We start from the raw sequence: 55,321 nt of genomic DNA, 5'->3' as shown, positions 1-55,321 counted from the left end.
GTGCTCGCGGTGGCCGCGGCCGGGTCCGGGGTGTGGACGGCGCACGGACGACCGTACGGGCCGCTGCCGGGGCCGCTGTCGGGACTGCTCCCGGAGGGGTTCGTACGGGAGGTGGCGCCGGTCGCCGTGCGGGCGGCGGTGGCTGGGGTGCTCGCGCTGGTCGCGGGCGGGGCGCTGCTGGTGGCCGGGATGCTCGTGTGGCACGGGGAAGCGGTGCGGGAGTCGTTCCTGCAGCTCACGGGGGCCTGGTCGGGGCGGCTCGCGGTGCTGCTGCTCTGCGCGGGGCTCGTGCCGAACGCCGCGATCTGGGGGGCCGCGTACGCGCTCGGTCCCGGGGTCGTGCTCGGGGTCGGGCACACCGTGGGGCCGCTGGGCAGCTCAGGGGCGGCGATGCTGCCCGCGTTCCCGCTGCTCGTGGCGGTGCCGAAGGCCGGGGACGGGTCGCCGCTCACGTGGGCCGTGGGGGCGGTGCCCGTGGTGGCGGGAGTGGTCGTGGCGGGGTTCGTCGTGGCGGCGGGCGCGGGGTGGTCGTGGCGGCGGATCGCGGGAGCGGTGGCCGTGGCCGGGGCGCTGTGCGGGGTGGTGATGGGGTGCCTGGCGGGGGCGGCCGGTGGGGCCCTCGGCCGGTCGGCGCTCGCGGAGTTCGGCCCTGTGGGGTGGGTGACCGGGGCGGTGGCCGCGGGGTGGGTCTGTGCGGTGGGGGTGCCGGTGGGGTCGGCGGTGTGGTGGTGGCGAACCCGTGCGGACCGGGCCACCGAGCCCGAGCCCGACCCTGAGACGGCGCCGGAGCCCCCGGCGCCACCGGCGCAGAAGGACGAGTCCTTCGCCCTCTACGACTTCTTCGACGACGAACCCACCACACCAAGCCCGTCCGGGGGTATTTCCGGGGGTAGTTCAAGCCCCTCCGGCGATTGAGCAGCGGGGTCCGGGACGGAGCCCCGCGAGCTCGACCCCGGATCAGCGCTCGCCGAGGAGGGGCCGCAGCTCCTTCGGCAGAAGGTCCTCGCAGGACTTCTGCGCCGCGCTGGTCAACGCATCCGCCCGGCACTCGTAATAGTCGCTGTACACAAGCTTCGCCGTGAACAGCGACGCCACCATCGCGAGCGCGAGCGCACCCGTGACCAGGCCGCTGATCGCAGCTGTCGTCTGCGGGCGCGTGGCCTCGGAGCCCGCGGGGCGGGGCGTCGTGGGGGCCGGGGCGTCCGGGTCCGCGGGGCGCGGCTTCATGCGCAGCGCGCTGACGCCCCAGTACAGGGCGAGCACGCCGAGCAGCAGGGCCACGTACGGCCAGCTGAACAGGGCGAAGAAGAAGCCCCACATGCCGGAGAGCAGCGCGAAGCGCGCGCGGCGCTGGGCCGGGTCCGTCGGGTCCCAGCGCATGCCGCCGGGGCCGGGGCCCTGCCCGCCGTTCTGCCCCTCGGGGCCGCCGCCCCCGCCGTTGCCCGGCCGGTCGCCGAAGCGGCCGCCCTGGGCGCGGCCCGGCTGGCGGTCGCTCCACTGGCCGCCCCAGGGCGCGCTGCCCTGTCCGGAATCGGAACCGGAGCCCGAGTCGGAGTCCGGGCCCTCGGGGTGGCGCGGCTGCCACGGCCGGTCGGGCGCGTCCTCGGCCGGCGGCGCGAACGGATTGCTGTCCCTGGAGTCGTCCGACTCCTTGGACGGCGACGGCGGCGTGGGTCGGCCTTCGCGCGGCAGGACGGCGCCGGTGGGCAGCGTGAGGCGAAGGCTTCGGTCCGGCATCAGATGTGCGTCTTCCCCTAGGTCGTCGGTCACGGGGCCGCTGGCGCGGCCGGGCGTGGCGTTCTTCACGTCAACGTCCGATCGTCGCTCAGCGTTCCGTTCCGCCGACGCTACCTGTAGGCCCGGCCCCCGTCCCGTGGGGGCTGTCGGCTGTGCCGGTATCGTTGCTGCCGGTCGGCCGCTTCGTAGGATTCCCGTATCGGGGGAGGCGAAGCGTTCATGCGAACGCACAAAGATGCGGCCGCACAAGCCGACCGCTCAACGTAGCTCCCCTAGAAAGGGCCCCCTCGTGGCCAAGGCCAAGCGCCTCGTCGTGCTGGTCTCCGGATCAGGAACGAATCTGCAGGCACTCCTCGATGAGATCGCGGCGCGGGGAGCCGATGCGTACGGCGCCGAGATCGTGGCCGTCGGCGCCGACCGGACGGGCATCGTCGGACTGGAGCGCGCCGAGCGCGCGGGTCTGCCCACGTTCGTGTGCCGCGTGAAGGACCACGCCACCCGCGAGGAGTGGGACCGCGCGCTCGCCGAGGCCACGGCCGCGTACGAGCCGGACCTGGTGGTCTCCGCGGGGTTCATGAAGATCGTGGGCAAGGAGTTCCTCGCCCACTTCGGCGGGCGGTTCGTGAACACGCACCCGGCCCTGCTGCCCAGTTTTCCCGGTGCGCACGGTGTGCGGGACGCGCTCGCGTACGGCGCCAAGGTCACCGGATGCACCGTTCACTTCGTCGACGACGGCGTCGACACCGGACCGATCATCGCCCAGGGCGTGGTCGAGATCCGGGACGAGGACGACGAAAGCGCTCTGCACGAGCGCATCAAGGAAGTCGAGCGCACGCTGCTCGTCGATGTCGTGGGGCGGCTCGCCCGTAACGGCTTCAGCATTGAGGGACGAAAGGTAGTCACCCCGTGACCGCGGAAAACAGCGCCGGAACCGCCGGAAGCAACAAGCGACCCATCCGCCGGGCGCTCGTCAGCGTCTATGACAAGACCGGTCTGGAAGAGCTCGCGCGCGGGCTCCACGAGGCGGGCGTCGAGCTGGTGTCCACCGGCTCCACCGCTGGGAAGATCGCCGGCGCCGGGGTGCCGGTCACCAAGGTCGAGGAGCTCACCGGGTTCCCCGAGTGTCTCGACGGCCGCGTGAAGACCCTGCACCCGAAGGTGCACGCCGGGATCCTCGCCGACCTGCGCCTGGAGGACCACCAGAAGCAGCTCGCCGACCTCGGAGTGAAGCCGTTCGACCTGGTGATCGTGAACCTGTACCCGTTCCGGGAGACCGTCGCCTCGGGCGCCACCCCGGACGAGTGCGTCGAGCAGATCGACATCGGCGGCCCCTCGATGGTTCGCGCCGCCGCCAAGAACCACCCGTCGGTCGCGATCGTCACGAGCCCCGAGCGGTACGCGGGTGTCCTCGCGGCCGTCAAGGACGGTGGCTTCGACCTCGCGACCCGCAAGCGCCTCGCCGCCGAGGCGTTCCAGCACACGGCGTCGTACGACGTGGCTGTGGCCTCCTGGTTCGCCGACGACTATGCCGCCGCGGACGACTCCGGCTTCCCCGACTTCATCGGCGCGACGTACGAGCGCAAGAACGTCCTGCGCTACGGCGAGAACCCGCACCAGGGCGCGGCCCTCTACGTCGACGGCACGGGCGGCCTCGCCGAGGCCGAGCAGCTGCACGGCAAGGAGATGTCGTACAACAACTTCACGGACACGGACGCCGCGCGCCGTGCCGCGTACGACCACGAGGACCCCTGCGTCGCGATCATCAAGCACGCCAACCCGTGCGGCATCGCGGTCTCCTCGAATGTCGCCGAGGCGCACCGCAAGGCCCACGCCTGTGACCCGCTGTCGGCGTTCGGCGGCGTCATCGCCGTGAACCGCCCGGTCACCAAGGAGATGGCCGAGCAGGTCGCCGAGATCTTCACCGAGGTCATCGTCGCGCCCGACTACGAGGACGGCGCCCTCGAAGCCCTCACCAAGAAGAAGAACATCCGCGTGCTGCGCGCCCCGAACGGGCCGTCCGCCAAGGTCGAGACGAAGCAGATCGACGGCGGCGCGCTGCTCCAGGTCACCGACCGCCTCCAGGCCGACGGTGACAACCCGGCCTCCTGGACCCTCGCCACCGGCGACGCGCTGTCCGAGGGCGAGCTGGCCGAGCTGGCGTTCGCCTGGAAGGCGAGCCGCGCGGTCAAGTCCAACGCGATCCTGCTCGCCAAGGACGGCGCCTCCGTCGGCGTCGGCATGGGCCAGGTCAACCGCGTGGACTCCGCGAAGCTCGCCGTCGAGCGGGCGGGCGAGGAGCGGGCGCGCGGCTCGTACGCCGCCTCCGACGCGTTCTTCCCGTTCCCGGACGGCCTGGAGATCCTGACGGCCGCGGGCGTCAAGGCCGTGGTCCAGCCGGGCGGTTCGGTCCGTGACGAGCTGGTCGTCGAGGCCGCGAAGAAGGCGGGCGTGACGATGTACTTCACGGGCACGCGCCACTTCTTCCACTGATCCACGAAGAGGCGGGGCCCCGTACGCGTGCGTACGGGGCCCCGCCTCATTGTCCGTCCGCCCGGCGTCAGCCCTTCACGTTCACGACGACCGTGCCCGCGACCTTGTCGTGCCAGCCCTGGTTGCGCTTGTTGCCGTCCCAGAACGGGGACAGGTAGACGAGCAGCGCGCCGATGCCGCAGAAGAGCCCGCCGACCATCGGGATCACCCAGCGCAGGAAGCCCGCGCCGACGCCCGGCTTCGCACCGGTCTCCAGCTTCAGGACGCGGATGCCGACCGCCAGCTTGCCGAGCGTGCCGCCGACGAGGCCGATCATCAGGACCTCGTAGAGCAGCACGAGCACCATGAACACGGCAATGACGGGCAGGACGTCGGAGTACCAGTCCGTCACCGCGTCGTTCACGCAGGTGCTGTCCGTCGAGGAGCAGGCGTTGACGGCGTCCATCAGGTCACCGATCTTCGTCCCGAGGAAGATCGCGTAGACCACGAAGAAGATGAGCCCGTCGATCAGGCGCGCGCCGAAGCGGCGGCCCATCGACGCGAGCGGCGGCACACCGGCCGGGCCCGCGGGCTGCTGCGGGTAGCCGCCGTACTGCTGCTGCTGCGCGTACGGCTGGCCGGGCGGCTGCTGCGGGTAGCCGTAGTTCTGCGGCGGGACGCCCTGGGGGGCCTGCTGGCCGTACGGGTTGTTCTGCGGCGGCTGCTGTTGTCCGTAGGGGTTGTTCTGGTCGCCGAAACTCATGGCGGGATTCCTCCGGTGCTGGCGATCGGGGACGACGCGGACCTGCGGAGGAATGGAACGGTCGTGCGCGGTGATGCGGCCGCCTGAGCGGATCTTCCCCCCTGCCGCTGCCCGCGGCACACTGCGGGGATCATGCTCGTAAACCGGACACCCTCCTGTCCAGTGGGCTCCCCAGGCCGTTGTGCAAGTGCAACTTGGGTGAATCACCGCCGCCCTGAAACAATGGCGGCATGACCGCCCAGATTCTCGATGGCAAGGCCACCGCAGCCGCGATCAAGTCCGATCTGACCGCCCGCGTGGCGGCGCTGAAGGAGAAGGGGGTCACGCCGGGGCTCGGCACGATCCTCGTAGGGGAGGACCCCGGAAGCCAGAAGTACGTGGCAGGAAAGCACCGTGACTGCGCGCAGGTCGGCATCGCGTCGATCCAGCGCCAGCTGCCCGCGACGGCCACGCAGGAGGAGATCGAGGCCGTCGTCCGCGAGCTCAACGAGGACCCGACCTGCACCGGCTACATCGTCCAGCTGCCGCTGCCCAAGGGCATCGACGAGAACCGCGTCCTGGAGCTGATGGACCCGGACAAGGACGCCGACGGCCTGCACCCCATGAACCTCGGCCGCCTCGTCCTGAACGAGCCGGCGCCGCTGCCCTGCACCCCGTACGGCATCATCACGCTGCTCAGGAAGCACGGCGTGGAGATCAAGGGCGCGGAGGTCGTCGTCGTCGGCCGTGGCGTCACCATCGGCCGGCCGATGCCGCTGCTGCTCACCCGCAAGTCCGAGAACGCCACGGTGACGCAGTGCCACACCGGCACCCGTGACCTGTCCGCGCACCTCAAGCGGGCCGACATCGTCGTGGCCGCCGCGGGCGTGCCGCACCTGATCAAGCCCGAGGACATCAAGCCGGGCGCCGCCGTGCTGGACGTCGGTGTCTCGCGCGACGAGAACGGCAAGATCGTCGGCGATGTGCACCCCGGCGTCACCGAGGTGGCCGGCTGGATCTCGCCGAACCCGGGCGGCGTGGGACCGATGACCCGTGCCCAGCTCCTCGTGAACGTGGTCGAGGCCGCCGAACGGGACGCGCACGGTGTCGGCTGAGGCGGCCGGGAGCGCGGAGATGGGCGCCGCGCCCGAAGATGCCTCCCAGGCCCCGAAGAAGTTCGGCAGCCGGCGCTTCCCGCTCTTCACGCGCGACACCGCGCGCCCGGAGGGCGGCGGCCGGGCCGCCGGCGGGGACGCGCCCGCGCCCGCCCGTCAGTGGCCGATCATCGCCGTTCTCTCCGTGACCGCTCTCGGGCTGCTGCTGACCACCTTCGGTCTTTTCCGCGTCGGCACGATCCTGGTGGGCGTCGCGCTGCTCGGCGGGGCCGTGCTGCGCTGGCTGCTGCCGGACGTCGGGATGCTGGCCGTGCGTTCGCGCTTCACCGACATGATCACGTGCGCGGGCCTCGGCATCGTCATCGTGCTGCTGGCGATGATGGCGCAGCCCGACCCGTGGCTGCAGATTCCGTTTCTTCAGGACACCCTGCACTTCACGGTGCGATGAGCCGTCGATGAGCGCTCGATGAGCCGTCGGTGAGCCACTGACGACCCCAAGTGACAGGCGGGGCCTCCACATTGGAGGCCCCGCCTCCTTTTGTGGTGATCTCCGGCACGTTCTCGGGGTTTTCCGCACGCAGGGCCCGGTGCACGCTGTCGAATGACCCCATACGCCCCCGGACCGGGAACTGCCATCCTGGTTTCCCGCATCCCAATGGGTAGCCAGTGGGGGCCGAAGCGCGATGCGCGGCGCGGGGGGACAGGGCTCGCGGGGGGAATAGGGGGAAGGGCGATATGCCTCGTTGGAAGGCGCTTCCGGATGAACTCGACCCACAGGTCAGGGAGTTCGCCGGACAGCTGCGCCGGCTAGTGGACCGTAGCGGCCTCGGGATCGCCGCGCTCGCGGACCGTACCGGGTACAGCAAGACGTCGTGGGAGCGGTACCTGAACGGGCGGCTGCTCGCGCCGAAGGGCGCCATCGTCGCGCTCGCCGAGGTGACCGGCACCAATCCCGTTCATCTGACGACGATGTGGGAGCTCGCGGAGCGCGCGTGGAGCCGTTCCGAGATGCGCCACGACATGACCATGGAGGCCATCCGGATATCCCAGGCGCGGGCCGCGCTGGGCGAGTTCGGGGGGCCCGCACAGGCCACGCAGACCAAACCCGCCAAGCCGGCCAAACAGACCAGACCGGCCAAGCAGGCCCGGGTGCAGGGCCCGACGGTGCCGCCGCAGGCGACGGCGCCGAGCGTGGACCAGTTCGGGCCCGCTCCCGTGCTGTCGCCGCAGGAGCCCCCGCGGGGCGCGGTGCCGGGCGGCGGGGGCGGCAGGCGACGGCTGCTGATGTTCGGGGCCGGAGCCCTGGGCGCGATCCTGATCATCGCCATCGGCTTCTTCGTGCTCGACGGGAAGGGGGGCGGCGGGGCCGAGGCCGGGAAGTCGCCCTCGCCGAGCGCGAGCGCGCCCCAGCTGCCCGAGGGCGTCAAATGCGTGGGCGCGGGCTGCGGCGGCAAGGACCCGGAGGTCATGAACTGCGGCGGCGCCCTCGCCCAGAACTCGACGGAGGCCGTGATCGGCACCGTCACCGTCCAGGTCCGCTACAGCAAGACGTGCAAGGCGGCGTGGGGCCGGATCCAGGGGGCGGCGCCCGGGGACGTCGTGCGGTTGCAGAAGGGCGCCGCGTCCTCGAAGAAGGGCACGGTCAGCTCCGCGGACACGGACGCGTACACGCCGATGATGGCCGTGGACGCGGCCGCCGACGTCAAGGCGTGCGCGACGCTCGTGAGCGGGCAGAAGGGCTGCACCAAGTAGCTCCGCACGGACGGGGCATGGGAGCGCCACTTCGGGGAAGGCGCACCACTACCCCCACGGGATGGCGCAGTAGCACCCCCACTGGCGGCCGCCTGAGCCTTTCTCTCCCGGGCTCGGCGGCCGTCTCTGTGTTCGGACCGTGTGCACGGGTGAGTGGGCTGTGGGGCGATCCACATGGACCTGTGGTTCCCGTGCGGGCCGGGCGCGATAGCCTGACGAACGGATCTCTTGATACCAAGAGATCGATCAAATGACCTGCTGTCCTACGGAGAACGCCATGACCCGCACTCCCGTGAACGTCACCGTCACCGGCGCCGCCGGCCAGATCGGCTACGCACTGCTCTTCCGCATCGCCTCCGGCCAGCTGCTCGGCGCGGACGTGCCGGTCAAGCTGCGTCTCCTGGAGATCACCCCGGCGCTCAAGGCCGCCGAGGGCACCGCCATGGAGCTCGACGACTGCGCCTTCCCGCTGCTCCAGGGCATCGAGATCACCGACGACCCGAACGTCGCCTTCGACGGCACCAACGTCGGCCTCCTCGTCGGCGCCCGCCCGCGTACGAAGGGCATGGAGCGCGGTGACCTCCTTGAGGCCAACGGCGGCATCTTCAAGCCGCAGGGCAAGGCCATCAACGACAACGCCGCGGACGACGTCAAGATCCTCGTCGTCGGCAACCCGGCGAACACCAATGCGCTGATCGCCCAGGCCGCCGCCCCGGACGTACCGGCCGAGCGCTTCACCGCGATGACCCGCCTCGACCACAACCGCGCGCTGACCCAGCTCGCGAAGAAGTCGGGCGCCACGGTCGCCGACATCCAGCGCCTGACGATCTGGGGCAACCACTCGGCGACCCAGTACCCGGACATCTTCCAGGCCACGGTCGCCGGCAAGCCCGCCATCGAGGCCATCGGCAACGACGAGAAGTGGCTGGCCGAGGACTTCATCCCGACCGTCGCCAAGCGCGGTGCCGCGATCATCGAGGCCCGTGGCGCGTCCTCGGCCGCCTCCGCCGCCAACGCCGCGATCGACCACGTCCACACGTGGGTCAACGGCACGGCCGAGGGCAACTGGACCTCCATGGGTATCCCGTCGGACGGCTCGTACGGCGTGCCGGAGGGCATCATCTCGTCCTTCCCCGTCACCACGAAGGACGGCAAGTACGAGATCGTCCAGGGCCTGGAGATCAACGAGTTCTCGCGCACGCGCATCGACGCGTCCGTGCAGGAGCTCGTGGACGAGCGCGAGGCCGTGCGCGGCCTCGGCCTCATCTGATCCACACACTCTGGGCGGCTGCCCCTCGGACATCTCGACGTCCGAGGGGCAGCCGCTTTTCTGTGGTCCCACCACAGACCATGCGGAGTATCCAGTTCTGGATGTCACCGCGACGTCCTATGCTTCTCCCTCATCAACTGCCGCACGAGCACGGGCAGTTCGAACAGTCATCATCGATGGCATCGGGGGAGTGGTGTGAGCACCGCCTATGTACCGCAGCAGTCGTCATCCGAGGCCGACGTCGGGGCGGTGGGGCCGCCCCCGTCGGCGAAACCGCCGCACGCCAGCGAGGCCACCCGGCTGCTCTGCGCCGGCGCCTATCTCGACCAGGGCTACCGGGACCGGGTCATCGAGCAGCTGCATCTGCACGAGCAGCGCATCGCGGCCCCCTCGCTCGGCTTCGACGCGGCCCGCGTCCTCGCGCACGCGTTACGCGCCCGGCGCATCGAAGTGGCCTGGTCCTGGGCCGTGCTCGGCCTGTGGGTGGTGGGCCTGCCGCTGACCGACTACTGGATCCTCGCGTTCCTGCTGCCGTCCGCGCTGCTCGCGCTCGGCGTCTGGATCCGCGGGCCCGGCAAGCAGCCGATCTACCGCAAGGTGGTCGCCTGGTACGTGCGCTGGTGGGGGCGGATCCTGCTGGCGATGCTGCTGATCTCCACCGTGGCCATGGTCACCGGCGGCGGCGAGGACGACTACGACAGCACCTCCTACGAGATCCGCTCGGGCGTCAGCGACGGCCTGCCCGACGGCCTGAGCTGGATGGTCCCCCAGGGGACCGGTTCCGGTGACGCCCTGCACGGCTGGCTCACGCTGCTCCTGCTCGCCCTGATCGCCGGGTGCGTGGGCGCCCAGCGCAGCCAGTTCGCCCGCGCGCTCGGCGCCGAGCTGTCCGAGGCGCGGTTCGGGGACGCGACCGCCGACCCCGCGGAGAGCGCCGAGGGGGCCCGCTTCCAGCGCGTGAAGCGGCGGATCAGGGTCGAGCAGCACGCCCCGCTGATCATGTACCACGCGATCCGCCCGTTCTGCGGGGCGGGCGAACCGGTCGACACCTGGACCCTCGCCGTCGAGCTGCGGCCCGACCGGATGAAGAAGCAGCAGCCGCTCAACAACCGGAAGATCCTGGAGCAGGTCAGGCCGCTGCTCGAACAGCTGCGGCTGCCCGCCGAGTTCGCGGGCACCACCGTGCGCGACCGGCTGCGCTGGCTGGAGATCGACGAGTGCGTCTTCCTGCCCGCCGAGGGCCTCCTGCACCGGGAGGACGCCCCCTACCGGCCGGAGGCCTTCGAGGAGCACCGGGCCCGGTCCGTCGAGGAGGGCGCGGAGAAGCGCCGGCACTTCCTGCGGATCCGGGTCGGCGGCTGGGAGGAGGAGCTGGTCGTCACCGTCTTCGTCCGCGTCCACACCCAGGGCCGGATGCTGATGCTGGAGATCGCGCCGCACGTCCTCGCCCCGGTGCGGGAGCCGTTCCAGAACGCGGACCGCGCCGCCCACCAGTTCCGCCACAACAACCCGCTCGGCAAGGCCGCCTGGGCCTTCGCGCGGGTGGCGGGTTCCCCCGTGCGCTCCCTCGTCACCATCGGCCGCTGGGCCGGCTACGGCTGGCGCGTGCTCACCGGCGGGCACGGCGGCGCGCTGCCGGACGGCCCCGCCGTGTCGGTGCGTGAGCTCGGCTCGGAGGGCCCCGGCTCGCTGTTCCAGCAGATGGATGTCGAGCGCTACCTCAAGTCGATCCAGGACCGCATCGCCAACGGCGTGCTCCACGCGCTCGCCGAATCCGGTTACCAGACCGGCGAGTTCGTCCAGAAGATCGTGAACATCAGCAGTGGCGGCGTGAACATCGACCGCGTCGAGGACTCCACCTTCGCCGTCGGCTCGCACGCCCGCGCGACGTCGGGAGCGGCCGACGGCACCCCGAACGAGAAGGGATCCGATGACCATGGCAGCGAGTGACGAGCCCTCGGTCACCATCGGTGACGTCCACGGCAGCACCTTCGCCATCGGCAGCCACGCCCACGCGGAGAGCCACACGCACAGCGCGCCGCAGGACGACGAGGCGATGCGGGAGCTGCTGGAGGCGGTGCGTGCGCTGCGCGCGGACCTGCCCCGGCTGCGGGACGAGGACGGGCAGCTGCGCACCCTCGACGCCGAGCTCGCCGAGACGGAGGGCGAGATCACCCGTACCGGCAGCGCCCCGGCGAGCCGGATCGAGCGGCTGCGCGCGCTGCTCGGCGACTCGCAGGCGGTCGTCTCGCTGCTCGCGTCGGCCGGCACGGTGGCCGCGATGCTGGGGAACATGAGATGAGCGGACGCCACTGGAACGAGGAGACCCAGCGCTGGGAGGAGGCGGGCACGGGGGCAGGGGCGGTGTCGTCGCCGCCCCCGCCGCGGCCGGAGTTCGCCCCGCCGACGCCCTGGCCTGGCCCCGAGGAGCAGGGGCCGCCCCCACCGTCGCCCGGCCGGACCCGGCGCATCGTCCTCGTGCTGCTGGGCGCGGCCGTGCTCGGCGCCGCCGTCGCGACGACGGTGGTGCTGCTCGGCCGCGGGGACGACCCGCAGCCGGATCCCAAGCCGACCGGGTCGACCGCGGCGCCCACCAGCTCGGCCCCGGAGCCCACTCCCTCGCCGACCGACGAGCTTCCCGCCGGCTACCGGCAGGTGGCGGACGAGGCGGGCTTCGCGCTCGCGGTGCCCGAGGACTGGGACCGCAGCGAGAGCAAGCAGGGGGTGTTCTACACGTCCCCCGACGAGTCCTCGCTCATCCAGGTCTTCACCATCACGGAGCCGGACACCACACCGCTCGAATCGCTCCGGGTCGCGTCCGAGAGCCTTTCGAAGAGTCTCGCGGAGGACGGATACGAGGAGACCTCACTGGAGGAGACCTCGGCGCCCGAGGGGGCCACGGAGACGGTCACCGACGACGCGGCCGAGCTCGTCTACGCGTACGACAGCGAGAAGCTGGGCGCGCGCAGAAAGGTGGTCGACTTCTCGTTCACCACGCAGGACGGCACGCAGTACGCGGTGCTCGTCGCGGGCCCGGAGTCCGAGTGGCCCGAGCAGCGGGACCGGCTCGCCACCGCGCTGTCGCGGTTCGCGCAAGAGTGACGGGACGGTCAGGACGCGGGCGGCGCGCCCTGCTCTCACGCAGCGTCGCCGCCCGCACTCACGCAGTGTCGTGACACAGCGCACTTTCGTCTCCATAAGAGCATGCTTGCCATACGTCGGGGCAGGGGCTTCCGACGTCACCGTAGAGAGCGCCGAAAGGGCGTTTGCGGTGCTCGGGGGACATTCCCGGAACGGAAGGCGAAGCAGGTCGTGTCAGTACAGAACACCATCCATGTCGACGGAGAGTGGCGCGAGGCCGCAGCAGGGGCCACGCGCGAGATCCTCGACCCTGCGGATGCCAAGCCGTTCGCCGTGATCGCCGAGGGCGGCACCGAGGACGCGGACGCCGCGATCGCCGCCGCCCGCAAGGCCTTCGACGAGGGCCCGTGGCCGACGACGCCCGTCGCCGAGCGCGCCGCGCTGCTGCGTCGCGTCGCCGACCTCCTCGTCCGGGACCGGGAGAAGATCGGCCTCCTGGAGAGCCGGGACGCGGGCAAGACCGTCGAGGAGGGCCGCGTCGACGTCGACTGCGTCGCCGATGCCTTCCGCTACTTCGCCGATCTCGTCATCGGCGAGGGCGCGGGCCGCGTCGTCGACGCCGGGTCCGACGACATCCACAGCGTCGTCGTGCACGAGCCCGTCGGCGTCTGCTCCATGATCACGCCGTGGAACTACCCGCTCCTCCAGGCGAGTTGGAAGGTCGCCCCGGCGCTCGCCGCGGGCAACACCTTCGTCATCAAGCCGAGCGAGATCACGCCGCTGACGACGGTCGTGCTGATCGAGCTGCTGGTCGAGGCCGGGCTGCCGCAGGGCGTCGCCAACATCGTGACGGGCCCCGGTGCCACCGTCGGCGCCCGATTCGCCGACCACCCCGACGTCGACCTCGTCTCCTTCACCGGCGGCCTGGCCAGCGGCACCAAGGTCGCGCAGGCCGCGGCCGGCTCCGTCAAGAAGGTCGCCCTCGAACTCGGCGGCAAGAACCCGAACGTCGTCTTCGCCGACGCGTGCGAGACGGACGAGGACTTCGACACCGCCGTCGACCAGGCGCTCAACGCCGCCTTCATCCACAGCGGCCAGGTCTGCTCCGCCGGCTCCCGGCTCATCATCGAGGAGTCCGTGCGCGAGCGCTTCGTCGCCGAACTCACCCGCCGCGCCGAGAAGATCCGCCTCGGCCGCGGCACCGAGGACGACGTCGAGTGCGGCCCGCTCGTCAGCGAGCCCCAGCGCGACAAGACCGAGGGCTACGTCGCCTCCGCGCTCGCCGAGGGCGCCGTGCTGCGCTGCGGCGGCAAGCGCCCCGCGGCCTCCGAGGTCCGGCCCGCCACCGGCTACTTCTACGAGCCGACCGTCCTCGACCAGTGCCACCGCGAGATGCGCGTCGTCCGCGAGGAGACCTTCGGTCCGATCCTCACCGTCGAGACGTTCCGCACCGAGGACGAGGCCGTCGAGCTCGCCAACGACACCGAGTACGGCCTCGCGGGCGGCGTGTGGACCACCGACGCGGGTCGTGCCCGTCGCATGGCGCGCCGGCTGCGCCACGGCACCGTCTGGATCAACGACTTCCACCCCTACCTCCCGCAGGCCGAGTGGGGCGGATTCGGCAAGAGCGGCGTGGGACGCGAGCTGGGTCCCGCCGGGCTCGCCGAGTACCGCGAGAGCAAGCACGTGTACCAGAACCTGGCGCCGAAGCCCGTCCGGTGGTTCGCGGGCTGACGGCCTCGTCCTCCTGGGCCTCGCGCCCGTACACGTAAGCGTTGTGAACGCCTCGGGGCCCTGCCCCGGACCCCGCGCCTCAAGCGCCGGCGGGGCTGGATTTCTTGGAGTTGAGCAGAGCAATGTCTGAAAACACCTACGACTACGTCATCGTCGGTGGCGGCACCGCGGGATCGGTGATCGCCTCCCGCCTCACCGAGAACCCGGACGTCACCGTCGCCGTCATCGAAGGCGGACCCAGCGACATCGACCGCGACGACGTCCTGACGCTGCGCCGCTGGCTCGGCCTGCTCGGTGGTGACCTGGACTACGGCTACACCACCACCGAGCAGCCGCGCGGCAACTCGCACATCCTGCACAGCCGCGCCAAGGTGCTGGGCGGCTGCTCGTCGCACAACACGCTCATCTCGTTCAAGCCGCTGCCCGGCGACTGGGACGAGTGGGCGGCCGCGGGCGCCGAGGGCTGGGACCACAAGGCGATGGACCCGTACTTCGGCAAGCTGCGCAACAACATCGTCCCGGTCGACGCGAAGGACCGGAACGCGATCGCGAGCGACTTCGTCGAGGCCGCGCAGGCCGCGACGGGCGTGCCGCGCGTCGAGGGCTTCAACAAGGGCCCGTTCAAGGACGGCGTCGGCTTCTTCGACCTGTCGTACCACCCCGAGAACAACAAGCGCTCCAGCGCGTCGGTGGCCTACCTCCACCCGCACATGGAGGCCGGTGACCGCCCCAACCTCACGCTGCTCCTGGAGACCTGGGCGTACAAGCTGGAGTTCGACGCCACGGACGAGGGGCTGACCGCGCGCGGCGTGCGCGTGCGCGGCAAGGACGGCGTGGAGAAGCTCATATCCGCGCGCACCGAGGTCCTCGTGTGCGCCGGAGCCGTCGACACGCCGCGCCTGCTGATGCACTCCGGCATCGGCCCGAAGGCCGACCTGGAGGCCCTGGGCATCCCGGTCCTGCACGACCTGCCGGGCGTGGGCGAGAACCTGCTCGACCACCCGGAGTCGGTCATCGTCTGGGAGACGAACGGGCCGATCCCCGAGAACAGCGCCATGGACAGCGACGCGGGTCTGTTCATCCAGCGGGACCCGGCAGCGGCCGGGCCCGACCTGATGTTCCACTTCTACCAAATCCCGTTCACGGACAACCCGGAGCGCCTCGGCTACGAGCAGCCGGAGCACGGGGTGTCCATGACGCCGAACATCCCCAAGCCGAAGAGCCGCGGCCGTGTCTACCTGACCAGCGCGGACCCCGAGGTCAAGCCGGCCCTCGACTTCCGTTACTTCACGGACGAGGACGACTACGACGGCAAGACCCTCGTCGACGGCATCAAGATCGCCCGCGAGATCGCGAAGACCGAGCCGCTGGCCGGCTGGCTCAAGCGCGAGGTCTGCCCCGGCCCCGACGTCACGGACGACGAGGCGCTCAGCGAGTACGCGCGCAAGGTCGCGCACACCGTCTACCACCCCGCGGGAACTTGCCGCATCGGTGCTGCGGACGATGAACTCGCCGTGGTAGACCCCCAGTTGAAGGTCCGCGGGCTGCAGTCCATCCGTATCGCCGACGCGTCCGTCTTCCCGACGATGCCCGCGGTGAACCCGATGATCGGGGTGCTCATGGTCGGGGAGAAGTGCGCCGAACTGCTGGGTGGTGATGCGTGATGAGCACGACCATGTCTTCTGCGAACGCTGAGAAGCGGACCGATTCCGGGTCCGAGTCCGTGTTCGCCGTACGCAATCTGTGGAAGGTGTTCGGCCCGAAGGCCGAACGCGTGCCGGATCAGACCGAGTTGGCGGACCTGAGCGCCGCCGAACTGCGGGCGAAGACCGGCTGCACGGCCGCCGTGCGCGATGTGTCGTTCGACGTCAAGCGGGGCGAAGTCTTCGTTGTCATGGGCCTGTCTGGCTCCGGCAAGTCGACCCTCGTACGCTGCCTGACCCGGCTCATCGAGCCGACGTCGGGGGAGCTGGAGATCGACGGCGAGGACGTCCTGGCCATGGACAAGTCCCGCCTGCGCGAACTGCGTCGGCACCGCGCCGCGATGGTCTTCCAGCACTTCGGCCTCCTCCCGCACCGCACCGTTCTCGACAACGTCGCGTACGGCCTGGAGATCCAGGGCATGGGCCGCGCCGAGCGCCGCGCGAAGGCCATGGAGGTCGTCGCCAAGGTCGGGCTCGACGGCCTTGAGCAGCGCCGCCCCGGGCAGCTGTCCGGCGGTCAGCAGCAGCGCGTCGGCCTGGCGCGTGCGCTGGCGGTCGACCCCGAAGTCCTCCTCTTCGACGAGCCGTTCAGCGCGCTGGACCCGCTGATCCGGCGGGACATGCAGGAGGAGGTCGTGCGCCTGCACCGCGAGGAGGGCCGCACGATGGTCTTCATCACCCACGACCTCACCGAGGCGCTGCGGCTCGGCGACCGGATCGCCCTGATGCGCGACGGCCGCGTCGTCCAGCTCGGCACGCCCGAGGAGATCGTGGGCGCGCCCGCCGACGACTACGTCCGCGAGTTCGTCCGTGACGTGCCGCGCGAGCAGGTCATGACGGTACGCAGGGCCATGCGGCCCGCCGACGCGGACGAGGCGGACCGTGGTCCGTCGATCGCGCCCGACGCGACGGTTTCGGAGGCGATCGAGGCGGTTGCTTCCAGCGGGTTCGCGGTCAGGGTGGTGGAGGACGGGGAGTGTGTCGGGGTCGTCGATCATGAGCGGTTGCTGGGGGTGGTGGCCGGTGTGAGTCCTGGGGCGGGAGCCGGTCCTACGACTCGGGGCTCCGCCCCGGACCCCGCTGCTCAATCGCCGCAGGGGCTTGAAAAGGCGGAATCGCCGGCGGGGCTTGAGAAGCCCGAGGGTGACGAGGGGAACGGCTGATGGCTGCCGCCGTAACGGCCGGCCCGGCCAAAAGCTCGGGTGACCGGCCCCACCCCCTGTGGCGCAACCGCGCCCTGGGGAAGATCGTCCTGCTCGCCGTCGTCGCCGCGGTCCTCATCCCCCTGGCCCACGCCAAGTGGTCCAGCGGGACCTGGCCGCACGCCCTCACCGTCAACCTCACCGAACCCCTCGGCAACGCCACGGACTGGGTGATCGACAACCGGGACAGCGACCCGCTGTTCCTGTACTTCTTCGGCTACATCAGCAACGCCGTGGTCATCTCCGTACGCGCCGTCTACCTGGTCCTGCTGGCAGCGGGCTGGGCAGGCGTCACCGCGGCGGCGGGCCTGATCGCCTGGCGCGTGGCCGGCTGGCGCCTCGCCGCGTCCGCGGTCGTCGCGTTCCTGGCCTGCGGCGCCCTCGGCATGTGGGTCCCCACCATGCAGACGCTCGCGCTGATGGTGATCGCCGTGCTCGCCTCGGTGGTCCTCGGCGCCGCCCTCGGCCTCGCCGCGGGCCTGAGCGACACCATGTACCGGGCCCTGCGCCCGGTCCTCGACACCATGCAGGTGCTGCCCGCGTACGCGTACCTGCTCCCGGTCGTCCTCGTCTTCGGCATGGGCGTCCCGGCCGCCGTGCTCGCCACGGTCGTCTACGCCGCCCCGCCGATGGCCCGCCTCACCGCGCTCGGCCTGCGCTCAGCGGACGGCGGCGTGATGGAGGCCGTCACCTCGCTCGGTGCCACGGCCCGCCAGCGCCTCTTCTCCGCCCGTCTGCCGCTGGCCCGCAAGGAACTCCTCCTCGGCCTCAACCAGACGATCATGATGGGCCTCTCCATGGCCGTCATCGCCTCCGTGATCGGTGCGGGCGGCCTCGGCGACCGCGTCTACCAGGCGCTCGCCTCCGTCGACGTCGGCGCCGCGCTCGCGGCCGGCATCCCGATCGTGCTGCTCGCCGTCGTCCTCGACCGGGTCACGGCCGCGGCCGGGGCGCGGATGGGCTCCCACGACACGTCCGACGTGCACTGGAAGTGGGACGTCCTCGCCGTCGTCGTCGGCACCGGCGTGGTCGCGGTCGTGGGCCACCTCACCGACCGCCTCGACTGGCCCGACGCCTGGACCCTGAACATCGCCGCGCCCGTCAACGACGCGGTCGACTGGATGACGGACCACCTGTACTCCGGCGTCCCGTACATCGGCGGCACCGCCGACTGGGCCGCGCACTTCACCACGGGGATCCTCAACCCGGTGCGCGACGGCCTCACCTGGCTGCCCTGGTGGTCGGTGCTGCTGATCGTCGCCGCGCTCTCCTGGCTGATCGGCACCTGGCGCACCGCGCTCACCGCGGTCCTCGCCATGGCCGGGGTCGGCGTACTGGGCGTGTGGAAGCCGTCGTTGGACACGCTGTCCCAGGTCATCGCGGCGGTCCTGGTCACCCTGGTCCTCGGCTTCGCGATCGGCATCGCGGCGGCCCGCAGCGAACGCTTCGAACGGCTGCTCCGTCCCGTCCTCGACGTCTTCCAGACGATGCCGCAGTTCGTGTACCTGATCCCGGTCGTCGCGCTCTTCGCCGTCGGCCGCGCCCCGGCCGTCGCCGCGGCCGTCGTCTACGCGCTGCCCGCCGTCGTCCGCATCACCACGCAGGGTCTACGACAGGTGGACCCGGCCGCGATGGAGGCGTCCCGCTCCATGGGCGCGACCACGACGCAGCAGCTGCGCCAGGTCCAACTCCCGCTCGCCCGCCCGGCGTTGCTGCTCGCCATCAACCAGGGCATCGTCCTGGTCCTCGCCGTCGTCATCATCGGCGGCCTGGTCGGCGGTGGCGCGCTCGGCTACGACGTCGTGTTCGGCATCGCCCAGGGCGACCTCGCCACGGGCCTCGTCGCGGGCGCCGCGATCGTCTGCCTGGGCCTGATGCTGGACCGGGTGACGCAGCCGACGCAACGCCGCGACACCGCGGGAAAGGGGGCGTGACATGCGTATTCACATCCGTACGCGCATCAGCGCACGCATGACGCCGCTCAAGGCGGTCGTCGGCGCCGGGGTGCTCCTCGCGGCCACCGGCTGCGGGGCGGCCGACATGACGAAACAGTCCTCCCCGTTCGCCAACGCGCAGGGCGCCAAGACGGTGACCCTCTCGGTCCAGTCGTGGGTGGGCGCCCAGGCAAATGTCGCCGTGGCCCAGTACCTCCTGGAGCACGAACTCGGCTACCGCGTCGACACCGTGCAGGTCGACGAGGTCCCCGCGTGGGACGCCCTCAGCCAGGGCCGCGTCGACGCGATCCTGGAGGACTGGGGCCACCCCGACCAGGTGCAGCGCTACGTCAAGGACAAGAAGCTGATCCAGCCCGGCGGTGACCTCGGCGTCACCGGCCACATCGGCTGGTTCGTCCCGACGTACTTCGCGAAGAAGCACCCCGACATCACCAACTGGAAGAACCTCGACAAGTACGCGGACCAGTTCAAGACGGCGGAGAGCGGCGGCAAGGGCCAACTCCTCGACGGCTCCCCGTCGTACGTCACGAACGACAAGGCGCTGGTGAAGAACCTGAACCTGGACTACCAGGTCGTCTTCGCCGGCTCCGAGGCCGCCCAGATCACGCAGATGAAGCAGTTCGCCAAGCAGAAGAAGCCCTTCCTCTCCTACTGGTACACCCCGCAGTGGCTCACGAAGCAGGTGCCGATGACGGAGGTGAAGCTGCCCAAGTACAAGGAGGGCTGCGACGCCGACCCGAAGAAGATCACCTGCGCCTATCCGACGACGCCGCTCCAGAAGTACCTCAACACGGACTTCGCCAAGCACGGCGGCGAGGCGGCGCAGCTCCTGAAGAACTTCAAGTGGACGACGAGCGACCAGAACGAGGTCTCGCTCCTGATCGCCGACAAGAAGCTCAAGCCGGAAGCGGCCGCCAAGAAGTGGGTCGAGACGCACGAGTCCACGTGGAAGTCCTGGCTCCCGAAGAAGTAGCCAGTCGGAACCCAGTCGGGACCCAGTCGGGACTGTGACGGCTAGCTACGACGGAGTCGTGGATAGCCGTCACAGTCCCCGCGCGTCACCTGCCTACCGCAACCCCTCCGCGATCTCCCGCACCGCCCCCATCGCCCTCCGCTGCAACCCCGGGCCGAACGTGATGCGGGTCGCGCCCAGTTCGCCCCACTCGCGGAGCGACGGGCCGCCGGGAGGTGCGCCCACGTTGATCGGGCCCTCGATTCCGGAGCGCAGGGCCGGGACGGCGTCCGCCGGGGCGCCGATCGGGTAGACGCAGTCGGCGCCCGCGGCGACGTACAGGCGGGCGCGGTCCAGCGCCTCGGCGATCGGGTCCGCGGCGCCGCGGATGAACGTGTCGACGCGGGCGTTCAGGACCACCCGGTCACCGGCCGCCGCCCGCACCTCGGCCAGCCAGTCCGCTTGTGCGCGCGGGTCGTTGAGGGTGCCGTCGGGGCCCGAGTCCTCCAGGTTGCAGCCCACCGCGCCGGTTTCCAGGAGGCGTTCCACCAGTTCCTTCGGCGCGAGCCCGTAGCCGCCCTCGATGTCCGCCGACACCGGCACCGACACCGCGCGCACGATCCGGCGGACCGCCGCGAACATCTCGTCCGCCGGGGTCTGCCCGTCCTCGTAGCCGAGCGACGCCGCGACCCCCGCGCTCGGCGTCGCGAGGGCCGGGAAGCCGGCCTCCTCGAAGACGCGGGCGCTCGCCGCGTCCCACGGGCCCGGGAGGACGAGCGCGTCGCCGGGGGAGCGGTCGTGGTGCAGGGCGCGGAACGTATCGGCAGCGCTCGGACTCACCATGCGGGGCCTCCTGGTTCGATGCGCCGGCTCACCATCAGCCGGTTCCAGTTGTTGATTACCACGATCGAGGCGATGAGGTGGGCGAGTTCGGGCTCCGTGAAGTGCTTGGCCGCCTCGTCGTACGTCTCGTTCGGGACGTAGTCCGCCGTCGTCAGGAGCGTAATGGCCTCCGTGAGGGCGAGTGCAGCCTTTTCCCGGTCGTTGAAGGTGTCGTCGGCCTCGCGCCATGAGTTCAGGAGCGCGATGCGTTTCGGGCTCTCGCCGTTCTTGCGCACCGCGATGTCCACGTGCATGTCCAGGCAGAACGCGCACTGGTTGAGCTGCGAGGCCCGGATCGCCACCAGTTCGGTGAGGACCGGGTCGCCGAGGCCCTTCTTGGCGGCGGCGCTGAGCGCCTGCATCGCCGTCCGGACCCCGGCGTCCAACTGCCGCGTACGAGCGGTCACTTGTGGTCGCCCGGTGTGTAGTGGCCCGGCGACTGGCGGGTCGAGACGCCGAACCGGTTCCAGGCGTTGATGACCGTGATCGCGGCGATGAGCTGGGCCAGTTCCTTTTCGTCGAAGGCCTTCGCGGCCTTCTCGTAGACCTCGTCGGAGACGAAGCCGTCGGTGAGGACGGTGATCGCCTCGGTCAGTTCGAGGGCCGCGACCTCCTTCTCCGTGTAGAAGTGCTTCGACTCCTCCCACGCGCTGAGCTGGATGATCCGCTCCACGCTCTCGCCCGCCGCGAGGGCGTCCTTCGTGTGCATGTCGAGGCAGAGCGCGCAGCGGTTGATCTGCGAGGCGCGGACCTTGACCAGTTCGGCGATCTTGGGGTCGACGCCCGCGCGGGCGGCCGCGTCCAGCTTGATCATCGCCTTGAAGACCTCGGGGGCCTGGCGGGACCAGTCGAGGCGGGGGGTGTGCTCGTGCATGTAGGGGGCGGTGCCGGTGCTGTTCTCGGTGCTGTTCCTGGTGCTGTTCTCGTTGTTCGTCATGGTGTGAGCCTACGAGGGAAGTAGCCCAGGAGTATGGTCCATTTACGTGGAAGAATCTTGGGCCAATTCGGCGTCCGGGCGGGCGCTGGGCATCGATCTGCACCTCGACCCCGCTCTCTCCGGGGGCGTACGCCGCGGGCTGACCGACGCGCTCCGTGAGGCCGTGCGCGGCGGGCGGCTCGCCCCCGGCACCCGGCTGCCCGCCTCCCGCACCCTCGCCGCCGACCTCGGCCTCGCCCGCAACACCGTCGCCGACGCCTACGCCGACCTCGTCGCCGAGGGCTGGCTCACCGCCCGGCAGGGCTCCGGCACCCGGGTGGCCGAGCGGCCGGGCCGGGCGCCCACCCCGGCCCGCGCCACGAACCGCGTCCCCTTCGGCGGACACCGCTACGACCTCATGCCCGGCCGCCCCGACCTCGCCTCCTTCCCCCGCGCCGAATGGCTCAAGGCCGCCCGCCGCGCCCTGACCGCCGCCCCGAACGAGGCCCTCGGCTACGGCGACCCGCGCGGCCGCCCCGAACTGCGCGGCGCCCTCGCCGGCTACCTCGCCCGCGCCCGCGGCGTACAGGCCTCGCCGGAGCGGATCGTCGTCTGCGCCGGGTTCGTGCAGGGCATGATCCTGCTCGGCGAGGTGCTGCACCGGCGCGGTGTGCGCGACATCGCCGTGGAGTCGTACGGGCTCGATCTTCATTGGGACTATCTGACCCGGCCCGGACTGCGGACCCGGCCGCTGCCGTTCGATGAACTGGGCGCGGATGTACGGGAGTTGAGTGGCGAAGGTGCTGCTCTGCTGACTCCCGCTCATCAGTTCCCTCTCGGTGTCGCCCTGCACGCGCGCCGTCGCGCCGCCGCCGTCGACTGGGCGCGCCGCACCGGCGGGCTGATCCTGGAGGACGACTACGACGGCGAGTTCCGCTACGACCGCCAGCCCGTCGGCGCCCTCCAGGGCCTCGACCCGGACCGCGTCGTCTACCTCGGCACCGCCAGCAAGTCCCTCGCCCCCGGTCTGCGGCTCGGCTGGATGGTGCTGCCCGCGCCGCTCGTCGACGAGGTCGTCGCGGCCAAGGGGCACACCGACTGGTCCTGCGGCGTCCTCGACCAGCTCACCCTCGCCGAGTTCCTGGAATCCGGCGCGTACGACCGTCATGTGCGCGCCGCGCGCCTGCGCTACCGGCGCCGCCGCGACCAGCTCGTCGCCGCCCTCGCCGAGCGCGCCCCGGCCGTGCGCGCCACCGGTATCGCCGCCGGGCTGCACGCCGTGCTCCAACTCCCGCCCGGCACCGAGCGGTCGGTCGTGCAGGCCGCCGCCTGGCAGCGCCTCGGCATCTCGGGCCTCGCCGAATTCCGGCACGCGGACGCGCCCGAGCCGACAGACCCCATGGACGCCCTGGTCGTCGGCTACGGCACCCCGCCCGACCACGCCTGGCCGGGCGCGTTGGATACGCTGTGCCGGGTCCTGCCCTAGGGCGGGCCACACACACGTACACGCACGTACACGCATGCACGCAACGGGGGAGAACTTCATGACGGACAACACCACCCAACGACGGCTGCGCTCAGGCACCGTCGCGCTCGGCGGCGTGGGCCTGCTGGCCGCCGCGCTCACCGCCTGCTCCTCGGACTCCGATGTCGACAAGCGGTGCATCGACCGCAACAGCTACAACGCCGGCAAGGGCTACAAGGTCGTCTCCGACAAGTACTGCAAGTCCTCGTCGACCAAGTCCTCGGTCAACGGCGGCTGGTACTACGGCGGCAAGAAGAAGGGCAGCCGCGTCGGCAGCGGCTCCTTCACCAAGTCCTCGGGCGGCGGCGTCACGCGCGGCGGCTTCGGCAGCGGCGGCAAGGGCGGAAGCTCCGGCGGCTGAGCCCCGGAGACACTGATGAAGCGACACACCATCACCCCGCGCCCCGACTGGCAGCGAGTCGTCGAGGAGCAGGGGCTCATCTACCCGCTCACCCGCTACCCCGACGACTCCCTGCGCCCCTACTGGGACGAGAGCGCCTACTACGAGTTCTCCCTCCCCGAGGTCGAGGCGCTCGAAGAGGTCGTCGAGGAACTGCACCGCATGTGCCTCGCCGCGGCCGAGCACATCGTCCGTAACGACCGCTTCGCCGACCTCGGGATCACCGACCCGCGCGTCGCCGCGGCGGTCGCCGAGGCCTGGGAACGGCGCACCGAACTCCCTTCCATATACGGCCGGTTCGACCTGCGGTACGACGGCACAGGCCCCGCGAAGCTCCTTGAGTACAACGCCGACACCCCCACCTCACTGGTCGAGGCCGCGAGCCCCCAGTGGTTCTGGATGGAGGAGCGGTTCCCCGGCGCCGACCAGTGGAACTCGCTCCACGAGCGGCTCATCGACGCCTGGAAGAAGCAGGCCGCCCTGCTGCCACCCGGCAGCCCGCTCTACTTCGCGCACTCCTCGGCCGACGAACTCGGCGAGGACCTGATGACCGTCGGCTACCTGAAGGAGACCGCCGAACAGGCGGGCCTGGACACCGACTGGATCTCCATGGAGGAGATCGGCTGGGACAGCCTCTCCGAGCGCTTCGTCGACAACCAACTCCGGTACATCCGCAGCTGCTTCAAGCTCTACCCGTGGGAGTGGCTGACCTCCGACGCGTTCGCCCCGCACGTCCTGGGCGGCCTCGACAACGGCGGCGGTACGGGTACGACGATGTGGATCGAGCCCGCCTGGAAGATGCTGCTCAGCAACAAGGCGCTGCTCGCTGTGTTGTGGGAGCTGTACCCGGACCACCCGAACCTGCTGCCCGCCTACCTCGACGGACCCCGCGAACTCGCGACCGACACGACCGGCCCCGGCTACGTGTCGAAGCCGCTGCTCGGCCGCGAAGGCGCGGGCGTCACGATCCACGAGCCGGGCACGGCGCCGCCCGCCGCACCCGAAGAGCCGTGCTGCTACCAGCAGTTGAGCGAGCTGCCCGACTTCGACGGCAACCGCGTCGTCCTCGGCGCGTGGGTGGTCGAGGACGAGGCGGCCGGGCTCGGAATCCGGGAATCGGCGGGGCTCATCACGGACGAGTACGCCCGCTTCCTGCCCCACGTCATCCTGTGAGCCGCACGGAAGACGCTTACGCGCCCAGCACCGCCCGGAGCTGATCGAGGCCCCAGTCCAGATCGTCCTTGCCGATCACCAGCGGCGGGGCGATCCGGATGGTGGACCCGTGGGTGTCCTTCACCAGGACCCCGCGGTCCATCAGCTTCTCCGAGATCTCCCGGCCCGTCCCGTACGACGGGTCGATGTCGACGCCCGCCCACAGGCCGCGCCCGCGCACCCCGGTGACCTTCCCCGTCCCCGTCAACAGGCCCAGCTCGGCGTGCAGATGCTCGCCGAGTTCGGTGGCCCGCTCCTGGAACTCCCCGGTACGCAGCATCGCGATCACCTCAAGGGCCACGGCGCAGGCGAGCGGGTTCCCGCCGAACGTCGACCCGTGCTCGCCCGGCCGGAACACCCCGAGCACGTCCTTGCGCGACACCACCGCCGACACCGGCACGACCCCGCCGCCGAGCGCCTTGCCCAGCACGTACACGTCCGGCACCACGCCCTCGTGCTCGCACGCGAAGGTGCGGCCGGTCCGCCCGAGGCCCGACTGGATCTCGTCGGCGATGAACAGCACGTTCCGCTCGCGCGTCAGCTCCCGTACGCCCGGGAGATAGCCGGGCGGCGGGACGAGCACGCCCGCCTCGCCCTGGATCGGTTCGAGCAGCACCGCCACCGTGTCGTCCGTGACGGCGGCGCGCAGCGCGTCCAGATCCCCGTACGGGACGATGTCGAAGCCCGGCGTGTACGGACCGAAGTCGGCGCGCGCCTCCTGGTCGGTGGAGAAGCTGACGATGGTCGTCGTCCGGCCGTGGAAGTTGTCGCTCGCGACCACGATCCGGGCCCGCCCGTCCGGCACGCCCTTGACCCGGTAGCCCCACTTCCGGGCGGTCTTCACGGCTGTCTCGACGGCCTCCGCCCCCGTGTTCATCGGCAGCACCATCTCCATGCCGCACAGCTCGGCGAGCTCCGCGCAGAACGCGGCGAACCGGTCGTGGTGAAAGGCCCGCGAGGTCAGCGTCACCCGCTCCAGCTGCGCCTTCGCGGCCTCGATCAGGCGACGGTTGCCGTGCCCGAAGTTGAGCGCCGAGTACCCGGCGAGCATGTCGAGGTAGCGCCGCCCCTCGACGTCCGTCATCCACGCGCCCTCGGCGGTGGCGACGACCACGGGAAGCGGGTGGTAGTTGTGCGCGCCGTGCGCGTCGGAGGCAGTGATCAAGTCCTGCGTGGCGTGTCCTGCGGAGGTGGTGGATGGAGTCACAGAAGTCACGGGATCTCCGTTCGTCGCGGCTCATGGCACTGGGTGTGGGACGGGCTTGTGGCCCCTTCCTATCGTCGCTCGCGATGTGGACGTGGAAACCTCGCCGGGCGACGCGCCCGGTACTGTGAGGGCAGGGCCGTGACTGGCGCGCTGGGATGGGATCGACCATCAGGGAGCGGCCCGAGCAGTGTGTGCCGTGCGCCTGGGCCGACCGCGAACCGACCGTGTGATCACGTATCGACCGTGTCCGGAGGCTGCCCCCATGACCGAATCCCCGCTCACTCCCGAATCCACCGCGTACCGCGCTGCCCTCGACGTCGTGCGCGCCGTGGAGCCGCGCGTCGCCGACGCCATCGGCCAGGAGCTCACCGACCAGCGCGAGATGCTCAAGCTGATCGCCTCGGAGAACTACGCGTCCCCGGCGACGCTGCTGACCATGGGCAACTGGTTCAGCGACAAGTACGCCGAGGGCACCATCGGCCGCCGCTTCTACGCCGGCTGCCGCAACGTCGACACCGTCGAGTCGATCGCCGCCGAGCACGCCCGTGAGCTGTTCGGCGCCCGGCACGCGTACGTCCAGCCGCACTCCGGGATCGACGCGAACCTGGTCGCCTTCTGGGCTGTTCTGGCAGCACGTGTGGAGACGCCTGCTCTGGAAAAGGCGGGTGTGCGCAATGTCAATGACCTGACGGACGCTGACTGGTCCGTGTTGAGGCGGTCCCTGGGGGACCAGCGCATGCTCGGCATGTCCCTGGACGCGGGCGGGCACCTCACCCACGGCTTCCGGCCGAACGTCTCAGGAAAGCTCTTCGACCAGCGCTCCTACGGCACCGACCCCGCCACCGGCCTCATCGACTACGAGGCGCTGCGTGCGCAGGCCCGCGAGTTCAAGCCGATGATCATCGTCGCCGGCTACTCCGCGTACCCGCGGCTCGTGAACTTCCGGATCATGCGCGAGATCGCCGACGAGGTCGGGGCGACGCTCATGGTCGACATGGCGCACTTCGCGGGCCTGGTCGCCGGCAAGGTGCTGACCGGTGACTTCGACCCGGTGCCGCACGCGCAGATCGTCACCACGACCACGCACAAGTCGCTGCGCGGGCCGCGCGGCGGCATGGTGCTGTGCGACGACTCGCTGAAGGACCAGGTCGACCGGGGCTGCCCGATGGTGCTCGGCGGGCCGCTGCCGCACGTCATGGCCGCGAAGGCGGTCGCCCTCGCCGAGGCGCGGCAGCCCGCGTTCCAGGACTACGCGCAGCGCATCGTGGACAACGCGCGGGCGCTGGCCGAGGGGCTGACGCGGCGCGGCGCGACCCTGGTCACGGGCGGTACCGACAACCACCTCAACCTCATCGATGTGGCCTCCTCCTACGGCCTCACGGGCCGCCAGGCCGAGACGGCGCTGCTCGACTCGGGCATCGTCACCAACCGCAACGCGATCCCCGCGGACCCGAACGGTGCGTGGTACACCTCCGGGATCCGGATCGGTACGCCCGCGCTGACCACGCGTGGGCTCGGGACCGGTGAGATGGACGAGATCGCGGCGCTCATGGACCGCGTGCTGACGGCCTCCGAGCCGGGGACCACGAAGTCCGGGGCGGTGTCGAAGGCGAGTCACGTGCTGGAGCCGAAGGTCGCGGACGAGGTGTCCCACCGGGCCACGGATCTGTTGGCCGGGTTCCCGTTGTACGGGCAGATCGACCTGGGCTGAGCCCCTCCGTGGCGTGGGGCGGGTGACCGTCCTCACGCCACGGGGCTCCGCCCCGGACCCCGCTGCTCCAACGCCGCAGGGGCTTAAATTGGCTCACCCGCCGCCGGGGCATGCGGGTGGCCGTCACCCGCCTTGGGCGGCAGGGTGGGCAAGGCGGCGCCCCGGTGCCGCGTGCTCATGACGGCAGGCACCGGCCCCGGAGGGGCTTATAGGTCGACCAGTTGTTGGCGTGGCCCCCGTGGTTCCCGTGGGATTCGGGGGCGGACGCGTATGCGCCACACCAGCGCCGACGCGGCAAGGCCCACGGCCAGGCCGGCCAGGGCCCACCAGATCGGGTTCCGGTCGGCCGGTTCGGTCGTGGGGAACACGCCCGCCCGCGTCAGCTGGTCGACGAGGGTGGGGGAGGCGTGGTGCCAGCGGAGGTCGTCGTCGTTCACGTCGACCATCGGGTCCGTGCGGATCCACGGCGTGCCGTCCTTCGCGACGATCAGCTGGTCCTGACGCTCGATGGCCGTGTCGGTGCCGGGTGCCCGGTGGGTCTGGGGCCAGCCCGCCACGCCGGTCAGGCCCCACACGACCGTGGCCACCACGGGCGGGAAGTGTCCCTCCTGCCAGGCCTGCGGCACCCGCTCGGTCACCGTGTCGAACCCTGTGGTCAGGCGCTCCAGGCGGGCGAAGTTCCGGTCCTCGTCGTGCAAGGCCACCGAAGGGCCCGCCGCGGCGCCGGGCGCGATCACCACCGCCAGATCCGGCACATCCATCCCGGAGCCGGGATGCGTCGGCCGCGCGTGCGCGAGCGGTGCCCCCGCCATCAGCAGAGCCATCAGCAGCGCCACCACCACGAGCACGCCCCGGACAGGCCCTCGTACGTACTGCATCGCCACCCCCGTCGACGCGCCCCCACGTGACTCCCGCCACATCGCCAAGCTACCGGCGCCCACTGACAACGACCAGGTCGCACCCAGGTCCCCGTAAAGGACCTTTGGCCGCTGCGGAGCTGTGTGGCGCACCTGAGACAATGAGGCACATGGCCTCTGATGTTCGCCCTCGTGTGCTCTCCGGTATCCAGCCCACCGCCGGCTCGTTCCACCTCGGCAACTACCTCGGCGCGGTCCGCCAGTGGGTGGCGCTGCAGGAGTCCCACGACGCCTTCTACATGGTCGTGGACCTGCATGCGATCACCGTTCCGCAGGACCCGAAGGAGCTGCGGGCCAATACCCGGCTCGCCGCCGCGCAGCTGCTCGCCGCGGGGCTCGACCCGGAGCGCTGCACGCTGTTCGTGCAGAGCCACGTCCCCGAGCACGCGCAGCTGGCCTGGGTCATGAACTGCCTCACCGGCTTCGGCGAGGCGAGCCGCATGACGCAGTTCAAGGACAAGTCCGCGAAGCAGGGTGCCGACCGGGCGAGTGTGGGGCTGTTCACGTATCCGGTGCTGCAGGTCGCCGACATTCTGCTGTACCAGGCCGACCAGGTTCCGGTCGGTGAGGACCAGCGGCAGCACATCGAGCTGACCCGCGACCTCGCCACGCGTTTCAACGGCCGCTTCGGCGACACGTTCACGCTCCCGGCGCCGTACATCCTCAAGGAGACGGCGAAGATCTACGACCTTCAGGACCCGTCGATCAAGATGAGCAAGTCGGCGTCGACGCCGAAGGGCCTCATCAACCTGCTCGACGAGCCCAAGGCGACCGCCAAGAAGGTCAAGAGCGCCGTCACCGACACCGACACCGTGATCCGCTTCGACGCGGAGAACAAGCCGGGCGTCAGCAACCTGCTCACCATCTACTCCACCCTCACCGGTGCCGGTATCCCGGAACTGGAGAAGAAGTACGAGGGCAAGATGTACGGTGCGCTGAAGACGGACCTGGCCGAGGTCATGGTGGACTTCGTGACACCGTTCCGGACCCGCACCCAGGAATATCTGGACGACCCGGAGACGCTTGACTCGATCCTGGCCAAGGGCGCGGAGAAGGCGCGGACCGTCGCCGCCGAGACCCTTTCCCAGGCCTACGACAAGGTCGGCTTCCTGCCCGCCAAGCACTGAGCCGAGCACGGAAGCGTTCCGTACGTACGCGATGCCACCCGCCCGCGACACGACGACAGGAGTATGACGTGGGGACCGTAACGATCGGTGTCTCGATCGCGGTCCCGGAGCCTCACGGCAGCCTGCTCCAGGAGCGGCGCGCGGGCTTCGGCGACGCCGCGGCGCACGGCATTCCCACGCACATCACCCTGCTCCCGCCGACCGAGGTGGCCGGCACCGACCTCACGGCGATCGAGGCGCACCTGGAGGAAGTCGCCTCCGGTGGCCGCCCGTTCGCGATGAGACTGTCAGGCACGGGCACGTTCCGGCCGCTGTCACCCGTCGTGTTCGTGCAGGTCGTCGAGGGCGCCGAGGCCTGCACCTGGCTTCAGAAGCAGGTGCGGGACGCGTCGGGCCCGGTCTCCCGCGAGTTGCAGTTCCCGTACCACCCGCACGTGACCGTGGCGCACGGCATCGACGAGGACCTGATGGACCGCGCCTACGCGGAGCTCGCCGAGTACGAGGCGGCCTGGGCGTGCACCGGGTTCGCGCTCTACGAGCAGGGCGCCGACGGGGTGTGGCGCAAGCTTCGGGACTTCGCCTTCGGCACGTCGTCGCTGCCCGCGCAGACCTCGGGCCGCACGACCCGCGGTCCCCGGCTGCCCGCGCGCTGACCCTGCGTAGGGATCAGACCGGCAGGCGCCGGAACACCGGCCGTGGCACATGCCGCAGCGCCGACATCACCACGCGCAGCGTTCCCGGCACCCACACCGTCTCCGACCTGCGCCGAAGCCCGGTCTCGATGGCCTGTGCCACCGCGCCGGGCGTCGTGGCCATGGGGGCCTCGGCGAGCCCGGCCGTCATCTTCGACCGTACGAAGCCGGGGCGGACGATCATGACGTGCACGCCCGTCCCGTGCAGCGCGTCCCCGAGCCCCTGCGTGAACGCGTCGAGGCCCGCCTTGCTGGAGCCGTAGATGAAGTCGGCGCGGCGGGCCCGCTCGCCCGCCGCCGACGACAGGACGACGAGCGAGCCGTGGCCCTGGGACTGCAGGGCCCGCGCGCAGACGAGGCTCGCGGAGACGGCGCCCGTGTAGTTGGTCTGGGCGACGCGGACCGCCGACATCGGGTCGTCCTCGTCGCGGGCCTGGTCGCCGAGGATGCCGAACGCGAGCAGCACCATGTCGATGTCGCCCTCGGTGAAGAGTTTGCCGAGCGTCTCCGCGTGCGCGCCGGGGTCCAGCGCGTCGAAGGGGACCGTACGGGTGTCGGCGCCCAGGGCGCGCAGCCCGGCGGCGGCCTCGTCGAGCGCGGGGGACGGGCGGCCCGCCAGCCACACGGTGCGGGTGCGCCGGGCGACGAGGCGGCGGGCGGTCGCCAGCGCGATCTCGGAGGTGCCGCCGAGGACGAGCAGGGACTGGGGGGTGCCGAAGGCGTCTTTCAACGGGGGCTCCTGGGAGGAGAGTCGGGCGTGCGGCGGGTCACAGGTCGAGGCGCCGTGACAGGTCCGAGCGGAACACCCGCTGCGGGTCCCAGCGCGCCCGCAGTGAGCGGAAGTCGTCGAGGCGCGGGTACATGGCGGTGAGCAGTTCGGGCCGCAGCCGGGAGTCCTTGGCGAGGTGGACGCGCCCGCCCGCGGCGGCCACCTCCTCGTCCAACTCGTCGAGGAACGAGCCCAGTTCGGGCAGGTTCGCGGGGATGTCGAGGGCGAGGGTCCAGCCCGGCACCGGGAACGACAGCCAGCCCGGGTCTCCTTCGCCGAAGCGCTTGAGGGTGGCGAGGAGGGACGGGCAGCGGCGCTCGGCGATGCGGTGCACGATGCGGCGCAGCGCCGCATCGGAGCCGTGCCCGAGGGCGAACTGGTACTGCACGAAGCCGCCGCGGCCGTAGACGCGGTTCCAGTGCGGGACGCCGTCGAGCGGGTGGAAGAACGCGGAGAGCTTGCGCAGTTCGCCGGTGCGGGCCCTGGGCGTCTTGCGGTAGCGGAGCTCGTTGAACAGGCCGACGCTGGTGCTGCTGAGCAGGCCTTCGGGGAGGAGGTCCGGAGCCGCGGGGAGGCGGGTGGGGCGGAACTCCAGCGGGGTCCTGCGGGCGCGTGCGGGCAGTGCGTCGAGCGGTGCGTGCTCGCCGCGCGTGAGGACTCCGCGGCCCGTCGCGGCGCCGCGTGCGAGCAGGTCGACCCAGGCGACGGAGTAGCGGTGCTGGTCCGTGGCGGTGAGCCGGGCCAGCAAGTCGTCGAAGTCGGTGGCCCGTTCGGTGTCGACCGACATCAGCGACGTCTCCACGCGCTGGAGTTGGACGGTCGCCGTGAGGATGATCCCGGTCAGGCCCATGCCGCCCGCCGTCGCGTCGAACAGCTCGCTGCCGCGCTCCACGACGCGTACTCCGCCGTCGGCGGTGAGGAGTTCGAGCATGGGGACGTGGCGGGCGAAGGAGCCGCGGACGTGGTGGTTCATGCCGTGGATGTCGGCGCCGATCGCCCCGCCGACCGTGACGTAGCGGGTGCCGGGGGTGACCGGCACGAACCAGCCGAGGGGGAGCAGCACCTCCATCAGGCGGTGCAGCGAGACGCCCGCGTCGCACAGCACGGTGCCGCCCGCGGCGTCGATGGCGTGGATCCGGTCGAGCCCCGTCATGTCGAGGACGGCCCCGCCGGCGTTCTGCGCCGAGTCCCCGTACGCCCGGCCGAGCCCTCGCGCGATGCCGCCGCGGCGTCCGGTGGCGGCGCAGTCCCGGACCGCGAGGACCGCGTCCTCGTAGGAGCGGGGGCGGATCACGCGGGCCGAGGTGGGGGCGGTGCGGCCCCAGCCGCTGACCGGTACGGAGTGCGGGACGGAGGGGAGAGTGGGTACAGGGTCGGTAGCGGGGTCGGCAACCATGACCGTGACCGTATCGCCCGAAGGTGCGAAGTTTGTCGTAAACCTAGCGAGCCCTCACCGGAACGGGTGATCGAAGTGGGGATGGGGGGCAGGCTGGGATCATGGATTGGCTGAAGAAACTCCCCGTCGTCGGGCCGCTGTTCGCCCGGCTGATGCGGACGCACGCCTGGCGCGCCTACGAGCGGCTCGACGAGGCGCGCTGGTCCCAGCTCGCCGCGGCGATGACGTTCATCAGTTTTCTCGCGCTGTTTCCGCTGCTCACCGTGGCCGCGGCGGTGGCCGCCGGCACCATGGGCCCGGACCAGCAGAAGAAGCTGGAGCAGACGCTCAGCGACCAGGTCCCGGGTATCTCCCAGCAGTTGGACATCGGGGCGCTGGTCGACAACGCGGGCACGATCGGGCTCATCGCCGGAGCGCTGCTGCTGTTCACGGGCGTCGGCTGGGTCGGCTCGATGCGGCAGTGCCTGCGGGACGTGTGGGAGCTGCCCGACCTCGACGAGAACCCGATCATGCGCAAGCTCAAGGATGCGGGGATCCTCGTCGGGCTCGGTCTCGCGGGCATCGTGTCGATCGTGGCGTCCACCCTCGCGAACACGGCGGTCGACTGGACGGCCGACCAGATCGGCATCGACAAGGCGGGCTGGGGCGGAATACTGCTCCAGGCCGCGGCCTTCGGGATCGCGGTCCTCGCGGACTTCCTGATCCTGCTCTACGTCCTCGCCCTGCTGCCCGGGGTGCAGCCGGGCCGCCGCGACCTGATCACCGCGGCGCTGATCGGGGCGGCGGGCTTCGAGCTGCTGAAGCTGGTGCTCAGCGGCTATATGAAGGACGTGGCGGCCAAGAGCATGTACGGCGCGTTCGGCACGCCCGTGGCCCTGCTCCTGTGGATCAACTTCACCGCGAAACTGCTGCTGTTCTGCGCCGCGTGGACGGCGACGGGCCGGGTGGGCCTGCGCAAGACGGAAGAAGCGGAGGCGGAAGCAGAAGCGGAGGAAGAGGCGAAAGCGGAGGCACAGGCGGAGGCGACCGAAGACGCGGAGGAGATCAGCCCTTCGTGATCCTCAGCGGCCACTTCTTGCGCACCACGAACACCGCGCCCGCGAGCACCACGAGCACCCCGCCCACGATCGCGAGCGCGATCCCGACGCCGCTGGAGCCGCCGCTGACCGCGGCGTGCGCGGCCGACTTGGCGGGGCCCGCGTCACCGGAGCTCGGGGACGCCGCGCCCGCGGGCGTCTCGCTCCGCGGGCCGACGAGATGGCCGACAGGGGAGACCTTGCCGTCGGCCTGGAAGCCCCAGTCGAAGAGCCGCGCGGTCTCCTTGTAGACGGCCTGGCTCTCCTTCGCCTTCGGGTTCATGACGGTGACGAGCAGCACCCGGTTTCCGCGCTCGGCGACTCCGGTGAACGTGGACCCCGCGTTCGTCGTGTTGCCGTTCTTCACGCCCGCGATGCCCTTGTACGCGGGCAGGCCCAGGGAGCCGGTGAGCAGCCGGTTGGTGTTCTGGATCCCGAAGTGCTTGGTGGTCTTGCCCTTCTTCTGCTTCATGGGGAACTCGGCGGTGGGCGTGGCGGCGTACTCCCGGAAGTCCTTCTTGTGCAGCCCGGAACGGGCGAACAGCGTCAGGTCGTACGCGGAGGAGTGCTGCCCCGGCATGTCGTAACCGTCGGGGCTGACGACATGGGTGTCGCCCGCCTGCAGCTCGTCGGCGTGCGCCTGCATGTCCTTGACGGTCTGCGCGACGCCCTGGTTCATGGCGGACAGGACGTGCACCGCGTCGTTGCCGGAGCGCAGGAAGACGCCCAGCCACAGATCGTGCACCGAGTACGTGAAGCCCTCCTTGACGCCCACGAGGCTCGACCCGGCGCCCATCCCTGCCAGGTCCGAAGGCACCACCTTGTGCGTCGTCGTCTTCGGGAACTTCGGCAGCACGGTGTCCGCGAACAGCATCTTCAGCGTGGAGGCCGGCGGCAGCTGCCAGTGCGCGTTGTGCGAGGCGAGCACCTCGCCCGACTCGGCGTCCGCGACGAGCCAGGACTTCGCCGTCAGGTCCTTCGGCAGGACGGGCGCGCCCCCCTGAAGGTTGACCTGCGTCCCCGGCTTCCCCAACTGGGCGCCGCCCACCTGGGACATCGACGCGGGCGGCTTGTCGTTCTTGTCCTTGTCCGCGGCGGCCGCGGGCAGCGCTCCGGCGAGGGTCAGGGCGGAGGCGGCGCACAGCACCGCGGCCTTCTTCAAGTGCGACGTCGGTCGCGCGGCGTGGGAGTCGGGCACGCTGGTGAAGGTACCTGTACCTGCCCCGTAAGTCTCCACCGCTGCGTCCTGTGTTCGCCCTGACCCACCCCGGCGGCGGTGCGCGAGGCCGCGCGGCGATACTGAGGGTATGAAGCTCAGCCGCCCCGTTTCCTGGTTCCTGCTCGCCTTCGGGGTGTGGAGCTGGGTCATCTGGATCACTTTCATCAAGAATCTCGTCAAGGACGGCAGCGGCCTCGCCTTCGACGACGCCGGGGATCCGACCGCGTACTTCTGGGTGCATCTGACGCTCGCCGTCGTCTCCTTCGTATTGGGGACGGTTGTCGGGGGCATCGGGTTGCGTTCCGTGCGCACACTGCGTCGGACCTCATAGGCGTCCGGGCAGATGGTCGTCGTCTTCGTACTCATCGCCGCCGCCGTTCTCGCGGCCTTCGCGGCCCTGCACTACTACGCATGGCGCCGTCTTGTGCGCGGGACGACCGTCAAGGGCGGGTGGCCCAGGCGGATCGGCACCGTGGTGTTCGTGGCCGGGCCCGTGCTGATGTTCGCGGCGCTGGCGGCGGAGCGGGCCGGGGCGCCGTTCGTGCTGCAACAGGTGCTGGCCTGGCCCGGGTTCCTGTGGATGGCGTTCGCGCTGTACCTGCTGCTCGCGCTGCTGGTGGGGGAGCTCGTGCGGCCCCTGCTGCGGCGCTTCCTCGACCGCGGGGCGCCCGCCGCCGGCGCGGCGGAGGGCGCCCTGGTGCGCGTTCCCGTGCCGGAGATGCGGGAGCTGGCGCCGGTTCCGGGGATCGGCCGCGCAGCCGCGCCCACCCGGCGTCTCGTCCTCGCCCGGACCGTCGGCGTCGCCGCGACCGTGGCTGCCGCGGGCGTCGTGGCCGGTGGCGCGTACGGGGTGCTGCGCGGGCCGACGGTGAAGCGGGTCACCGTGCCGCTGGCCAAACTGCCGCGCGCGGCCCACGGGTTCAGGATCGCCGTGGTCAGCGACATCCACCTCGGGCCCGTGCTCGGGCGGGGCTTCGCCGAGCGGGTCGTCGAGACGATCAACGCGACGCAGCCCGATCTCATCGCCGTCGTCGGTGACCTCGTCGACGGGAGCGTGGAGGACCTCGCGCCCGCCGTCGCCCCGCTCGCGCGGCTGAGCGCGCGGCACGGGACGTACTTCGTCACCGGCAACCACGAGTACTTCTCCGGCGCCGACCCGTGGGTGGAGCACGTCCGCGAGCTCGGGCTCCGGCCGCTGGAGAACGCGCGCGTCGACATCGGGGCCTTCGACCTCGCGGGCGTCAACGACATCGCCGGTGACAACTACGGCGAAGGACCCGACTACGCGAAGGCGCTCGGCGACCGCGACACCTCCCGCGCCTCCGTCCTCCTCGCCCACCAGCCCGTGATGATCCACGAGGCGGTGAAGCACAGCGTCGACCTGCAGCTCTCCGGGCACACCCACGGCGGCCAGCTGTGGCCGGGCAACTTCGTCGCGGCCGCGAGCAATCCGACCCTCGCGGGCCTCGACCGGTACGGCGACACCCAGCTGTACGTCAGCCGGGGCGCGGGCGCGTGGGGGCCGCCGGTGCGGGTGGGCGCGCCGTCCGACATCACCGTGGTGCAGCTGGCGTCCAAGCAGGCCTGAGCCCCGCTCGGGACCTCAGGCCCTCCTGCGCCGTCCCGTCGGCTTCGCCCGGCGGCGCAGGGCCAGCAGGCCGCCGCCGGCGAGGGCCGCCAGGGCCATGGACCCGCCGAGCGCCCAGTCGTCCCCGTGCGAGCCGGTGGACGTGCTCGCGGCCGGTCCCGCGCCCGCCACGTGCGGCGCGCGGGTCGATGTCCTCGGGGTGTTCGGACGCTCGCTCAGCGGCGTGACCAACTCGCCGATGGGGCGCACCCTGTGCGCGGCCGCGAAGCCCCAGTCGAGCAGCGCGGCCGTCTCCTCGTACACGGCTTCGTAGCCGGACTTCGGGTGCATCACGGTGACCAGGAGGGTGCGGCCGCCGCGGGTGGCGGCGCCGGTGAAGGTGTTGCCCGCGTGCGAGGTGTAGCCGTTCTTGACGCCGATGAGGCCCTCGTACGGGGTGACGCCCTGCCCGGTGAGGAGGCGGTCGGTGTTCTGGATCTGGAACGTCTTGGAGCCGCCCGCGGGGAAGTCGGCGACCTTGGTGGCGCAGTAGCCGCGGAAGTCGTCGTTCTTCAGCCCGGCGCGGGCGAACAGCGTCAGGTCGTACGCGGACGAGAGCTGCCCGCGGTGGTCGAAGCCGTCCGGGCTGACGACGTGGGTGTCGTTCGCCTGGAGGTCCTTCGCGCGGGCCTGCATCTGCGCGACGGTCCTGTCGACGCCGCCGTTCATCGAGGCGAGCACATGCACGGCGTCGTTGCCGGAGCGGAGGAACACGCCCTGCCACAACTGGTGCACGCTGTACGTCGTCCCGGCCTGGACGCCGACGAGGCTGGAGCCGAACGGTATGTCCGCGAGGTCCTCGGCCGTCACCTTGTGCTTCAGCGTGCTGTCGAACTTCGGCAGCACCGTGTCCGCGAACAGCATCTTCAGCGTGGAGGCCGGCGGCAGTCGGCGGTGTCCGTTGTACGAGGCGAGCACCTCGCCGCTGTCGCCGTCGGCGATCAGCCACGCCTTCGCGGCGAGCTTCGGCAGCTTCGGCGCGCCCGCCCGGCGCCGCACCTGCACGCCCGAAGCGGCGAGCTGCGTCCCGCCGATCGCGGAGGCGGCCGAGGCGGTCTGCGGGGGCAGTGCGAGCGCCGCTGCCGCGCCCGCCCCGAGGCCGAGGGCGGTGCGGCGGGTGAGCTGCGCGGTCGTGGGGGAGGAGGTGGTGCCGGGCATCCCGTGAAGGTACAGGCCAAAGAGCGGGTAAAGACCGGCGGGGCTCAGCTCCGCGCCAGCTCCGGCCTCTTGAGGTAGTCCGTGAAGCCGATGACGTTGCCCCACGGGTCGGCGAACTCCACGACGTAGCCGGTGGAGGTGGAGAAGGGCGGATCGAGCAGCTCGATGTCGGCGGCGCGCAGCGCGTCGGCCGTCGCGCGGGCGTCCGGTACCTCCAGCCACAGCCGCGCGGCGGGCCAGGCGGGCGGCCGGTGGCCGAACCCGTCCTCGGCCCGCAGCAGCAGCCCGGGCGTCTCCTTGCCGGCCGCGAGCAGCGCGATCCCGGCCTCGTCGATGCGGACCTTCACGGGGAACCCGACGCGCTCGTAGAAGGCGACGGCCTCGCTCAGATCGCCGACGGGGAACAGGGTGTTGTCGAACCCGAGGATTTCCAGCTCATGTGGCATAGCGGCAGATTAGCGAGCAACCAGGCAAAAACGGCGAAGGCCCCGCTCCCGAAAGGGAACGGGGCCCTCAGAGCCCTGCGGCGTGAGCTGGCAAGGTCAGAAGCGGCGCGTGATCAGCGCCCGCTTCACTTCCTGGATCGCCTTGGTGACCTCGATGCCACGCGGGCAGGCGTCCGTGCAGTTGAAGGTCGTGCGGCAGCGCCACACACCGTCACGGTCGTTGAGGATCTCCAGGCGCTGCTCCCCGGCCTCGTCACGCGAGTCGAAGATGAAGCGGTGGGCGTTCACGATGGCGGCAGGACCGAAGTACTGGCCGTCGTTCCAGAACACCGGGCAGGACGACGTGCACGCGGCGCACAGGATGCACTTGGTGGTGTCGTCGAAGCGCGCCCGGTCCTCGTCGGACTGGTAGCGCTCACGCGTCGGCTCGTTCCCCTTGGTGACGAGGAACGGCATGACGTCGCGGTACGCCTGGAAGAACGGGTCCATGTCGACCACGAGGTCCTTGAGGACCGTGAGGCCCTTGATGGCCTCGACCGTGATCGGCTTCTCCGGGTTGATGTCCTTGAGCAGCGTCTTGCAGGCAAGACGGTTCTTGCCGTTGATCCGCATCGCGTCGGACCCGCAGATGCCGTGCGCGCAGGAGCGACGGAACGTCAGCGTGCCGTCCTGCTCCCACTTGACCTTGTGCAGCGCGTCGAGAACGCGCTCCTTGGGGTCCATCTCCAGCTGGAAGTCCTGCCAGGTCGACTCGTCGGAGACCTCAGAGTTGAACCGGCGCACGCGCAGCGTGATCGTGATGTTCGGGGTGTCGGCGAAGCCGGCCTCGGGCGCGCCCGCCGCTTCCGCCTTGTCCATGGTCGGGGTAGCCATCAGTACTTACGCTCCATCGGCTGGTAGCGGGTCTGGACGACCGGCTTGTAGTCGAGCCGGATGGACTCGGAGCCGTCGTCGCCGACCTCGCGGTACGCCATGGTGTGGCGCATGAAGTTGACGTCGTCGCGGGTCGGGAAGTCCTCGCGGTAGTGACCGCCGCGGGACTCCTTGCGGGCCAGGGCGGAAGTCGCCATGACCTCGGCCAGGTCGAGCAGGTTGCCCAGCTCGATGGCCTCAAGGAGGTCCGTGTTGAACCGCTTGCCCTTGTCCTGGACGGACACGTTCTTGTAGCGGGCGCGCAGTTCGGCGATCTTCTCGACTGCCGTCTTGATCGTCTGCTCGGTGCGGAACACCATCACGTTGGCGTCCATGCACTCCTGCAGCTCGTTGCGGATCACCGCGACGCTCTCGGTGCCCTGCGAGTCACGCAGCCGCTCGACGAGCTCCTCGACGAGCGTGGCCGGGTCCTCCGGCAGCTCGACGAACTCGGTCTTGTGCGCGTACTCGGCGGCCGCGATGCCCGCACGACGCCCGAAGACGTTGATGTCGAGCAGCGAGTTGGTGCCGAGGCGGTTGGCGCCGTGCACGGAGACACAGGCGACCTCGCCGGCGGCGTACAGACCGGGAACGACCGTGGTGTTGTCCGCGAGGACCTCACCCTGGACGTTCGTCGGGATGCCGCCCATGGCGTAGTGCGCGGTCGGCTGGATCGGGATCGGGTCCGTGTAGGGCTCGATGCCGAGGTACGTACGCGCGAACTCGGTGATGTCCGGGAGCTTGGCGTCGAGCTGCTCCGGCGGCAGGTGCGTGAGGTCGAGGTAGACGTGGTCGCCCTCGGGACCGCAGCCGCGGCCCTCACGGATCTCGGTGTAGATGGACCTCGAAACCACGTCTCGCGAGGCGAGGTCCTTCATGACCGGCGCGTACTTCTCCATGAAGCGCTCGCCGTCCTTGTTACGGAGGATGCCGCCCTCACCACGGGCGCCTTCCGTAAGGAGGATGCCCATGCGCCAGATGCCGGTCGGGTGGAACTGGAAGAACTCCATGTCCTCCAGCGGGATCCCGCGCCGGTAGCAGGCGGCCTGGCCGTCGCCGGTCAGGGTGTGCGCGTTGGACGTCACCTTGAAGAACTTGCCCGTGCCGCCCGAGGCGTAGATGACCGACTTGGCCTGGAAGATGTGGATCTCGCCGGTGGCCAGCTCGTAGGCGACCACACCGGCGGACTTCTTGACGCCGTCTTCCTCGACGATCAGCTGGTCCAGGACGTAGAACTCGTTGAAGAACTCCACGCCCTCCTTCACGCAGTTCTGGTACAGCGTCTGAAGGATCATGTGGCCCGTGCGGTCCGCGGCGTAGCAGGACCGGCGGACCGGGGCCTCGCCGTGGTTACGGGAGTGACCGCCGAAGCGGCGCTGGTCGATGGTGCCGTTCGGGGTGCGGTTGAACGGCAGGCCCATCTTCTCCAGGTCGAGGACCGAGTCGATGGCCTCCTTCGCCAGGATCTCGGCGGCGTCCTGGTCGACCAGGTAGTCGCCGCCCTTGATCGTGTCGAAGGTGTGCCACTCCCAGTTGTCCTCCTCCACGTTGGCGAGCGCGGCGGCCATGCCGCCCTGCGCCGCACCGGTGTGGGAGCGGGTGGGGTAGAGCTTGGTCAGCACGGCGGTGCGGCTGCGCTTCGTCGACTCGATGGCCGCGCGCATGCCGGCGCCGCCGGCGCCGACGATGACGGTGTCGTACTTGTGAATCTTCACGGTTTCGCTCGCCTCGGCTTTAACGGATGTTGGGGTCGAAGGTGAAGATCACCAGCGTGCCCAGCAGGACGGTGAAGACCGTCGCGGCGTACAGCAGGCCCTTCAGCCACATACGGGTCTGGGGGCGCTCGGCGTAGTCGTTGATGACGGTACGCAGGCCGTTGGCGCCGTGCAGCATCGCGAGCCACAGCATCAGCAGGTCCCAGCCCTGCCAGAACGGGGACGCCCAGCGGCCCGCGACGAACGCGAAGCCGATCTTGGAGACGCCGCCGTCGAGGACGAGCTGGATCAGCAGGTGGCCGAGGACGAGAACGACCAGGACGACGCCGGACAGACGCATGAAGAGCCATGCGGCCATCTCGAAGTTGCCGCGGGTCGAGCGCGGGGTCTTCGAGGTGCGCTTGCGCGGGGCCTCGATGTACGGGGCCGGGTTGTCGACGTCGTAGAGCGAAACGCCCTCTACGGGGCCGACGCCGGGCGTCGCGGGGGTGGTGTCAGCAGACATGTCTGGCCTCAGCTCCCGAAGATGGCGCGGACGGCGTGGCCGAGTACGGGGTAGAGAGCCCCGACCATCAGGACGATCCAGATGCCCATGACGGTCCAGAGCATCTGCTTCTGGTAGCGCGGGCCCTTCGACCAGAAGTCGACGGCGATGACACGCAGGCCGTTGAGCGCGTGGAACAGGATCGCGGCCACGAGGCCGTATTCCAGAAGCGCGACGATCGGCGTCTTATAGGTACCAACGACATCGTCGTACGCCTCGGGGGAGACGCGAACGAGAGCGGTGTCGAGGACGTGCACGAACAGGAAGAAGAAAATGAGGACACCGGTGACTCGATGAGCCACCCATGACCACATGCCTTCCCGGCCGCGGTACAGCGTTCCAGCCGGCACGGAAGAACCCTCCGGGAGCGGGGACTAGAGCCGCGCCGGCTTCAGTGTCGGGCGGGCCCGGCCGGGTACGGTCCACCGGCCGCTCGTCATCGTATCGACGAGTTGTCGGAACACTCGCACGGGGGCCTTATGTGTGATCAAACAGGCAATCAAACAGGCACGTACGGGCTATTGATGCCGGTTTCCCGGCCGGTTTCCCTGCGGGTCAGGCGGGCGAGCCGGCCCCGGGCGAGTCGCCGCAGCTCCTCGGCGGCCAGTTCGCGCTCGTGCAGCGGGTCGTGGCCGAGCCGGGTGCGCAGGCCCGCGAGCAGGTGGTCGAGGGCCTCACCTGGCGCGATGTCGTCCAGGCAGATCACGAAGGGGTGGCCGAAGCGGGTCTCGTACGCGCTGTGTGCCGCGACCAGCGCGGTCAGTGCGGCCGCCGGGTAGCCCGCGGGGGACGGCGGCAGCGACTGCTTCTCGCCCATCAGGGCCTCGGTGATGTCGGCGGGGGCGAGGTCGTACGCCGCCTCGTCCGCCGCGGCGAGCAGCGCGTCGAGGTTCGGGTACGGGCGGTGTGCGGCGACCCGGCGCGCCCAGGCGTGGCTTCGGCAGCACGTGTGCAGTGTCAGCTCGGCGGTCTCCCGCGGCAGCGCGTTGAAGCGCGCCAGGCCTCCGGCGGTGCCGGATGCCGTGGCCTGGACCGGTATGGGCAGGCGGCCGGGAGTCTGGAGGGGGCTCAGCGGGGCCTCCGGCAGGCGAATGGGGCATCCCCTGCTCGAGCGGAGCCGAGAGCTTGGGGAAAGGTGTGGTGGTTGTGGCGTAACGGTAGTCAGGGGTTGTCGCAAGTGTCCGGCGGATGCGTGAAATTCACTCGGACGGGCCGGTTTGCGGGGGTTGGGTGGACGGTAAGCCTGTCCGTTCCCGCACCCCTGGGGGTCCGCCGTTAACGTCGGCGGCGTACTTGTCGGTCTCACGGGGTTCAGCGAGGTGTTCGTGGAGAAGGAGCGGAAAGCTCTGGTGGTCGTCGCCGTCGGGGCCGTTCTGGTCGCGGCCGCGGGGTGCTCGGAGGGTGGCGGATCTCCGTCCGACGGGAAGTCGGCGACGTCCGCGGCGCCCTCGCCCACCCGCTCGTACCCGCTGTCGAAGCCTGCGCACACGATTCCCGAGGTGCGCGACTTCACGCCGGCGCACGGGCCCGGCTGGAAGCCGGACGGCGGCAGGGTCGTCGTGAAGGACGGCGAACTGGCGGACGAGGGGCGGCTCGTCGCCGAGGAGCTGGACCTGACGTACGCGGGGTCCGGGGACGCGGGGTCCGGCGACGTCGAGCTGGCGCTCGGCGGGAAGAGCGGGGCGAACCCGGAGTCGTACCGGATGTCCGTGCGTGGCGGGACCGTGCGGATCGTCGGGCCGAGCGACACCGGCGTGTACTACGGGACCCGCACCCTCAAGCAGGAGGTGCACGACGGCGCGAAGGCCCCGGAGGGCGTCACCGCCGACGAACCCGCCAAGGCGCAGCGCGGGTTCAACCTCGACATCGCGCGCAAGCACTTCACGGCCGACTGGATCAAGGACCGGATCCGGGACATCGGGGACCTGAAGTACAACCAGTTGGGCCTGCACTTCTCCGACGACCAGTCCTTCCGGATCGAGTCCGACTCGCATCCCGAGGTCGTCTCCAAGGACCACCTCAGCAAGGCGCAGGTGAAGGACATCCTGAAGCTCGCCGCCGAGCGGCACATCACGGTCGTGCCGGAGATCGACTCGCCGGGGCACCTGGGCGCCGTGATCGCCGCGCACCCCGACCTCCAGCTGCGCGACGCGAGCGGGGTGGCGGCGCGCGGCGCCGTGGACATCTCGAAGCCGGGCGCCGCGAAGATCGTCGACGACCTGCTGAAGGAGTACGCGAAGCTGTTCAAGGGCGCGTACTGGCACCTGGGCGCCGACGAGTACCGGGCGCTGATGAGCGAGAACCCCGAGGCCTCCTACCCGCAGCTCGCCAGCGCGGCGCGCGCGAAGTACGGGGCGAACGCGAAGGTCCAGGACCTCGCCCAGGGCTGGCTCAACGACCGGGCGAAGACCATGGCCCCCTTCGACCGGAACCTGAAGGCCTGGAACGACGGGTTCTACAAGGGCGGGGTCGTCGACGCGGACAAGGGCATCGAGGTCGCGTACTGGACCGGCAAGGAGATCGGCGCGCGCGAGCCCCTCGAGTATCTGAACGAGGGGCGGAAGATGACGAACTACAACGACGAGTTCCTGTACTACGTCCTCGGCCAGCCCAACACCTTCGTCTATCCGACCGGCGAGCGGATCTACAAGAGCTGGACGCCGCGCGTGCTGCGCAAGACGAGCCCGGTGCCCGCGAAGTACGACGACCGGATTCTGGGCGGTTCGTTCGCCGTGTGGTGCGACATCTCGGGGGCGCAGACCCCGGCACAGGTCGCCAAGGGCGTCCGGATGCCGCTGCGGGCGACCGTGCAGAAGCTGTGGGACCCGAAGAAGCCGGAGCTGAGTTGGCCGGACTTCGTCGACCTGGCCGACAAGCTGGACGGCTGACCGTCGCGATCCGGCGTTCTGGTGGCGAAGTCCCGTGTGCCTGTGGTCTATTCGGCCGCAGGTACGACGTATGTGACGTACACCGGGGCGGGGGGAACGGACATGGGGTACTGGGGCTACTACGTGGTCGCGAGAAGCGGTCAGCCGCTGGACAAGTGCGAGGCCCTGGGCGGGGTGCGCGAGGAGCTGACGCTCCTGGAGGAGCGGGCCGACGGTTGGCAGGTGTGGGAGTGCCCCGGCGGCGGCGAGCAGGCGCGCGACGTGGGCAGCATGAACGCGCTGGCGGCGGAGACCGGGGCGCCCGCCCTGTTCGCGTACGTCATGGACTCCGCCTGCGCGGTCGTCGAGGCGGCCGGGCCCGAGACCGGCGTGTGGACGGCGTGCCTGGGGCGCGCCGCGATGACCGGATACATCGGCGGGGACGAACGCGCCCTGGAGGACTACTTCCTGCCGCCCGGCGACGCCGCCGAGCGGGCCGTCGGCTGGGCCCGCGAGTGCGGCCGGGAGGTGCCGCTGGAGCCGCTCGACGAGGTGTTGCGCGCGGCCGCCGAGCCCTCGGCCGAGGAGCTGTTCTTCCGCTTCCTCGACCGGCTCGGCGTGCGGGGCCGGTGACGTTCCCGCTGTGACGTTCCTTGCCGTGCGGGCGCAGTTGGATACGTAGGCGTCAAGGGGAATTGCTGGGTCCGCGTCCGGAGGAGCGTTACGTCCATGAGCCTGGTGGAACTGATCGCGAAGGCCGATGAACGCGGCCTCGCCACGAGCGGGCTCGGCTGCCTCGACCGGTGTGTGCCGCTGCTCGGCGTCGGCGGTCCCGGCGACCCCGAGGAGGACGTGCTGCGCCCGCTGTGGGCGAGCCTCGCGGAGGACGGCGCGGACTGGGGCGCGCGGCTCGTGGCGGCGCGCGACGCGCTGAGCGGCGCCGCGGGCGAGGGTGAGGCCGCGGAGCTGGTGCGGCGGATGCTCGGGGCCGCGCCGGAGCGGGCGGTGGCCGAGGCGTGGCGGGAGTGGGCGGACGCCTGCTCGGTGGCCGCGCTCCAGGTGCACCGGATGCTCGATGTGGCGGAGGACCGGGCGACCAGCGTGAGCGCGCGCCGCGAGGGCCGCACCGAAGGGATGTCGCCGCTGGTCGCGGCCGAGCTGCGGCGCCAGACCCAGATCCTGGAACTGCTCGCGGGCGGTGGCGCGGGCGGGCTGCGGCAGGCCCTGGTCGTCTCGACGGAGGGGCGCAGGGTGCTGCGGGCGGCCGTCTCGCGGCGCGCGCGAGGCCGCGGCTGACGCGGCTGATCCGGTACGCACGAGGGCCGTGGGGCGGACTGCCCCACGGCCCTCGCGTACTGCTCAACCCGCTTGTTACGGAGCCAGGTTGGTGCCCAGGCGGCCGGTCGCCGGGGTGCCGAGCGTGGCCGTCGTGAGGTTCTTGGTCGAGGACAGGCCCAGACCGCTGGAGTTGCTCGGTACGTAGGTCAGCATGCCCTCGGCCGTGTTCTCGCCCGCCGAACCGAGCACCAGGTCGGCGCGCCCGTACCCGGAGAGGTCGGTCAGGGCGACCGCGGAGCCGAGGTTGTCGTTCGACTCGGAGGAGCCGGGGACGCCGGTGGTGTCCTGCGTGACCGTGAGCGCGCCGGTGCCGGTGATCCCGGTCGAAGTCCCCTTGAGGAGAATCGAGTTACCGGCGTTGGAGCGGTTCGAGGTGCGGGTGATGTCCTCGTTCGGCGCGCCCGCGAGCACGTCCGCGTAGCCGTCGAGGTTGTAGTCGCCGACCGCGATCGAGGCGCCCATCGCGTCGCCCGACTCGGCGGCGCCCGGCACGCCCGAGGTGTCCTGGTGGACGGTCTTGGCGCCCGTGGCGGTCAGTCCGCCCGCGGTCGTGGACGTGGGCAGGGAGCCCTTGACGAAGGTGACCTGGCCGCCCGCCGCCGCGCCGGACTCGGCGGTGTACGGCTGGCCGACGGCGATGTCGTCGATGCCGTCGCCGTTGATGTCGCCCGCCCCGATGGAGCGGCCGCCCTTGACGGACAGCGTGGCGGCCTTGCGCAGGCCGCCCGAACCGCCCTTGTACCAGACGACCTTGCCGAGGCCGGCGCCGTCGCGGTAGTTGAGCGCGACGTCCGCGTAGCCGTCCTGGTTGAAGTCGCCGGACGCGGCGTCCTCGTAGGACAGGTTGTCCTCGGTGGTGGTGATCGTGGAGTCGGTGTCCCAGCCGTCGCCGTAGCGGGCGCTCCAGGTGCCGCCGGTGCCGGTGGAGGCGGCGAACACGTCGGCCTTGCCGTCCGCGTTGAAGTCGCCGACGGCCACGGCGGAGCCGAACCTGGCGTTGGTCAGCTCGTAGCTGCCGTCGATGTTGACGCCGGTGCCGGTGGTGAAGTCCGGGCCGTTCAGGATCGTGTAGGCGCCGCGATTGGAGTGGCCCGTGGTGTCGTCCTCGCCGGGCTGGCCGACGACGACGTCGGTGTTGCCGTCGCCGTTGATGTCGCCGGTGGCGGTGGAGGCGCCGAACTCGTCACCGCTCTCGCCCGCGCCGGGGACGTCGCCGGTCGACTGCGAGATCAGCTTCTTGCCGGTGGCCGTGGGCCCGTTGACGGAGCCGGGCACGAGGGCGATCTGGCCGCCGCTCGACCCCTTGGGCAGCCCGGCGACGATGTCGTCGGTGGCGTCACCGACGACGTTCTGGGACGCCAGGGCGTGCGAGACGCCGGGGGTGGCGGCGAGCGTCGCGATGCGGCCCAGCTTCGGGTACAGGTACGTGCCGGGGCACGCGGTGGCGTTGGTGTCCTTGTGCCCGAAGACGCGGGGGAGGGTGATGGTGGAGCCGTTGGCGACCTTGTTGCCGTCGGTGTTCAGGTCACCGTTGGACGTCAGGGTCACCTTGTCGGTCGCCTTGATGCCGTACTGGCCGAACTTCCAGGCGGCGACGCGGGCGATGGAGTCGAGCGCGGCCTTCGTGGGCTTCGCCGACTGGAAGTTGCCGATGTACGAGATGCCGACGGTGTCCGTGTTGAAGCCGTAGTCGTGGGCCCCGTGCACCGGCAGGTCCATGCCGCCGGTGCGGCCCTCGAATATCTGGCCGCAGCGGTCGACCACGAAGTTGTAGCCGATGTCGTAGTAGCCCTTGGCGACGTGGTCCTGTTGGATCTCGCGCAGCCGCTGGGCGGTCTGCGCGCAGGGCACCTGGTTGTCCAGGTCGACGCCGGTGTGGTGCACGACGGCGGCCTTGATCTCCGTGTCGTACGTGGGAGTTCCGTCGTGCGGGAGGCCGGGGCCCCATACCGACTGCGGGATGATCGTCGGCTTCACGACCGTGGAGGGGCGGGCCTCGGGCGGCGTCTCGTCGGAGGTGAACGCGGCGGACTCGGGGGCGCCCTTGCGGGTTCCGGTGCCCGGGTCGATCAGCTTGACGTCCATTCCGGACGGCAGACCCGACGCCTTGCCGTCGGCGTCGACGACCCGCACCTCGACGCCGTTCGCCGCGGTCTGCGTCGGTACGGACGCGGTGCCGCCGCGGATGTCGGTGCCCTCGCGCTCGGCGCCGTCGGCGTCGTTGGTGTCCTTCGGCAGGGTGGTCCAGGATCCCCACGCGCCGGACGCGGCATCCCGCGCCCGGAACTGGGCCGTGCCGTCGATCTTGTCCTTCGGGTTCTTCCACGTCACCGACACGGCGTTGAACGGCTTCGTCGACTTCTGCGGAACGACCTTCCGGTCCGCCTTCGTCTCCAGGCCCAACGTGTGCACGGCCGCGGCCCGGTACGCGGCCGTCCCGGCCACCTCTGTACCGGGCTCGGCCATCGCGTACGACACGACTCCGGCGCCGCCGACCACGACCGCCCCCATCGTGATCCACGCTCTCCGCTTGAGACTCAGCGGCTTGTACGCGTGCGATCTCTGTCGCGGGCTCAATTGCCCCACCCCTTGATGAAGTTCACATGGACCCCGCGTGACACGCGGGTAGATGCTCTATCCAGCGAACGACAGTCGAGAAGCGTCACTGGTTGCGCAAATGTGTCCTAGATCACTGGGCGAGGACGCCGGGGTGGGGTCCGCTATGACCGGTATCGGAAGAGGATCCGGCCGCGGGTGAGGTCGTAGGGGCTGAGCTCCACGAGGACCCGGTCGAACGGAAGGATCTTGATGTAGTTCTTGCGGATCTTCCCGCTGATGTGCGCGAGCACCTTGTGCCCGTTCTCAAATTCCACGGTGAAGTTGGCGTCGCGAAGGCACTCGAGAACGGTGCCTTCCAGCTCAATGCCCTTTTGCTGTCGTGCCATGGTCTCTCACTCACTTCTCTGGCCGGGTCCACGACCGCGACCCCGCGCGTGCGGGCATCGGCGAGGCGGTCGAAGGCCCTGGGGAGCGCCCTGGGGACACGGCGTTCTCGGGGCTCGCCTCCAGATGTCATTTGTCATGACCGTCTGAACGCTAACAGGCACGGGCGCCCCGCCCAACCACCGAGGCCGTCCGCCCCCTCGTTCCGCCCCCTCGTTCCGCGCGCCATGCTCGCCGAGCTCAGCGCCCGGGCCTGTGACGTTTCTGTGGAGGATGGCGCTGATCCCGTCAAGGGGCGGCGGACGCGGGCGCGTCCACCTTCTGTGGAGACGTGCGAAGAGGAAAGCGCTTGGGCCAGGGAGGGGAACCCCGTCGTGGGCAGGCGCACGACGGGGAGCTGGGCGCGGCCGTCGCGCGGGCCCAGGAGGGCGACGAGGCCGCCTTCGCCGTCGCCTACCGGCTCGTACAGCCGGGGTTGCTCGGGTATCTGCGCGGGCTCGTGGGCGACGAGGCGGAGGACGTCGCCTCCGACGCGTGGCTGGAGATAGCCCGGGACCTCGGCAGGTTCCGGGGCGACGGGGCCGGGTTCCGCGGGTGGACCGCGACCATCGCGCGGCACCGCGCGCTCGATCTGCTGCGCCGCCAGAAGGTGCGGCCGCGGCAGTCCGTACTGGAGCAGGACGTGCTTGAGCTGCCCGCCGGGCACGACACCGCGGAGCAGGCACTGGAGGCCCTCTCCACCGAGCGCGCGCTCGCGCTGCTCGGCCTGCTGCCGCGCGATCAGCGCGAGGCGGTGCTGCTGCGGGTCGTCGTCGGGCTCGACGCGCCCGCCGCCGCCCGCGTCCTCGGCAAGCGGCCCGGCGCCGTGCGCACGGCTGCGTACCGGGGTCTGAAGCGGCTCGCCAGGCAGTTCGGGGGCGGCGAAGCGGGCGGGCGTCCGGTGTGACGGATCGCGGGGCGCGCACGCTGGGGGAGGCGAGATGACTGCGAATTCCTCGCCGCCGGTCGAACCCGGCGGCGAAGCCGACGGAGCGGGCCGCGCCGCCGACCGGTCCTCGGTCGGCGAGCTGCTCGGCGACGCCGTGCGCGGCGGCGCTCCGCTCCCGGGTACCGAGGGCGAGCGGCGGGCGCTCGCCGCCTACCGCGAGGCCCGCGACGCGGGGGCGCTCACCGCGGCGCCCCGCCGGCGCGACGACTGGCGCCCCGGCAGGCGGTGGACGGGGTGGCCGGTGCGGGCCGCGGCCAACTCCCCGCAGAGGCAGGGCAGGTAGCGGTAGCGGCGAACAGGGCCGGAAAAGCGGGACGGCCGAGGTCGCCACCCCCCACAGGAGAGACCCCGGCCGCCACGCGTCACGGGTCGCGAGCGGCCCGTACTTGTCTCAGCGCCGTCGGTGCGTTTTCTGTCACACCACCTTGGAGCAGCGTTGGTTGTCTGTTGTACGAACATGGACGCGAGGACGTTTCAGGCCGTAGCGTTCTGGTTCGCGCCGGGCGCGCGCACCCGTTCGGACGGCGCACACGGCTTCACGGCCAGAGCAGGGGCAGGGGCAGGGAGTGCTGGGGGACGACGCGGAGCTGACCGCCGCGGTGCTCGCGGCGCGGGACGGGAGCGAGACCGCCTTCCGGACCGTGTACCGCACCGTGCACCCACGGCTGCTCGGATACATACGCACGCTCGTCGGCGATCCGGACGCGGAGGACGTCGCGTCGGAGGCCTGGCTCCAGATAGCCCGCGACCTCGACCGGTTCGAGGGCGATGCCGACCGGTTCCGCGGCTGGGCCGCCCGGATCGCCCGCAACCGCGCGCTCGACCACATACGCATGCGGGGACGCCGGCCCGCCATCGGCGGCGACGAGACCGAGCTCACCGGCCGACCCGCCCTCTCCGACACCGCAGACGAGGCCATGGAGTCCCTGGCCACCGGCGACGCCATGGCGCTCATCTCCAAGCTCCCGCAGGACCAGGCCGAGGCCGTCGTGCTGCGTGTCGTCGTCGGGCTCGACGCGAAGAGCGCCGCCCAGACCCTCGGCAAACGGCCCGGCGCGGTCCGTACCGCCGCGCACCGCGGCCTGAAGCGGCTCGCCGAACTGCTCGGCGCCGCCGAACCCACGGCGGGCGAGAATTCCGCCGACTCCCTCGCGGCGGTACCGACTCCACGGCGCGACCGCACCCGTACGTCGACGTCCGCAGGTGTGACGCATTCGCGTTCGCGGGCGCAGAAGGACATGTGATGGCCGACGAGCACGACAAGTGGCTTAACCGCGACGCGGCGGACCGCCTGCTGCGCGGAGAGGCCCCGGCCGAAGCCCCGGACGATGCCCGCAGGGCCGACCTGCTGACCGCCGCGCTGCACGCGCTGGCCGAGGTGCCGACCGGTCCCCAGGGTGAACTCCCGGGCGAGGACGCCGCGTTGAAGGCGTTCCGTGAGACGCGCGCCGTGACGGCTGTGAACGGCGCGGTGAGCGGCGCGGTGAACGGATCCGCGCGCGCGGGCCGCGTCCGGCGGTCCGCACGGTCCGCCCCGAAGACGTCCGGGCGACGCCTGAGCTGGGGTCGCCCCGCGCGGCTCGGAGCCGTCGCCGCGTTCGCCGCGTGCATGGTCGGCGGGGTCGCGGTCGCCGCGGGGACCGGGGTGCTGCCCTCGCCGTTCCGCGGGTCCGACGATCCGGCGCCCGCCTCGTCCGTGTCCGCCGCCGCGAGCCCGGACCGGCCGCTCGCCTCGGCCTCCGCGGGGGTCACGGAGGACGGCCACGCGGTGCCGGGCCCCACGGAGCCGTCCGGCACGTCCGGCAGCGGGTCCACCTCCCGATCCCCGTCCCACGACAACGGCAAGGGCACCCCCGGCGACGGCCGTACGTCCAAGGGGAAGGGCCCCAAGGCGGACGCGAGCGGCAATGAGGGCGCGCGGGCGGGAGCCCAGGCGCGCAAGCTCGTCGATACCTGTCGCAAGTACCGGAGCGGGCAGTCCGGTGCCGCGGACGTGCAGCGCCTGGAGGCGTCCGCGAAGGCCCTCGGACAGGACAGACGGAGCCTCGACCGCTTCTGCGACCGCGTTCTGGCCCGGTCCGGAGCCCCCGCCACGTCGGCCGACAGGACCGCCTCGCACCACACGGACGACAAGAGCGCCTCGGGAAGCCAGACCGCCTCGGACAACGGCAACGGTTCCGACGGCAAGGGCGCCGGTGAGAGCGGGAGCGGCAACGAGGACGAGGCCGACGAGGACGGTGACCCGGGCGCCGCCGCGAGCCCGAGCCCCAGCCCCAGCGCGACCTCCAGCCCGAGTCCTGCCGCCAGCGCGAGCCCGACTCCGTGACCTGCGGAAACGTAACGGGTCAAAAAGGTTGCGCTCCATGTGTGACGTTTCTGGACGACACGGCGCAGTAATGAGTGAGCCGACTGGTCATCGGCCGCGCACGAGCCCGGGTTCCCCCCGTACCTGAGGCTCCGTGCCACTGGCGCGGGTGGGTCACGTTCCCCCGGTCCCACCCGCGCCACTCAACACATCCCCTTCGGGGTCCTCACCAGTAGACGACGACCTTGTCTCCGTTCCTCACCTGCGCGAACAGTCGGGCGATCGTCCGCTCGTCCTTGACGTTCACACAGCCGTGCGAGGCCCCCGCGTACCCGCGCGCCGCGAAGTCCGACGAGTAGTGCACCGCCTGGCCGCCGCTGAAGAACATCGCGTACGGCATGGGGGTGTCGTAGAGCGTCGAGACGTGGTGCCGGGACTTGAAGTCGACGTGGAAGACGCCCTCACGGGTCGGCGTGTACTGGGACCCGAACCGCACGTCCGTCGTCAGCACGCGCCTGCCGTCCACCATCCACACCAGCGTGCGACTGGTCTTGCTGATGCACAGCACCCGCCCCGTCATACAGCGCGGGTCCGGCTTCGCCGGGGGCTGCCCGCCGAACGCGTACAGCTCCCACTTGGTCGGCTCGTGCGTCATCCGCAGCAGCCGCTGCCAGGTCACGGCGTCCGTCTCCCCGGTGCGCGGAAGGCCGCGCTTGCCCTGGAACCCCTTGACCGCCTCGGTGGTCGACGCGTCGTACGTGCCCGTGGGTCCGGTGAAGAGCCAGGCCACCTGGCGCAGCCGCGCCTGTAGTTCCCGTACGCCCTTGGCCCGGTCGCCGGGGGCGAGGAGGACCTTGGGCGGGGGCTTCGGGGCGGGCGTCGCGGACCCGGTGGGCTTGGCGTCGTCGGAGGGGGGCCGGGAGGAGTCGGGGGTGGACGGCTCGGACGTCAGTGGCGGTGCGGCGCGCCCGCCGCCTTCCACCGCCTGGGCCCTGCACCCGCCGACCAGGGCCAGCACCCCGGTGACCGCGATCGATGAACGTAGGACAGCTGTCCGCATGACGTCCCCCCCGCCTGCCGCGCCGCTCTCTTGTGTCACGACAGATGCTGCCCGCCTCCGGGCGGCCTCGAACTCGGCGCGCGCCCCACGTGATGACGACGGGCAAACGCGGGAAAGTCTGTGAGCAAGGTCCCAGCGCGCGGCTCTCCACTGGCCGCACGCCCGCCGCTACAGTCCGTCGCGAGGGACGTTCACTACTGGCAAGTAATCAGCGCAAGTAATCAGCAGCTCATCAGCAACTCATCGGCAAGCATCGGCAAGTCATCGCTGGAGGCACAACCATGGCGCGCGAATCCGAGTCCGGACTGCCCATCGAGCCGGTCTACGGCCCGTCGGCTCTGGAGGGTTGGGACCCGGATCAGAAGCTGGGTGAACCGGGCGCGTACCCCTTCACGCGCGGTGTGTACCCGACGATGTACACGGGCCGCCCGTGGACGATGCGGCAGTACGCCGGGTTCGGCACGGCCACCGAGTCCAACGCCCGCTACAAGCAGCTCATCGCGAACGGCACGATGGGCCTGTCCGTCGCCTTCGACCTGCCGACCCAGATGGGCCACGACAGCGACGCCCCGATCGCGTCCGGCGAGGTCGGCAAGGTGGGCGTGGCGATCGACTCCGTCGAGGACATGCACGTCCTGTTCGGCGGCATCCCGCTGGAGAAGGTCTCCACGTCGATGACGATCAACGCCCCGGCCGCGCTGCTGCTGCTGATGTACCAACTCGTGGGCGAGGAGCAGGGGGTGCCGGCCGACAAGCTCACCGGCACCATCCAGAACGACGTGCTCAAGGAGTACATCGCGCGCGGCACCTACATCTTCCCGCCCAAGCCCTCGCTGCGGCTGATCGCGGACATCTTCAAGTACTGCAAGGCCGAGATCCCGAAGTGGAACACCATCTCGATCTCCGGCTACCACATGGCCGAGGCGGGTGCCTCTCCCGCGCAGGAGATCGCCTTCACGCTCGCCGACGGCATCGAGTACGTCCGCACGGCCGTCGCGGCCGGCATGGACGTCGACGACTTCGCTCCGCGGCTCTCGTTCTTCTTCGTCGCCCGGACGACGATCCTGGAGGAGGTCGCCAAGTTCCGTGCGGCCCGCAGGATTTGGGCGAAGGTGATGAAGGAGGAGTTCGGCGCCAAGAACCCCAAGTCGCTGATGCTCCGCTTCCACACGCAGACGGCGGGCGTGCAGCTCACCGCCCAGCAGCCCGAGGTGAACCTCGTGCGCGTCGCGGTCCAGGGCCTCGGCGCCGTCCTCGGTGGCACGCAGTCGCTGCACACGAACTCCTTCGACGAGGCGATCGCGCTCCCCACCGACAAGTCGGCCCGCCTGGCCCTGCGCACGCAGCAGGTCCTCGCGTACGAGACGGATGTGACGGCCACCGTGGACCCGTTCGCCGGCTCGTACGTCGTCGAGAAGATGACCGACGACGTGGAGGTCGCCGCCCTCGAACTCATGGACAAGGTCGAGGAGATGGGCGGCGCGGTCAACGCGATCGAGCGCGGCTTCCAGAAGAGCGAGATCGAGCGCTCCGCCTACAGCATCGCGCAGGAGACCGACTCCGGTGAGCGTGTCGTGGTCGGCGTCAACCGCTACCAGCTCGAGGGCGAGGAGCCCTACGAGCCGCACCGCGTCGACCCGGCCATCGAGGCCCAGCAGGCGGAGCGGCTCGCGAAGCTGCGGGCCGAGCGGGACCAGGGGGCGGTCGACGCGGCGCTCGCCGAGCTGAAGAAGGCGGCGGAGGGTGAGGACAACGTCCTCTACCCGATGAAGGACGCGTTGCGCGCCCGCGCGACGGTCGGCGAGGTCTGTGACGCGCTGCGGGGGATCTGGGGGGCGTACGTCCCGTCGGAGACGTTCTGACGCGGCTGGTGGCGGTACCGGGGGCGGGCTCACGGGGCTCTGCCCCGGACCCCGCTGCTCAATCGCCGCAGGGGCTTGATCGGGCTTGATTGGTGTCCGGTATGCGGGCCCCTGGACGGTCTACCGGAGGACCGTGGGACACTCCCCGCATGCTGGGTGTCATCGATCTTCCGACCTATCTCGCGGGCCTCGCCCTCATCATTCTTCTGCCGGGGCCGAACTCGCTGTATGTGCTCTCCGTCGGCGCCCGCCGCGGCGTACGCACCGGCTATAAGGCGGCCGCCGGTGTGTGGTGCGGGGACACCGTCCTGATGACCCTCTCCGCCGCCGGAGTCGCCTCCCTGCTTCAGGCCAACTCCGTGATCTTCGGGATCGTGAAGTACGCCGGCGCCGGCTACCTGACCTGGCTCGCCATCGGCATGATGCGCGCCGCGTGGAGCATGTGGCGCACCCGCAAGGAGCGGCTCGCGGCCGAGAGCGGCGCCGCCGAGGAGGAGCCCGCCCAGGAGCGGCCCTTCCGCCGCGCCTTCGTGATCAGCCTGCTCAACCCGAAGGCGATTCTGTTCTTCATTGCCTTCTTCGTTCAGTTCGTCGACCCCTCCTACGCGTACCCCGCCCTGTCCTTCGTGGTGCTCGGCGCCTTCGCGCAGGCGGCCAGCGTGCTCTACCTGTCGGCGCTCATCTTCAGCGGCATGAAGCTCTCCGCCGCCTTCCGCCGCCGCAGGCGCCTCTCGGCGGGCGCGACCTCCGCGGCCGGGGTGCTGTTCCTCGGCTTCGCGGTCAAGCTCTCGCTGG

At 71.0% G+C, this 55,321-nt stretch carries 53 protein-coding genes and 1 riboswitch (2 of these 54 running past the window's edge); of the genes, 33 read left to right on the top strand and 20 right to left on the bottom strand.

Annotated elements, in window-relative coordinates:
• On the top strand, window positions 1–915 hold the 3' portion of the coding sequence (locus OKJ99_RS14315; RefSeq protein WP_326016477.1) for a cell division protein PerM. The gene continues 474 nt to the left of window position 1, outside the view; the window shows 915 of its 1,389 coding nt (coding positions 475–1,389); its start codon lies beyond the left edge, outside the window; it ends in the stop codon at window positions 913–915.
• 42 nt (window positions 916–957) lie between these two features.
• On the opposite strand, the gene OKJ99_RS14310 is transcribed toward OKJ99_RS14315, so the two are convergent.
• Window positions 958–1,737 (bottom strand): hypothetical protein, encoded by a 780-nt coding sequence (locus tag OKJ99_RS14310; protein ID WP_326016475.1) that lies wholly within the window; start codon window positions 1,735–1,737, stop codon window positions 958–960.
• Between the two features lie 289 nt (window positions 1,738–2,026).
• Here OKJ99_RS14310 and purN point away from each other — a divergent pair, with 289 nt between their 5' ends.
• On the top strand, window positions 2,027–2,647 hold the full coding sequence (purN, locus tag OKJ99_RS14305; RefSeq protein ID WP_407700692.1) for a phosphoribosylglycinamide formyltransferase: 621 nt from the start codon (window positions 2,027–2,029) through the stop codon (window positions 2,645–2,647).
• On the top strand, window positions 2,644–4,227 hold the full coding sequence (gene purH, locus OKJ99_RS14300) for a bifunctional phosphoribosylaminoimidazolecarboxamide formyltransferase/IMP cyclohydrolase (RefSeq protein ID WP_326016471.1): 1,584 nt from the start codon (window positions 2,644–2,646) through the stop codon (window positions 4,225–4,227). The genes purN and purH overlap by 4 nt, the downstream gene beginning before the upstream one ends.
• Window positions 4,228–4,294: 67 nt before the next feature.
• Here purH and OKJ99_RS14295 read toward each other — a convergent pair whose 3' ends face one another.
• The gene (locus OKJ99_RS14295; protein WP_326016469.1) at window positions 4,295–4,969 is read right to left on the bottom strand and encodes an RDD family protein; all 675 of its coding nucleotides are present in this window, start codon (window positions 4,967–4,969) and stop codon (window positions 4,295–4,297) included.
• A 230-nt stretch (window positions 4,970–5,199) separates the two neighbouring features.
• Between OKJ99_RS14295 and OKJ99_RS14290 the strand changes: the two genes are divergently transcribed.
• The 12 genes from OKJ99_RS14290 (at window position 5,200) to OKJ99_RS14235 (ending at window position 19,733) form a co-directional block, all read left to right on the top strand.
• Window positions 5,200–6,063, top strand: a complete 864-nt coding sequence (locus OKJ99_RS14290) for a bifunctional methylenetetrahydrofolate dehydrogenase/methenyltetrahydrofolate cyclohydrolase (RefSeq protein WP_326016467.1) — start codon at window positions 5,200–5,202, stop codon at window positions 6,061–6,063.
• A gap of 19 nt (window positions 6,064–6,082) precedes the next feature.
• The gene (locus OKJ99_RS14285) at window positions 6,083–6,511 is read left to right on the top strand and encodes a DUF3017 domain-containing protein (RefSeq protein WP_326016510.1); all 429 of its coding nucleotides are present in this window, start codon (window positions 6,083–6,085) and stop codon (window positions 6,509–6,511) included.
• Window positions 6,512–6,798: 287 nt separating this feature from the next.
• On the top strand, window positions 6,799–7,815 hold the full coding sequence (locus tag OKJ99_RS14280) for a helix-turn-helix domain-containing protein (RefSeq protein ID WP_326016465.1): 1,017 nt from the start codon (window positions 6,799–6,801) through the stop codon (window positions 7,813–7,815).
• 277 nt (window positions 7,816–8,092) lie between these two features.
• A complete protein-coding gene (locus OKJ99_RS14275; RefSeq protein ID WP_267069475.1) occupies window positions 8,093–9,085 on the top strand; it encodes a malate dehydrogenase in 993 nt (330 codons plus the stop codon).
• 195 nt (window positions 9,086–9,280) lie between these two features.
• Window positions 9,281–11,035, top strand: a complete 1,755-nt coding sequence (locus OKJ99_RS14270) for a hypothetical protein (protein WP_326016464.1) — start codon at window positions 9,281–9,283, stop codon at window positions 11,033–11,035.
• Window positions 11,022–11,387 (top strand): hypothetical protein, encoded by a 366-nt coding sequence (locus OKJ99_RS14265; RefSeq protein ID WP_326016463.1) that lies wholly within the window; start codon window positions 11,022–11,024, stop codon window positions 11,385–11,387. The genes OKJ99_RS14270 and OKJ99_RS14265 overlap by 14 nt, the downstream gene beginning before the upstream one ends.
• Window positions 11,384–12,187 carry a hypothetical protein gene (locus tag OKJ99_RS14260; protein ID WP_326016462.1) on the top strand — a complete coding sequence of 268 codons (804 nt, stop codon included), beginning with the start codon at window positions 11,384–11,386 and terminating at the stop codon, window positions 12,185–12,187. The genes OKJ99_RS14265 and OKJ99_RS14260 overlap by 4 nt, the downstream gene beginning before the upstream one ends.
• 210 nt (window positions 12,188–12,397) lie before the next feature.
• Complete coding sequence (locus OKJ99_RS14255) at window positions 12,398–13,900, top strand: aldehyde dehydrogenase family protein (RefSeq protein ID WP_326016461.1); 1,503 nt, start codon at window positions 12,398–12,400, stop codon at window positions 13,898–13,900.
• A gap of 122 nt (window positions 13,901–14,022) precedes the next feature.
• Window positions 14,023–15,564, top strand: coding sequence for a GMC family oxidoreductase (locus tag OKJ99_RS14250; RefSeq protein ID WP_326016460.1), 1,542 nt, complete (start codon window positions 14,023–14,025; stop codon window positions 15,562–15,564).
• Between the two features lie 11 nt (window positions 15,565–15,575).
• Window positions 15,576–16,766 (top strand): quaternary amine ABC transporter ATP-binding protein, encoded by a 1,191-nt coding sequence (locus tag OKJ99_RS14245; protein WP_326016459.1) that lies wholly within the window; start codon window positions 15,576–15,578, stop codon window positions 16,764–16,766.
• Window positions 16,766–18,739, top strand: coding sequence for an ABC transporter permease (locus OKJ99_RS14240; protein WP_326016458.1), 1,974 nt, complete (start codon window positions 16,766–16,768; stop codon window positions 18,737–18,739). Before OKJ99_RS14245 ends, OKJ99_RS14240 begins: the two co-directional genes overlap by 1 nt.
• 37 nt (window positions 18,740–18,776) lie before the next feature.
• A complete protein-coding gene (locus OKJ99_RS14235; protein WP_326016508.1) occupies window positions 18,777–19,733 on the top strand; it encodes an ABC transporter substrate-binding protein in 957 nt (318 codons plus the stop codon).
• 93 nt (window positions 19,734–19,826) lie between these two features.
• Here the strand turns inward: OKJ99_RS14235 and OKJ99_RS14230 are convergent, their stop codons facing one another.
• From OKJ99_RS14230 to OKJ99_RS14220, 3 genes are read right to left on the bottom strand one after another with little or no spacing between them, the layout of a single operon-like run.
• Window positions 19,827–20,555: an isocitrate lyase/PEP mutase family protein gene (locus OKJ99_RS14230; protein ID WP_326016457.1), complete on the bottom strand. Its 729-nt coding sequence runs from the start codon at window positions 20,553–20,555 to the stop codon at window positions 19,827–19,829.
• Window positions 20,549–21,001: a carboxymuconolactone decarboxylase family protein gene (locus tag OKJ99_RS14225; RefSeq protein WP_326016456.1), complete on the bottom strand. Its 453-nt coding sequence runs from the start codon at window positions 20,999–21,001 to the stop codon at window positions 20,549–20,551. Before OKJ99_RS14225 ends, OKJ99_RS14230 begins: the two co-directional genes overlap by 7 nt.
• A complete protein-coding gene (locus OKJ99_RS14220; protein WP_326016455.1) occupies window positions 20,998–21,531 on the bottom strand; it encodes a carboxymuconolactone decarboxylase family protein in 534 nt (177 codons plus the stop codon). The genes OKJ99_RS14225 and OKJ99_RS14220 overlap by 4 nt, the downstream gene beginning before the upstream one ends.
• Before the next feature lie 46 nt (window positions 21,532–21,577).
• On the opposite strand from OKJ99_RS14220, the gene pdxR reads away from it, so the two are divergent.
• Genes pdxR through OKJ99_RS14205 form a run of 3 tightly spaced genes read left to right on the top strand, consistent with a single transcriptional unit; the run spans window position 21,578 to window position 24,608 of the window.
• Window positions 21,578–22,996, top strand: a complete 1,419-nt coding sequence (pdxR, locus tag OKJ99_RS14215) for a MocR-like pyridoxine biosynthesis transcription factor PdxR (RefSeq protein ID WP_326016454.1) — start codon at window positions 21,578–21,580, stop codon at window positions 22,994–22,996.
• A gap of 58 nt (window positions 22,997–23,054) precedes the next feature.
• On the top strand, window positions 23,055–23,396 hold the full coding sequence (locus tag OKJ99_RS14210; protein ID WP_326016453.1) for a hypothetical protein: 342 nt from the start codon (window positions 23,055–23,057) through the stop codon (window positions 23,394–23,396).
• A gap of 15 nt (window positions 23,397–23,411) precedes the next feature.
• Complete coding sequence (locus OKJ99_RS14205) at window positions 23,412–24,608, top strand: glutathionylspermidine synthase family protein (protein WP_326016452.1); 1,197 nt, start codon at window positions 23,412–23,414, stop codon at window positions 24,606–24,608.
• Between the two features lie 16 nt (window positions 24,609–24,624).
• On the opposite strand, the gene rocD is transcribed toward OKJ99_RS14205, so the two are convergent.
• Complete coding sequence (gene rocD, locus OKJ99_RS14200) at window positions 24,625–25,854, bottom strand: ornithine--oxo-acid transaminase (RefSeq protein WP_326016507.1); 1,230 nt, start codon at window positions 25,852–25,854, stop codon at window positions 24,625–24,627.
• Between the two features lie 128 nt (window positions 25,855–25,982).
• Window positions 25,983–26,069, top strand: a riboswitch (ZMP/ZTP riboswitch).
• Between the two features lie 47 nt (window positions 26,070–26,116).
• Here rocD and OKJ99_RS14195 point away from each other — a divergent pair.
• Window positions 26,117–27,565 (top strand): glycine hydroxymethyltransferase, encoded by a 1,449-nt coding sequence (locus OKJ99_RS14195; protein ID WP_326016451.1) that lies wholly within the window; start codon window positions 26,117–26,119, stop codon window positions 27,563–27,565.
• Window positions 27,566–27,771: 206 nt separating this feature from the next.
• On the opposite strand, the gene OKJ99_RS14190 is transcribed toward OKJ99_RS14195, so the two are convergent.
• Entirely contained in the window at window positions 27,772–28,443 is a 672-nt protein-coding gene (locus tag OKJ99_RS14190; RefSeq protein WP_326016450.1) for a hypothetical protein, read from the bottom strand.
• Window positions 28,444–28,592: 149 nt separating this feature from the next.
• Between OKJ99_RS14190 and trpS the strand changes: the two genes are divergently transcribed.
• Window positions 28,593–29,609, top strand: a complete 1,017-nt coding sequence (trpS, locus tag OKJ99_RS14185) for a tryptophan--tRNA ligase (protein WP_326016449.1) — start codon at window positions 28,593–28,595, stop codon at window positions 29,607–29,609.
• A 68-nt stretch (window positions 29,610–29,677) separates the two neighbouring features.
• Window positions 29,678–30,262: a 2'-5' RNA ligase family protein gene (locus tag OKJ99_RS14180; protein ID WP_326016448.1), complete on the top strand. Its 585-nt coding sequence runs from the start codon at window positions 29,678–29,680 to the stop codon at window positions 30,260–30,262.
• Window positions 30,263–30,275: 13 nt separating this feature from the next.
• Here OKJ99_RS14180 and OKJ99_RS14175 read toward each other — a convergent pair whose 3' ends face one another.
• Complete coding sequence (locus OKJ99_RS14175) at window positions 30,276–31,031, bottom strand: decaprenylphospho-beta-D-erythro-pentofuranosid-2-ulose 2-reductase (protein WP_326016447.1); 756 nt, start codon at window positions 31,029–31,031, stop codon at window positions 30,276–30,278.
• Window positions 31,032–31,068: 37 nt separating this feature from the next.
• Entirely contained in the window at window positions 31,069–32,466 is a 1,398-nt protein-coding gene (locus tag OKJ99_RS14170; protein WP_326016446.1) for an FAD-binding oxidoreductase, read from the bottom strand.
• A 101-nt stretch (window positions 32,467–32,567) separates the two neighbouring features.
• On the opposite strand from OKJ99_RS14170, the gene OKJ99_RS14165 reads away from it, so the two are divergent.
• Window positions 32,568–33,524: a YihY/virulence factor BrkB family protein gene (locus tag OKJ99_RS14165; protein ID WP_326016445.1), complete on the top strand. Its 957-nt coding sequence runs from the start codon at window positions 32,568–32,570 to the stop codon at window positions 33,522–33,524.
• Here the strand turns inward: OKJ99_RS14165 and OKJ99_RS14160 are convergent.
• Entirely contained in the window at window positions 33,511–34,740 is a 1,230-nt protein-coding gene (locus tag OKJ99_RS14160) for a D-alanyl-D-alanine carboxypeptidase family protein (RefSeq protein WP_326016444.1), read from the bottom strand. The genes OKJ99_RS14165 and OKJ99_RS14160 overlap by 14 nt on opposite strands.
• 109 nt (window positions 34,741–34,849) lie before the next feature.
• Between OKJ99_RS14160 and OKJ99_RS14155 the strand changes: the two genes are divergently transcribed.
• Both OKJ99_RS14155 and OKJ99_RS14150 read left to right on the top strand, forming a co-directional pair.
• Window positions 34,850–35,092, top strand: a complete 243-nt coding sequence (locus OKJ99_RS14155) for an SCO4848 family membrane protein (RefSeq protein ID WP_326016443.1) — start codon at window positions 34,850–34,852, stop codon at window positions 35,090–35,092.
• 12 nt (window positions 35,093–35,104) lie between these two features.
• Window positions 35,105–36,349 carry a metallophosphoesterase gene (locus OKJ99_RS14150; protein WP_326016441.1) on the top strand — a complete coding sequence of 415 codons (1,245 nt, stop codon included), beginning with the start codon at window positions 35,105–35,107 and terminating at the stop codon, window positions 36,347–36,349.
• 15 nt (window positions 36,350–36,364) lie between these two features.
• On the opposite strand, the gene OKJ99_RS14145 is transcribed toward OKJ99_RS14150, so the two are convergent.
• The 7 genes from OKJ99_RS14145 to OKJ99_RS14115 all read right to left on the bottom strand — a co-directional run bounded on the left by OKJ99_RS14145 (window position 36,365) and on the right by OKJ99_RS14115 (window position 42,340).
• The gene (locus OKJ99_RS14145) at window positions 36,365–37,546 is read right to left on the bottom strand and encodes a D-alanyl-D-alanine carboxypeptidase family protein (RefSeq protein ID WP_326016439.1); all 1,182 of its coding nucleotides are present in this window, start codon (window positions 37,544–37,546) and stop codon (window positions 36,365–36,367) included.
• A gap of 44 nt (window positions 37,547–37,590) precedes the next feature.
• Complete coding sequence (locus tag OKJ99_RS14140; RefSeq protein ID WP_326016437.1) at window positions 37,591–37,992, bottom strand: VOC family protein; 402 nt, start codon at window positions 37,990–37,992, stop codon at window positions 37,591–37,593.
• A gap of 96 nt (window positions 37,993–38,088) precedes the next feature.
• Complete coding sequence (locus OKJ99_RS14135; RefSeq protein WP_326016435.1) at window positions 38,089–38,865, bottom strand: succinate dehydrogenase iron-sulfur subunit; 777 nt, start codon at window positions 38,863–38,865, stop codon at window positions 38,089–38,091.
• Window positions 38,865–40,619 carry a succinate dehydrogenase flavoprotein subunit gene (sdhA, locus tag OKJ99_RS14130; RefSeq protein ID WP_326016434.1) on the bottom strand — a complete coding sequence of 585 codons (1,755 nt, stop codon included), beginning with the start codon at window positions 40,617–40,619 and terminating at the stop codon, window positions 38,865–38,867. The genes OKJ99_RS14135 and sdhA overlap by 1 nt, the downstream gene beginning before the upstream one ends.
• A gap of 19 nt (window positions 40,620–40,638) precedes the next feature.
• On the bottom strand, window positions 40,639–41,124 hold the full coding sequence (locus OKJ99_RS14125; protein WP_326016432.1) for a succinate dehydrogenase hydrophobic membrane anchor subunit: 486 nt from the start codon (window positions 41,122–41,124) through the stop codon (window positions 40,639–40,641).
• A gap of 8 nt (window positions 41,125–41,132) precedes the next feature.
• On the bottom strand, window positions 41,133–41,513 hold the full coding sequence (sdhC, locus tag OKJ99_RS14120) for a succinate dehydrogenase, cytochrome b556 subunit (RefSeq protein WP_326016431.1): 381 nt from the start codon (window positions 41,511–41,513) through the stop codon (window positions 41,133–41,135).
• 149 nt (window positions 41,514–41,662) lie between these two features.
• Window positions 41,663–42,340, bottom strand: a complete 678-nt coding sequence (locus tag OKJ99_RS14115; RefSeq protein ID WP_407700691.1) for a 2-oxo-4-hydroxy-4-carboxy-5-ureidoimidazoline decarboxylase — start codon at window positions 42,338–42,340, stop codon at window positions 41,663–41,665.
• A gap of 142 nt (window positions 42,341–42,482) precedes the next feature.
• On the opposite strand from OKJ99_RS14115, the gene OKJ99_RS14110 reads away from it, so the two are divergent.
• The 3 genes from OKJ99_RS14110 to OKJ99_RS14100 all read left to right on the top strand — a co-directional run bounded on the left by OKJ99_RS14110 (window position 42,483) and on the right by OKJ99_RS14100 (window position 45,326).
• Window positions 42,483–44,051, top strand: coding sequence for a beta-N-acetylhexosaminidase (locus tag OKJ99_RS14110; RefSeq protein ID WP_326016429.1), 1,569 nt, complete (start codon window positions 42,483–42,485; stop codon window positions 44,049–44,051).
• Window positions 44,052–44,153: 102 nt separating this feature from the next.
• The gene (locus OKJ99_RS14105) at window positions 44,154–44,663 is read left to right on the top strand and encodes a hypothetical protein (protein ID WP_326016503.1); all 510 of its coding nucleotides are present in this window, start codon (window positions 44,154–44,156) and stop codon (window positions 44,661–44,663) included.
• 96 nt (window positions 44,664–44,759) lie between these two features.
• Complete coding sequence (locus OKJ99_RS14100; protein WP_326016428.1) at window positions 44,760–45,326, top strand: hypothetical protein; 567 nt, start codon at window positions 44,760–44,762, stop codon at window positions 45,324–45,326.
• A gap of 75 nt (window positions 45,327–45,401) precedes the next feature.
• Here OKJ99_RS14100 and OKJ99_RS14095 read toward each other — a convergent pair whose 3' ends face one another.
• Window positions 45,402–47,879: an N-acetylmuramoyl-L-alanine amidase gene (locus OKJ99_RS14095; protein WP_326016427.1), complete on the bottom strand. Its 2,478-nt coding sequence runs from the start codon at window positions 47,877–47,879 to the stop codon at window positions 45,402–45,404.
• Window positions 47,880–48,088: 209 nt separating this feature from the next.
• Window positions 48,089–48,313, bottom strand: a complete 225-nt coding sequence (gene infA / locus OKJ99_RS14090; RefSeq protein WP_326016425.1) for a translation initiation factor IF-1 — start codon at window positions 48,311–48,313, stop codon at window positions 48,089–48,091.
• 347 nt (window positions 48,314–48,660) lie between these two features.
• Between infA and OKJ99_RS14085 the strand changes: the two genes are divergently transcribed.
• From OKJ99_RS14085 to OKJ99_RS14070, 4 genes are all read left to right on the top strand, one after another.
• Window positions 48,661–49,257 carry an RNA polymerase sigma factor gene (locus OKJ99_RS14085; protein ID WP_326016423.1) on the top strand — a complete coding sequence of 199 codons (597 nt, stop codon included), beginning with the start codon at window positions 48,661–48,663 and terminating at the stop codon, window positions 49,255–49,257.
• A gap of 34 nt (window positions 49,258–49,291) precedes the next feature.
• Window positions 49,292–49,582, top strand: coding sequence for a hypothetical protein (locus OKJ99_RS14080; protein ID WP_326016422.1), 291 nt, complete (start codon window positions 49,292–49,294; stop codon window positions 49,580–49,582).
• 283 nt (window positions 49,583–49,865) lie between these two features.
• Entirely contained in the window at window positions 49,866–50,543 is a 678-nt protein-coding gene (locus OKJ99_RS14075; protein ID WP_326016421.1) for an RNA polymerase sigma factor, read from the top strand.
• Entirely contained in the window at window positions 50,543–51,625 is a 1,083-nt protein-coding gene (locus OKJ99_RS14070) for a hypothetical protein (protein WP_326016420.1), read from the top strand. Before OKJ99_RS14075 ends, OKJ99_RS14070 begins: the two co-directional genes overlap by 1 nt.
• Window positions 51,626–51,830: 205 nt before the next feature.
• Here OKJ99_RS14070 and OKJ99_RS14065 read toward each other — a convergent pair whose 3' ends face one another.
• Complete coding sequence (locus OKJ99_RS14065; RefSeq protein ID WP_326016419.1) at window positions 51,831–52,664, bottom strand: L,D-transpeptidase family protein; 834 nt, start codon at window positions 52,662–52,664, stop codon at window positions 51,831–51,833.
• A gap of 281 nt (window positions 52,665–52,945) precedes the next feature.
• On the opposite strand from OKJ99_RS14065, the gene OKJ99_RS14060 reads away from it, so the two are divergent.
• The gene (locus OKJ99_RS14060; protein WP_326016418.1) at window positions 52,946–54,526 is read left to right on the top strand and encodes an acyl-CoA mutase large subunit family protein; all 1,581 of its coding nucleotides are present in this window, start codon (window positions 52,946–52,948) and stop codon (window positions 54,524–54,526) included.
• Window positions 54,527–54,675: 149 nt separating this feature from the next.
• Window positions 54,676–55,321: the 5' portion of a leucine efflux protein LeuE gene (gene leuE, locus OKJ99_RS14055; RefSeq protein WP_326016417.1), read on the top strand. 11 nt of this gene lie beyond the right edge of the window; only the first 646 of its 657 coding nucleotides appear in the window; the start codon lies at window positions 54,676–54,678; its stop codon lies off the right edge, out of view.

Origin of the sequence: Streptomyces endophyticus, from assembly GCF_035798155.1 — a bacterium.
GTDB classification, from domain to species: domain Bacteria; phylum Actinomycetota; class Actinomycetes; order Streptomycetales; family Streptomycetaceae; genus Streptomyces; species Streptomyces endophyticus.
This window is presented reverse-complemented; position numbering and strand designations above follow the sequence as displayed.

Excerpts from the sequence above, each read along its gene's own strand:
- OKJ99_RS14310 (WP_326016475.1), bottom strand. The coding sequence starts at position 1,737 with ATGCCGGACCGAAGCCTTCGCCTCACGCTGCCCACCGGCGCCGTCCTG.
- OKJ99_RS14295 (WP_326016469.1), bottom strand. The coding sequence starts at position 4,969 with ATGAGTTTCGGCGACCAGAACAACCCCTACGGACAACAGCAGCCGCCG.
- OKJ99_RS14290 (WP_326016467.1), top strand. The coding sequence starts at position 5,200 with ATGACCGCCCAGATTCTCGATGGCAAGGCCACCGCAGCCGCGATCAAG.
- OKJ99_RS14285 (WP_326016510.1), top strand. The coding sequence starts at position 6,083 with ATGGGCGCCGCGCCCGAAGATGCCTCCCAGGCCCCGAAGAAGTTCGGC.
- OKJ99_RS14280 (WP_326016465.1), top strand. The coding sequence starts at position 6,799 with ATGCCTCGTTGGAAGGCGCTTCCGGATGAACTCGACCCACAGGTCAGG.
- OKJ99_RS14275 (WP_267069475.1), top strand. The coding sequence starts at position 8,093 with ATGACCCGCACTCCCGTGAACGTCACCGTCACCGGCGCCGCCGGCCAG.
- OKJ99_RS14265 (WP_326016463.1), top strand. The coding sequence starts at position 11,022 with ATGGCAGCGAGTGACGAGCCCTCGGTCACCATCGGTGACGTCCACGGC.
- OKJ99_RS14260 (WP_326016462.1), top strand. The coding sequence starts at position 11,384 with ATGAGCGGACGCCACTGGAACGAGGAGACCCAGCGCTGGGAGGAGGCG.
- OKJ99_RS14250 (WP_326016460.1), top strand. The coding sequence starts at position 14,023 with ATGTCTGAAAACACCTACGACTACGTCATCGTCGGTGGCGGCACCGCG.
- OKJ99_RS14245 (WP_326016459.1), top strand. The coding sequence starts at position 15,576 with ATGTCTTCTGCGAACGCTGAGAAGCGGACCGATTCCGGGTCCGAGTCC.
- OKJ99_RS14240 (WP_326016458.1), top strand. The coding sequence starts at position 16,766 with ATGGCTGCCGCCGTAACGGCCGGCCCGGCCAAAAGCTCGGGTGACCGG.
- OKJ99_RS14235 (WP_326016508.1), top strand. The coding sequence starts at position 18,777 with ATGACGCCGCTCAAGGCGGTCGTCGGCGCCGGGGTGCTCCTCGCGGCC.
- OKJ99_RS14230 (WP_326016457.1), bottom strand. The coding sequence starts at position 20,555 with ATGGTGAGTCCGAGCGCTGCCGATACGTTCCGCGCCCTGCACCACGAC.
- OKJ99_RS14220 (WP_326016455.1), bottom strand. The coding sequence starts at position 21,531 with ATGACGAACAACGAGAACAGCACCAGGAACAGCACCGAGAACAGCACC.
- OKJ99_RS14210 (WP_326016453.1), top strand. The coding sequence starts at position 23,055 with ATGACGGACAACACCACCCAACGACGGCTGCGCTCAGGCACCGTCGCG.
- OKJ99_RS14205 (WP_326016452.1), top strand. The coding sequence starts at position 23,412 with ATGAAGCGACACACCATCACCCCGCGCCCCGACTGGCAGCGAGTCGTC.
- OKJ99_RS14195 (WP_326016451.1), top strand. The coding sequence starts at position 26,117 with ATGACCGAATCCCCGCTCACTCCCGAATCCACCGCGTACCGCGCTGCC.
- OKJ99_RS14190 (WP_326016450.1), bottom strand. The coding sequence starts at position 28,443 with ATGCAGTACGTACGAGGGCCTGTCCGGGGCGTGCTCGTGGTGGTGGCG.
- trpS (WP_326016449.1), top strand. The coding sequence starts at position 28,593 with ATGGCCTCTGATGTTCGCCCTCGTGTGCTCTCCGGTATCCAGCCCACC.
- OKJ99_RS14170 (WP_326016446.1), bottom strand. The coding sequence starts at position 32,466 with ATGGTTGCCGACCCCGCTACCGACCCTGTACCCACTCTCCCCTCCGTC.
- OKJ99_RS14165 (WP_326016445.1), top strand. The coding sequence starts at position 32,568 with ATGGATTGGCTGAAGAAACTCCCCGTCGTCGGGCCGCTGTTCGCCCGG.
- OKJ99_RS14155 (WP_326016443.1), top strand. The coding sequence starts at position 34,850 with ATGAAGCTCAGCCGCCCCGTTTCCTGGTTCCTGCTCGCCTTCGGGGTG.
- OKJ99_RS14150 (WP_326016441.1), top strand. The coding sequence starts at position 35,105 with ATGGTCGTCGTCTTCGTACTCATCGCCGCCGCCGTTCTCGCGGCCTTC.
- OKJ99_RS14145 (WP_326016439.1), bottom strand. The coding sequence starts at position 37,546 with ATGCCCGGCACCACCTCCTCCCCCACGACCGCGCAGCTCACCCGCCGC.
- OKJ99_RS14140 (WP_326016437.1), bottom strand. The coding sequence starts at position 37,992 with ATGCCACATGAGCTGGAAATCCTCGGGTTCGACAACACCCTGTTCCCC.
- OKJ99_RS14135 (WP_326016435.1), bottom strand. The coding sequence starts at position 38,865 with ATGGCTACCCCGACCATGGACAAGGCGGAAGCGGCGGGCGCGCCCGAG.
- OKJ99_RS14125 (WP_326016432.1), bottom strand. The coding sequence starts at position 41,124 with ATGTCTGCTGACACCACCCCCGCGACGCCCGGCGTCGGCCCCGTAGAG.
- OKJ99_RS14105 (WP_326016503.1), top strand. The coding sequence starts at position 44,154 with ATGGGGTACTGGGGCTACTACGTGGTCGCGAGAAGCGGTCAGCCGCTG.
- OKJ99_RS14100 (WP_326016428.1), top strand. The coding sequence starts at position 44,760 with ATGAGCCTGGTGGAACTGATCGCGAAGGCCGATGAACGCGGCCTCGCC.
- OKJ99_RS14095 (WP_326016427.1), bottom strand. The coding sequence starts at position 47,879 with ATGGGGGCGGTCGTGGTCGGCGGCGCCGGAGTCGTGTCGTACGCGATG.
- infA (WP_326016425.1), bottom strand. The coding sequence starts at position 48,313 with ATGGCACGACAGCAAAAGGGCATTGAGCTGGAAGGCACCGTTCTCGAG.
- OKJ99_RS14080 (WP_326016422.1), top strand. The coding sequence starts at position 49,292 with ATGACTGCGAATTCCTCGCCGCCGGTCGAACCCGGCGGCGAAGCCGAC.
- OKJ99_RS14070 (WP_326016420.1), top strand. The coding sequence starts at position 50,543 with ATGGCCGACGAGCACGACAAGTGGCTTAACCGCGACGCGGCGGACCGC.
- OKJ99_RS14065 (WP_326016419.1), bottom strand. The coding sequence starts at position 52,664 with ATGCGGACAGCTGTCCTACGTTCATCGATCGCGGTCACCGGGGTGCTG.
- OKJ99_RS14060 (WP_326016418.1), top strand. The coding sequence starts at position 52,946 with ATGGCGCGCGAATCCGAGTCCGGACTGCCCATCGAGCCGGTCTACGGC.